Source organism: Cytobacillus sp. (assembly GCF_964223445.1).
Taxonomy (GTDB): Bacteria; Bacillota; Bacilli; order Bacillales; family Cytobacillaceae; genus Cytobacillus.
Genome location: NZ_CAXQGS010000057.1, coordinates 1 through 42,845, shown reverse-complemented (window position 1 = coordinate 42,845; position 42,845 = coordinate 1). Strand labels below are relative to the sequence as shown.

General features: G+C 40.8%; 31 protein-coding genes and 1 pseudogene. 10 read left to right on the top strand and 22 right to left on the bottom strand.

The features are described from left to right. Positions 1-283 precede the first annotated feature (283 nt). Together ACEQ1T_RS10875 and ACEQ1T_RS10870 are read right to left on the bottom strand one after the other, a co-directional pair. A pseudogene (locus ACEQ1T_RS10875) lies at positions 284-1,485 on the bottom strand (IS110 family transposase). 502 nt (positions 1,486-1,987) lie between these two features. After that, on the bottom strand, positions 1,988-2,449 hold the full coding sequence (locus ACEQ1T_RS10870; protein WP_370222882.1) for a hypothetical protein: 462 nt from the start codon (positions 2,447-2,449) through the stop codon (positions 1,988-1,990). 397 nt (positions 2,450-2,846) lie between these two features. Here ACEQ1T_RS10870 and ACEQ1T_RS10865 point away from each other — a divergent pair, with 397 nt between their 5' ends. Further along, positions 2,847-3,041, top strand: a complete 195-nt coding sequence (locus ACEQ1T_RS10865; RefSeq protein ID WP_370222880.1) for a hypothetical protein — start codon at positions 2,847-2,849, stop codon at positions 3,039-3,041. Between the two features lie 556 nt (positions 3,042-3,597). On the opposite strand, the gene ACEQ1T_RS10860 is transcribed toward ACEQ1T_RS10865, so the two are convergent. Both ACEQ1T_RS10860 and ACEQ1T_RS10855 read right to left on the bottom strand, forming a co-directional pair. Beyond that, positions 3,598-4,440, bottom strand: a complete 843-nt coding sequence (locus ACEQ1T_RS10860) for a hypothetical protein (protein ID WP_370222878.1) — start codon at positions 4,438-4,440, stop codon at positions 3,598-3,600. Between the two features lie 168 nt (positions 4,441-4,608). Beyond that, the gene (locus ACEQ1T_RS10855) at positions 4,609-5,520 is read right to left on the bottom strand and encodes a restriction endonuclease (RefSeq protein ID WP_370222876.1); all 912 of its coding nucleotides are present in this window, start codon (positions 5,518-5,520) and stop codon (positions 4,609-4,611) included. Positions 5,521-6,242: 722 nt separating this feature from the next. Between ACEQ1T_RS10855 and ACEQ1T_RS10850 the strand changes: the two genes are divergently transcribed. After that, entirely contained in the window at positions 6,243-6,698 is a 456-nt protein-coding gene (locus ACEQ1T_RS10850; RefSeq protein WP_370222874.1) for a Panacea domain-containing protein, read from the top strand. A gap of 63 nt (positions 6,699-6,761) precedes the next feature. Continuing rightward, positions 6,762-8,699 (top strand): hypothetical protein, encoded by a 1,938-nt coding sequence (locus ACEQ1T_RS10845; protein ID WP_370222872.1) that lies wholly within the window; start codon positions 6,762-6,764, stop codon positions 8,697-8,699. A gap of 517 nt (positions 8,700-9,216) precedes the next feature. Here ACEQ1T_RS10845 and ACEQ1T_RS10840 read toward each other — a convergent pair. The 7 genes from ACEQ1T_RS10840 to ACEQ1T_RS10810 all read right to left on the bottom strand — a co-directional run bounded on the left by ACEQ1T_RS10840 (position 9,217) and on the right by ACEQ1T_RS10810 (position 19,543). After that, positions 9,217-12,420: an S-layer homology domain-containing protein gene (locus ACEQ1T_RS10840; RefSeq protein WP_370222870.1), complete on the bottom strand. Its 3,204-nt coding sequence runs from the start codon at positions 12,418-12,420 to the stop codon at positions 9,217-9,219. A 575-nt stretch (positions 12,421-12,995) separates the two neighbouring features. Next, positions 12,996-14,387, bottom strand: coding sequence for an O-antigen ligase family protein (locus ACEQ1T_RS10835; RefSeq protein ID WP_370222868.1), 1,392 nt, complete (start codon positions 14,385-14,387; stop codon positions 12,996-12,998). 73 nt (positions 14,388-14,460) lie between these two features. Next, entirely contained in the window at positions 14,461-15,567 is a 1,107-nt protein-coding gene (locus ACEQ1T_RS10830; RefSeq protein ID WP_370222866.1) for a glycosyltransferase family 4 protein, read from the bottom strand. Then, positions 15,567-16,475, bottom strand: coding sequence for a PIG-L deacetylase family protein (locus ACEQ1T_RS10825; RefSeq protein ID WP_370222865.1), 909 nt, complete (start codon positions 16,473-16,475; stop codon positions 15,567-15,569). Before ACEQ1T_RS10825 ends, ACEQ1T_RS10830 begins: the two co-directional genes overlap by 1 nt. A gap of 12 nt (positions 16,476-16,487) precedes the next feature. Further along, a complete protein-coding gene (locus ACEQ1T_RS10820) occupies positions 16,488-17,522 on the bottom strand; it encodes a GNAT family N-acetyltransferase (protein WP_370222864.1) in 1,035 nt (344 codons plus the stop codon). Between the two features lie 12 nt (positions 17,523-17,534). Further along, on the bottom strand, positions 17,535-18,248 hold the full coding sequence (locus ACEQ1T_RS10815; RefSeq protein ID WP_370222863.1) for a WecB/TagA/CpsF family glycosyltransferase: 714 nt from the start codon (positions 18,246-18,248) through the stop codon (positions 17,535-17,537). Positions 18,249-18,265: 17 nt separating this feature from the next. Then, on the bottom strand, positions 18,266-19,543 hold the full coding sequence (locus ACEQ1T_RS10810) for a nucleotide sugar dehydrogenase (RefSeq protein WP_370222861.1): 1,278 nt from the start codon (positions 19,541-19,543) through the stop codon (positions 18,266-18,268). A gap of 345 nt (positions 19,544-19,888) precedes the next feature. Here ACEQ1T_RS10810 and csaB point away from each other — a divergent pair, with 345 nt between their 5' ends. The 6 genes from csaB (at position 19,889) to ACEQ1T_RS10780 (ending at position 26,433) form a co-directional block, all read left to right on the top strand. After that, on the top strand, positions 19,889-20,998 hold the full coding sequence (csaB, locus tag ACEQ1T_RS10805; RefSeq protein WP_370222859.1) for a polysaccharide pyruvyl transferase CsaB: 1,110 nt from the start codon (positions 19,889-19,891) through the stop codon (positions 20,996-20,998). Positions 20,999-21,238: 240 nt separating this feature from the next. After that, positions 21,239-22,411, top strand: coding sequence for a glycosyltransferase family 4 protein (locus ACEQ1T_RS10800; protein WP_370222857.1), 1,173 nt, complete (start codon positions 21,239-21,241; stop codon positions 22,409-22,411). A 73-nt stretch (positions 22,412-22,484) separates the two neighbouring features. Next, positions 22,485-24,011, top strand: coding sequence for a murein biosynthesis integral membrane protein MurJ (gene murJ, locus ACEQ1T_RS10795; protein ID WP_370222855.1), 1,527 nt, complete (start codon positions 22,485-22,487; stop codon positions 24,009-24,011). A 14-nt stretch (positions 24,012-24,025) separates the two neighbouring features. Next, positions 24,026-25,612, top strand: a complete 1,587-nt coding sequence (locus tag ACEQ1T_RS10790; RefSeq protein WP_370222853.1) for a hypothetical protein — start codon at positions 24,026-24,028, stop codon at positions 25,610-25,612. Positions 25,613-25,719: 107 nt separating this feature from the next. Further along, positions 25,720-26,130, top strand: a complete 411-nt coding sequence (locus ACEQ1T_RS10785) for a DUF4830 domain-containing protein (protein ID WP_370222851.1) — start codon at positions 25,720-25,722, stop codon at positions 26,128-26,130. A gap of 30 nt (positions 26,131-26,160) precedes the next feature. Beyond that, on the top strand, positions 26,161-26,433 hold the full coding sequence (locus tag ACEQ1T_RS10780) for a hypothetical protein (RefSeq protein ID WP_370222849.1): 273 nt from the start codon (positions 26,161-26,163) through the stop codon (positions 26,431-26,433). Positions 26,434-26,468: 35 nt separating this feature from the next. Here the strand turns inward: ACEQ1T_RS10780 and ACEQ1T_RS10775 are convergent, their stop codons facing one another. The 7 genes from ACEQ1T_RS10775 to ACEQ1T_RS10745 all read right to left on the bottom strand — a co-directional run bounded on the left by ACEQ1T_RS10775 (position 26,469) and on the right by ACEQ1T_RS10745 (position 36,640). Beyond that, on the bottom strand, positions 26,469-28,469 hold the full coding sequence (locus ACEQ1T_RS10775) for an S-layer homology domain-containing protein (protein ID WP_370222847.1): 2,001 nt from the start codon (positions 28,467-28,469) through the stop codon (positions 26,469-26,471). A 202-nt stretch (positions 28,470-28,671) separates the two neighbouring features. Further along, positions 28,672-29,673, bottom strand: a complete 1,002-nt coding sequence (locus ACEQ1T_RS10770) for an NlpC/P60 family protein (RefSeq protein WP_370222846.1) — start codon at positions 29,671-29,673, stop codon at positions 28,672-28,674. 277 nt (positions 29,674-29,950) lie between these two features. Further along, positions 29,951-30,649, bottom strand: coding sequence for an SGNH/GDSL hydrolase family protein (locus tag ACEQ1T_RS10765; protein WP_370222844.1), 699 nt, complete (start codon positions 30,647-30,649; stop codon positions 29,951-29,953). Positions 30,650-30,753: 104 nt separating this feature from the next. Then, entirely contained in the window at positions 30,754-32,019 is a 1,266-nt protein-coding gene (locus tag ACEQ1T_RS10760) for a DUF3221 domain-containing protein (protein WP_370222842.1), read from the bottom strand. Positions 32,020-32,131: 112 nt separating this feature from the next. Further along, positions 32,132-33,082, bottom strand: a complete 951-nt coding sequence (locus ACEQ1T_RS10755) for an S-layer homology domain-containing protein (protein WP_370222841.1) — start codon at positions 33,080-33,082, stop codon at positions 32,132-32,134. Between the two features lie 172 nt (positions 33,083-33,254). Further along, on the bottom strand, positions 33,255-35,168 hold the full coding sequence (locus tag ACEQ1T_RS10750; protein WP_370222839.1) for a S8 family serine peptidase: 1,914 nt from the start codon (positions 35,166-35,168) through the stop codon (positions 33,255-33,257). Between the two features lie 92 nt (positions 35,169-35,260). Further along, a complete protein-coding gene (locus ACEQ1T_RS10745; RefSeq protein ID WP_370222837.1) occupies positions 35,261-36,640 on the bottom strand; it encodes an N-acetylmuramoyl-L-alanine amidase in 1,380 nt (459 codons plus the stop codon). Between the two features lie 348 nt (positions 36,641-36,988). Here ACEQ1T_RS10745 and ACEQ1T_RS10740 point away from each other — a divergent pair, with 348 nt between their 5' ends. Continuing rightward, positions 36,989-37,594: an S-layer homology domain-containing protein gene (locus tag ACEQ1T_RS10740; protein ID WP_370222835.1), complete on the top strand. Its 606-nt coding sequence runs from the start codon at positions 36,989-36,991 to the stop codon at positions 37,592-37,594. A 37-nt stretch (positions 37,595-37,631) separates the two neighbouring features. On the opposite strand, the gene ACEQ1T_RS10735 is transcribed toward ACEQ1T_RS10740, so the two are convergent. The 4 genes from ACEQ1T_RS10735 to ACEQ1T_RS10720 form a co-directional block, all read right to left on the bottom strand. Next, complete coding sequence (locus ACEQ1T_RS10735; RefSeq protein WP_370222833.1) at positions 37,632-39,008, bottom strand: N-acetylmuramoyl-L-alanine amidase; 1,377 nt, start codon at positions 39,006-39,008, stop codon at positions 37,632-37,634. 346 nt (positions 39,009-39,354) lie between these two features. After that, positions 39,355-41,091, bottom strand: a complete 1,737-nt coding sequence (locus tag ACEQ1T_RS10730; protein WP_370222831.1) for a methyl-accepting chemotaxis protein — start codon at positions 41,089-41,091, stop codon at positions 39,355-39,357. Positions 41,092-41,213: 122 nt separating this feature from the next. Further along, positions 41,214-42,407: a phosphopentomutase gene (locus ACEQ1T_RS10725; RefSeq protein ID WP_370222829.1), complete on the bottom strand. Its 1,194-nt coding sequence runs from the start codon at positions 42,405-42,407 to the stop codon at positions 41,214-41,216. 2 nt (positions 42,408-42,409) lie between these two features. Next, entirely contained in the window at positions 42,410-42,814 is a 405-nt protein-coding gene (locus tag ACEQ1T_RS10720) for a hypothetical protein (protein ID WP_370222827.1), read from the bottom strand. Between the last annotated feature and the right edge of the window lie 31 nt (positions 42,815-42,845).

The following is a 42,845-nucleotide window of genomic DNA, read 5'->3' as shown; positions in this document are numbered from 1 at the left end:
CCGATAATTAAGTTATTTAGTTTCGCTCTAATAAACAAGAGCCCTACTACTTGATATGTAATAAGGCTCTTAAAAGTTGTTTGAAATTGAAGTGATTTAAGATAATATTGTTGCTTAAAAGGATATTAAAGTTGTTTCATTCTTTTTGAACTAAACCAGCTAATAGGAGTCAAGAACTTCTTATTAAAAATTTTTTTCTTCCGTGTTATACTTTGGAAGGCACGCCAAATAACCCTCCAAATACCTTTTGGAAGGTTTTTCATTAGCTGCTTTTTCTTGTTGATTAAGCCATATCTAGGAACTGCTCATTCCTTTTTAGGATTGCATAAATCCAGTGTAAAATCTTGTTTACACAAGCTATCATCGCTACTTTTGAAGGCTTTCCTTCATTTCGTTTCCGATCATAATACTCTTTTAGCTTCTTGTTCCTTGAGCTTCTTATACCGCATAATACGGCCATATATAAAGCGTGCCGTAATCGGCTTGAACCTCGTTTGGTAATATGATTTATCGTAGCGGTGAACTTACCTGATGAATGGACACTGGATCTATTCCTGCGTAAGCCACAAGTTTTTTAGGGTGATTAAACCGGTCAATTTCCCCGATTTCAGAAATAATCGTTGCCGCGATTTTTTCTCCTATACCGGGAATTGATTGGATTATCTTACATTCTTCAATTTCTTCTGCCAGGACATCTATCTGCCTCTCCAAGCTTGATAGGTGTTCTTGGTATTGAAGAAGCATATTGATATACATATCCAAACTGAACAACTGGCTTTCATAAACACCTTGTTGGAATGGATTCCGCTTAGCTGAAGCCATTAATTTGTGTGCCTTCTCCCTCATCCAACTTGGGGATCGTTTAATACGCATTTCCTTAATTCGTGCCAAAATCTTTGCTTCTCCTGCCATCAGTACATCTTCGGATGTTGGAAACTCCTTTAATATTTTAAGAGAAACTTTCGAAAATAAATCCCCGAAGACTCCCCTGTATTCAGGAAATATCTGATCAAGAAGAGTATGAAACTGAAGTTTTGCCTGGATGTAAAGGTTCGTAACGGTTTCGTATTGCCTTGACAATGTTCTCAGGTTTAGAAGTCTCAGTCCTCTTTTCTTATATGGCTCAAATTCTTCCTTGTAGTAAAGAACACAAAGGTGATATGCATCAACTGCATCAGTCTTTACCTTTCTAAGGCTTGTTTTCTTAGCTTGATAAGAAATGATGGGATTTACCAAGATGTATAGATACTGACATCCCTCAAGACATTGAATAATCGGTGTATGGTAATGTCCTGTAGATTCAAGAATAACTGCTGGCCTAACCCCAGTATGTCCCTCTATCTCTCTCAAAAAAGAAATAAGCGAATCTAAATCCTCCTTGGTATGCTTTACACTGAAACTTTTCCCGAACGGCTTGTCTTTATCTAAAAAGGCTTGAACCTCACTTTCTCCTTTGGCTACATCTAGGCCAATGACTGGATTCATTAATATCTCTCCCTTAGTTTTACTCACCAGTAACCCCTATACCTTCCTGTCGTTCCATAGCTTCGCTTGTTATACGAGATCATTTGTCCCAACCAGCCTCAAACATCATTCTACAAGTAGGGGGCGAACAGTTTAGTTGACGAGATCTAACTCCCACGCACCCGTACGTTCTACCCTGGCTACTGAAATAATAGGTCCTATAAAAAAAAGAGCAACCAGTAAAAACTGGTTAACTCTATAATACGAAGCACCCTTTAGCTTAATAACAATATTTCACATACTCCCCTCATTATTATCCTTCACAATCAGGTTATGGGATTCAACAACACTACTACAGGAAATTACTAAAAATTACGACCGACTTTAAGACACTTTACAAGCAGAATTGCCATTAAAGCGTGTTTGGGCTCTTGTGGTTGAAGAAGATCAATAAGAAGTATTTGCCTGTACTTTCGAGGGAGAGAAAAAAAGTAATAAAGGGAAATTTATTAGAACTATTTTATTACCTGCTAAAAACAACCAGGAAAATAATTACAGTAATTAGGAATGGGCTTATCCATCCTAAAGTAAATGACGAGATTTCAGGTCCTTTTCGTGGCTTCCAAATCTCAATAAGATTTGAAATAAACTCCAGAACAGCAACTACACCTGTAACCCATAGTACCACTAGTGCTATATCAGCTTCTTCGTACACTTTTTGATTTGATTCAATAGCTACTCCAAACAAATCAGACATTGATTGATACCATTCGTTTATATATTTTCCTAATCTATTTGTATGAGATGGCCCTGATATTTGATTCCAAATCCAATTGACAAGAAATACATAAGATATAGCTTTCGCGAAGGTAATAAATAATGAAAAACCTTGGAAAAATTGAGATTTGTTGATATAACGTTGCTCTAACTGACGTTGGGCAATTGCTACTTTCCGTGGTGGAAGCTCTTTTATTTCTTCAAGCACGCTGGTCTCTCCTTTAAAACACTGTTAATCGAAGATCTAAATTATCAAACCGTTCTATGATGATATCATTTAATCATCCTGCAAGCTTCACAACTTATCAATTCTTATTTGTTCTTGTTCTAATAAACATTTATACTTATCAACCTTTTCTTTATCTTTTAATTGTTCAGCGAAATACCTTGCTTTATAAAACTTATTTAAAGAATTATGTTCTTTCTCAATCTCATTGAAACTGTTTGTAAATCGGTATTGGCTATGAACCAGTCTAATCCATCTATCAAGAAAGAATGTTTAATATCAACTATTACTCCTTCTATTTCGAGCCATCTGGTTCAATCCACCAAATGTCCTTTCGTTCTTTTTCAGCAGGATTTTCAAAATGATGGGTGTAATTTGATTGGTCAAGATTAAAACTTCAACTGTTTTTCGAGCCGGCACTGATATGGTGGGGGCAGTAACTCACTTTTCTTACCAATTTTTATTAGGTAAAATGGACAATTTACGAGGTGCAATATTTATGATAGGTTCTCCTGAAATAAATAAAGTAATTGGAAAAAATATTATCTCCCACTTTAAAAGAAAATGGGTTTAGTTAAAGTTAATACAAGGCATAATTGGGCTTGTATTGACCACTGCATATGGGTATTAGACATCGTTGCGGTTTGGAAGTATTTTTCTGATGTAGCTGTATGGTCTCCTATGTCAATCCATGTAGATTTAGGAATATTTTTTGATTTTGATCCACCAAAACATAGTGATTTTAAACATACCTCTTCTTGAACATTACTGCCCAAGTTTGTTATATAAGAAAAAGCTGCCTGATTTGGCAGCTGATCTTGAACATAAGCACCCGTTACTTTAAGTATATTTATTCACATTCAATGGCTTTAACTTCTAAAGAAACAATTTTTTAATGTTAGAAGGCCCTGTATATGTAGTTGAATATTTCAATTACACCGATATTAGTGTTTACTTAAAATGGTTTTTATTAAATTCCTTTTTTATATACCCTGAACACCATGAATTATTATTTCTAACATGATTAGGAATTGCCTCCATAATGTCCTTCTGAACATTGTTGTTTAGGTACATAAGAACCGAGTAAATTACCACTTCGATCTTTGTTTTTATAGACAACTACTAAAATATCAATAAACCAATTTCAAATCTGCGGTTATTTCTACTGACATTCCTTCGTGAAGAAATGTATTACTCACCGTAGCAATATCTTCTAGTGAACCAATTTCAATTGGTTTTTTCAAAATCTGTTTAATTCTTTCATCATCCGTATTTATGATGATTCTCGCTTCACTTTGATTTTCAAACCGATTATGCTTAATTGCTAATTCCATAGGTGGTCTCCGTCCAAAATCCCACCAACCATATTCACCGTATTTATTAAAATCAATATAGGAAACAGGTGTAATGATTATTTCCTCTCTATTTAGTCCCAATGCCATAAGGGCATTGATTATTCTTTGTTCAAACTCCTTGAAATCGTGTATAAAAATAACAGCAGGCTTATCTTTTTGATTTAATTTCTCTACTTCTTGAGGATCTAGATTATCTACAAAATCTCTAAAATATGATGCTGGAACCGTTGCTGTTAATCTGTGTTTTCCCTCTTCATTTGGGCAATCAAACATACTTTGCTTTAAAATATAAAAGCAAAAACATGGCAACTCCATATCCTTAGATTTCTTCAAGTAAACACGTTGTCCAATAGGGATACGCACCAAATCAGGATGTTCTTTATATTTCTGATTCAATTTAGTCATATGCTCAATATCAAACATATGAAATGTTGCTATTGTTCCTTCTAATTTGTCTCCGCGCCCCTCACCTTTTTCAAAGGCATACTTAACCCAAGAGCTTGGTGTACTAAATTTAATTTCGCCTTTTTTTAATAAAGAATCAGCATATTTTTGAGTAGTGCAGCGAAATACTGAAATAAAGTTCTCGGGTTCTGCCCATGCACCTTTCTCTTTCACTCTATAAATCCTCCCTATATTTGTAACATAAACCCATTAATAGCAGTAGGTCTAGAATAACCACGATCATAAATTATGAATATTTAATTATTTACGAACTGATTAAACCCTTTTTTACATACGACTGGGAGACGTCCTATATAGTTGCGCCTTTAATATTAAATTTATTTACTTTGAAATGACTTCACCATTATCATTAAAAGTCCATTTATCTAAATCTTGGTCAAAAATAATTTGGTCAAAGTCCTCATCAAGAACTTTAAATACCAATAAGGCAACTTTACTCCCTTGGTCAATAATAATTTCAGTTGCACTTTGGCTACTTGTGAATTCATAGTCAAACCCTCTGACTCCCACTAATACCCCTGCCATTTTAACATATTTAATTGTACTAAATTCATAACGACCAGTAGTTGGAGAATCCGGGTCTCTTGGTAGACTATTGAATATCGGATTTAATACAGTTTGCAGATTTTCTTGAGGTCTCCCTGCTTGATCATAAAAGAATGTTTCTCTGGTACTTGTGTTTTGAATTGTATTAATTTCTTCATTTGCATTAGCATGAAATTTTTCTATTTCCTGTTCATTAGCTGCAACCCAAGTTAATGTAGGTTGGTTCATAAAGGTAATCGTCCCTTTTATATGTATAGCTTTTATTCTACCTTCCCAGTCCTCCTCTTTAAAACCTCTAAGTATAGCTAATTTTATTCCTTCGTCTTCTGCAAAGGTTCTGGCACCTCTTGTATATCCTTTAGTGGTAACAACAAAAGCTTCATTGGGGTTAATTTGGTTAACAGCACCAAAGAAATCCCTTACTATACTTATCCCAACTTTTGAATCATAGTCTTTACATTCAATTAAGATTCGCTTAGATACATTTGAGCCTGGGCTTTGAACTGTTACATCTATTTGATGTCCTGTTTTCTTTCCATCTCCACGAAGAGTTAAGTCATGAATAACAACATCATTCTGGTTTAGTATTTTAAATACTACTGCTGCAAGTTTTTCATACTTTGTGCCTTGCTTTAATTTTTCCTCTGCAATAATTTCGTTGTAAATAGTGTCCATTTCTTTACACATTCTAGCTCTCCCTTTTACCTTATTATACCATGAATTACAAGTATAAGGATGGCTGAAACAAATGAATTACAAACTAAAGTGTAGACAAATACTTAAAAATATTTATCGCTTTTATGGTAGACACCTTATTAATCTAAACTAACCATTTTGTTTAATTAAATTGTTTCCAAGACCGTTAGTTGCAGACAGAAGGCTAATTTAATTCACCAATAAACAATATTTAACTACCCAAAAATGTTACTCACCGAAAAAAAGAAGCAATCCCTGCATCGCCACAATGTGAGTAGGATTACTTCAAGAAGAATTCCGGCTGACTTTTTTGTAAGCTGCCAAAATCTTATTTTTATTATTGGAATTTGTATTCAATATCATTCAAGGTGAGATTTATATCATTTCTCTTTGATGTTCAAAGCAATAAATATTGCCCTTAAACGTTCTTGTTTTAAATGACAATAGCTCCTTTATTCAACATTTAGTTCAAATGTAAGTAACATCCACGGCACTCCTGTATACTCAATCTTTCTCTAAAAATAAGAAAAGCTGCATCTTAAACAGCGTATTTATTTTGAAAAATAGAGACTCTTTCTTTTCCGATTATGAACTCCGATTATGAATACATAAAAAAAAGATTTATTAGGAACTTTTTTGTTAAAATATTCAATTCATCAAGTGACATTCCTCGTTTCTTAATATAAAATAACATTAAGGAAGGAGGAATGATTATGCCAAAAGTAGAACATGTTGCATCATACTTACTAAGTATTAGCAAACCTGGCACTTCTTGGTCCATCACTCCGCTAAAACTTCAAAAGTTATTGTACTATTGCCAAGGTTGGCATATGGCGTATAACTATGGAAAAGACTTGTTTGACGAAGATATGGAAGCTTGGGAGCACGGGCCTGTTGTCCCAGAAATTTATCGGAAGTACAAACACCATAGATATTTAACAATACCTAAAGAAACATTTGAAAATAAAGAAAACAATGGAAAGCCTTTATTAACAAACAAACAATTAAACATAATAAATGTTGTTTGGGATACGTATGGACAATATGATGGTAAATACCTAGAAGAGTTAACTCATCAGGAGGAACCTTGGATAAACACACCGAGGGATAACATTATTGAAAAGGAAAAACTGCTTAATTTTTTTAATCGTTTAGCAAGGAATGTTTAATATATACAAAGTTTGGGGCGAGACATTCTCGTCTCTTTTCTATTCTAAAGGGGAAATTTCTTTATGTTGAAACTTATTAAGGAACTGCTAAAACAGAACGGGCAGTTAAAACCAAATCTGTTATATAGACAAGCCACAAATAAACAAGAAATCTTTAGGCTCTTTTCTACCACAAAAATTTACCTTCGAACTGGAGCAAAGAGAAGATTTTTCAACACCATCACTCACAATTTTTTTGTTCTTTATTTGTTTTTCATGCTTATCTATTTTCTTGTTCCACCTATCACAACTCCTGCTTCTGAATCATTAAAGCATTTTATAGATAGCCTTTTAGTTTCAACAGGTTTTAAAAATTTTAGCGATGCAACCGTCAAGTACTTCATAACAACCTCAACCAATTTGTTGGTCACAGTTCTTACTATTCTTTCTGCCATGTATGTATTTACACACCGAGAACAAAAATCCATTTCTCCTTCTCTTTATAATGAGACAAAGAAAAATGGCTTAGTAGTTCTAGGAGTTATTATTATAATTTTCACCATGGTTACAGGTCATACACTTTCTTCACATTTGGAATCCTTTTTATCAGCAGAGGAGAATAATCTCATCCATCCTTTACATTATACAAAGATGTTATTTTACAGAATTGGTATTTGGTTAACTGGGCTTTTCTTTGCCATAATGTTTGTTACATTGTTAATCAAATATCTGTTCGAATCCATGAACGCAGATAAAATGCTAAAGAATTCAATTTCTCTTTTATCCGATAACTTTGACGCTTTGGCTGCTTTTTACAAAACTGATAAATTTGATAAGCTTTTAGCTGATATTTACAAAGCGCAACATCACAACGCAGAAAGCATTTTTCAATATTTCAAATTCCTTGGAGATAACAATATGAATAGGGATTTTGATGAAGACATTAATCAATTGTCCGAAGTCATCGAGAAACTTAAGAAGCCTAACGAGAAACTTGAGGTGAAAAACGTAGCTAGTTATTTGTTGGAAAGGGATAAAGAATATTTTCTTGAAATCTATAATTCTTTGCTTAGAAACACACTCTCTCTAACATTACATTTATACAAAAATAATCATTACAACAAGGGCAGAAAACTAACAAATCTGTATTTCTCTTTATTTATAAATGGCGAGGACAGCTTAAAACAACACTACACGTTATGCCTGAATGAATTTTTAGATTCGTTGGATACTTCTAATGAACGACAATTAAAGCATTTCTTAAGCGGTTTACAAAGACTTCCAGAAGATAGCACTCTAATCATATATAAAAATCTGATTCTAAGGCTCATTATAAAAGGAAATGTTAGCTTATTAACAACGGTTGTATATGATTTTAAAAAACATATTACTGAAGGGATTGAACGTTTCAAATCCAAATCTTCACATTCAATGTTTAAAGCAATTGCTACGCAGAATCAAATCAAAATGAAGCAAAACGCTCTTATAATACTCTTGCAATCATTAGTGAAATCTATTGAAATTTCTCAATACGGGATTGCTGGTTTTTTGGTTAAGTATATGATTACTAACTTCAATGGGAAAGATATTAATGAAGCTTATAAAAATTTAAGACAAAACCCATCTTCATTCACATCCATTCTCGAGTCACCAAATGAGAGTGTTTTGATTGAGGATGATAATGAAATAGGTCTTGTAGGATTGAATGAAGAGACTTTCGATTATTGTTGCAAGAAAATGTGGATTCTCTTATACGGCCAGCAACAGTTCGCAGTAAAAGAAAAACTCTGGTTCGTATCCGAAGTTGAATTCGAAGTTGTTGAATTAGCAAGTGAGTTCAGAACCTGCTCATATTCTCATTATGTAATGAAAAAAGTTCTTACAGCTTCCTCCAAATACGGCATGTTGTTCTTTGGGAACAAAGAGATAATGATAGACATATACGAAAAACTAAATATTGTGCATCATTATTCAAAAGATGAACCAAAAAATTCTATGAAAGGACCCCAATATTCTCGGTAATATCGGGGTTCTTTTACTTAATTCTTCTTTATTTATATCAAAAATACCTTCATAAAATCAGTACGATTTACCTTTTTTCTAAGAGGTAGCTTTTACTGCTGTCAGGAAGTAGCCATTAATAGAAAAACGACAGAGTATTATTAACCTTCTACCTAACAAACACATAAGAATATCTTCATATCCTCTACTAGTTACTTTATTTGCTGCATCTAACTTTTATTTTTCCGTTGTTAATACCTCGTTAAATATTTTTTACGTGCATATCCTTTTTTAAATATTAGTCTAGAGCATTTCTTTTATTGGACAAGGCACCTGTCCCGGTGTCCCTTTAAAATAACCCTAATTCCACGCAGGGAATTAGGGCTTAAGATATCTTCTTCAAAGAAATAATAAATATTTATCATTCTATTTGATTCGTTTTTTTGCAAAAAAGCTCTGTAGAGATTTCTCTCCACAGAGCTTCGTAAATACTTTGCAGGGTACAGGGGCAAACTCCAGACTCCGCGTAAGGGTAACCTTATTGAACAGTTACAGTAACATCTTTAGTTTCTGTAATTCCATTTTTAGTAAATGTGATTGTTAGAGTAGCTGTACCAGCTTTAGCATTAGCAGGAGTACCACCATCTGCAACTAATGTAATAGCTCCTTGGCCATCAACTGATAAAATAGAATCCGCATTAGTTTTAACAGCAATTGCCTTTATAACTGTTGCGTCAACATTTGCTACTTCAGCTGCTTTTAAGAATAAAGCATCATTTACTGAATCACCTGCATTATTAGTAGCAGCTACAGTTTTATTTTCATAACGAGCAAGTTCTGAATTTACTGCAGTTTGTGATGCATCAGCATTGTAGTTACCTTCGATAACAAATGATTTTTCTACACCATTTACAGAAGCGACTACAGATGCTGATTCACCTACGTTCAAGTCTGCAACAGTTGCAGTTGGTTTGTTATTGTTTGTAATAACTACGTCAAATGCTTTTGATGGTGTAGCTGTTAATTTAATTTCTGATAGATAAGTTGTAGCAGCAGCATCCTCAACAAGAGTTACTACTCCATAACTATCAACTACCGCGAAATCAACCAAGTCGCTAATTGTAGTTTGTGCATATCCAGAAGCCACTTTTGAGACTTCTTTAATTTCATCAAATTCAGCTTTCGTATCAACGTCAGTTGAAATTGTTGATTCTGCCACTACCTTTACAGCCGTAACTGTTGGTTTAACTTTAGAAACAGTTACTTCTTGAGCAAATTTTTGACCAGTTGCATTAACAGTAACTGTCACATTTGCTTTGTGCTCTTTAGCATCCGTTGCATAAGGAACTGTTCCACCTGTTTTACCACCAGAAGTATCTGTATCAAGAGCGAATACTCCTGCAGAATAGTCTAGGTATCCTGGTGCATCTACAGTGAACTCACTATCAGAAAGTTGTACTTTTGTTCCATCATCTAATAGACCATAAACTTTTAATGTTTTATTGTAAGTAGCGCTGTTAACTAAGCCTGCACCAACTTCGTCAAAAATATTTCCGATCGTATCTACTTGATAAGATACATATTCTTTACCATCAGTAACACGGAAAGATACAGATTTTTCACTGCCTGAAAGTACTTTATTATTAACTTCATCTTTGATTGAAATTGTTACTTTTTCAGTACCTACTGCCAAAGCATCAACTTCATTTGTATTTACAAGAGCAATTGCACCTGCATTTGCTTTTTCTTCAGAAATTACTAATGAATAATCTGCAGTGAATAAAGCAGTTTTTTGTGCTGTAGTCAATTCACGCTCATATTGGTCAATGATTTTTACATTAGCAGGAGTAATTGCTTGATTAGCTGCATTTGTTAATACAGTTGTTTTAATCGCTGAAGTTACTCCTTCTACACGTACAGGTTTTGCTGCTGCTTTAACTTGGATGTTAGCAATAGTAGATTTTCCAGTCGAAGAAACTGCTACTAAAGATAAATAGCCTTCTGAAACATTACCCGCAGCAACTTCTACACCTAGTTTACCGTCGACTGTTTTAACAGTTGCTCCAGTAGCACCTGATACTTTAATACCTCTAGTTGCGTCAGTTACAACTTTTTCGTCAGTAACTAGGTTACCTTGTTTATCAAGAACTTGAATTGGAACAAATAATTTTTCACCAGCAACTGCTAAGTTAGGAACTTCAAACGTAACTGCATCAGTACGTTGGCTCTCCTCAACTTTTACTGTATAAGAAGCATTTTTACCAGTTGCAGTAGAAATAATCATTACAGTAGATTCGCCAGCTTTTGGTGTACCAGTTACTTTTAATGCTGTAACGTCTTTTCCGTTAACTTTGATTGTTTCAAAATTAGTTGAAACGTTCGCTACCAAAGCATTGGTTTGGTTTACAATGACAGCATTCTGTGCGTCAAGAGCTGCTTCATTTACTACTTTACCGTATTGGTCTTTACCTTCAACCAATAAGTAGAATGCATCTTTAGAAAAGTCTGTAGTCTCAGTTAAAGCTTTTCCGTCTTTATTGTAAAGACCGTTAATCGCAATCTCAGAAACTGCAGCTTTTGCAGATACTTTTACTGTTGAAGAAGCAGATTTACCAGTATCAGCATGAACAAGAGTTAAAACGATAGAATCTCCTTCTTTAACAGTTCCAGAAACTGGAATTGTAGCAACACCTTTTGAAGCAGTAACAGTACCATTAACATTAACTACTGTACCAGCAGCATTTACTGTTAAAGGAGTTGTTGCAGTAATATCTTCACCATATTGGTTTACAACTTTATATCCAACATTTACAGCATCACCATTTGAATTTAACACTGCATTTTCACTAAGAATTTGAACAGATTCTACTCTTTCGTTAGTAACTGTTGTAGTTCCAGTTAAGGCTGTTTCAGTTAAGCCACTTACATTTACAGTGTAATCCCCAGCTGTAAACTTACCTTCAAGTTCAATAGTAGCTTCTGTTTTAGCGTCATTCCAAATGATTGTTGCGTAGTTAACTTTTACAGAACCTTTTTTCACTTCAAATACAGCTTTAGTTGTATCAACAGCTTTGTTGAAAGTTACTTTAAGGCTTTTAGCGTTAATCGCACTTACACCAGCAACCTCTACAACTCCAGGAGCTACTTCAAGAGTTTCAGCTTTATGTAAGAAGATAGCGAATTCACCACGAGTGATTTCATCTCCAGTACCGAAGCTAGTTTCTGATTTACCAGAAGTGATTTTGTTTTCTACTAGAGCTTGAACTGCTTGCTCGTAACGATCGCTCACGTCAGTGAAAGTTAGAGTTACATCGCCTTCTAGCTCATAAGCTTTTGCGATAACTAGAGCCATTTCACCGCGAGTCATTGTGTCAGTGAAACCGAAGTTTGTAGCAGATTTACCATTGAAGATTCCTGCTTCTTTAAGAGCATTAACTGCTTCTTTAGCACGAGCTGGAACATCTCCGAAACCAGCGTCAGGAGCGTTTGCTCCGTCAAGACCAAGAGCTTTAGCAATCATTACTGCTGCGTCTCCACGCTTAACTTCTTTTGAAACTCCGAAAGTAGTTTCAGTTAAACCATTTGTGATGTCGTTCTCAACTAGGTAGTTTACTGCATCTGCATAACGATCAGAAACATCTGAAAAGCCAGCAGCAGCAGCAGGAGCTACAGCAGATGCTACTAAAGTAGCTGTCGCAGCAGTTGCTACGAATTTACGGTAAGACTTTGGTTGGTAAGCCATTGTAATATTTCCTCCCTGTTTTGTAAAAAGTGTTTCCCTAAAACGATGAGATCACCGTTTAGTTAGTATTTTGCAAGTTAACCCCTATTCCGCATATATTGGTAATTTTATAGTTTTTATGTACCATTTGGCAGAATTGGAAAACTTAACTTGATTCTATTCTACCAAAATACTACTATAATTCAACCATTTTTTACAATTTTCAACGTTGTAAAAATTACCAAATTATTTCTTCATAGGAATATATAGTTAACTTTTTTGAATCGCACTTACTCATTATACATAGCTTCTTTATAAATTGGAAGTTTTTAAGTAAAAAAGTTAAAAAACCCACTTTTTTATAAAGTATCCAATTTCCAAGACGTATGGATCAATAAAAAGTTTCCACAATCAGAAACATTTTCCATAAATAAGTGCATAAATACTTAGTGCCTTTTTTATTATCGTCTTATTTCCTTAAAACTTTAGATTTAGCTTAAAAAAATTCTCTGTAGTTCTTCAGCAGATATGAATATCATATTTGCGTATCCAAGTGCATAAAAAAACAGAGTGCACACTGCACTCTGTTCCTATGCTTATTTCCCCAGTTCTTCTTTCCTGTTAAATGCCAGGAATCCAAGTGCGAGTCCGGCGGTGAGCCAGAAGATCACGTTAAGCTGAGGAATAAATATTAAGTTATTGGATAAATTCTGGACCATATAGCACACGCTTCCGGTAAATAAGCCGACTGCCACGACTCTGCCCAGCAGGTTCTGTCTAAAATAAAGCTTAATAATCGTTAAGAAATAAATAACATAGATCAGCATGAAGGAGAACAATCCAATAAATCCGGTTTCCGCTCCTACCTTCAGATAAGAGTTATGAACTGAATAGCTCTCATGGCCAATATAAAGCTCGGGATATTTCGTTACATAATCCTTGTAATTCGCTGTATAGTTACCCATACCCACTCCAAGCACTGGGTTGTCTTTTAGCATGTACCATCCTGTCTTCCAGAGTGTCATGCGGGAAACAACGGCGCGATTGGTTGTCGTATCTTCTTCTTTTGTTTCTTCCTCTTCTTCCACTTCTTCAGGCTCGCCGTCGCCATCTGTATCAGGCCCTTCTGCGACATGGCCGTTGGATCCGCCCTGCGGAAGGAGCTTTTCAATCGCATACAGAGCTGAGCTAGTACGGGATTGCACATCCGGCATAAAGTACAGAACCGTGAATAGGATGGCAAATGAAAGCAGGATATGCGGTTTGATCACATTTTTAATGAATTGCTTCGGCATCAGGATAATGAGCAGGATGCCTGCACAGAACATCGTCACCCATGCTGCGCGTGTGTAAGTCAGGATGACATTTACGACATAAATGGCATAAACAGCGAACGCAAGAAGCTGTGCTGTGCGATTTTTAAAATACACAACTGCCAAAAGCAATACGGTCGGGATAATATAATTTAAATAGGCCGAATAATAGTTCGGATTTACAAGGGTTGAGTCCACACGTCCTTTTGCTTCTTTCAGCGCATAAAGCCCAGCTTTGTTGAGAGAGAAGTTAAAGACGTACTGCAGCACTCCAAAGAGCCCTACAAAGATCACCGCTGCTCCAAACCATTTCGCTAATCCCATGTACTGTTCTTTTGTGAAGTTCACTTTGGCCACAATCAGGAACAGGACAACATATGATAGATAACGTGCTATTTCCATAACCGCCGACTTTAAATCGATGGCATTGATGACTGATATGAGGGATACCAGCAGAAATAAACCAAAGGCTGCCGCGAGAGGCCAGATTTTCAGGTCATTCAGCCTGATTCGCCCTTTCAGGAACTCATATATAGCCGCAAGGGTTACAAGTGGAATCAGGATAATTTCTATTGATAAAGGGATTGGCCCCAGGTACGTCTTGAAATATAAAATCGGAATCAAGAACAGACAGGCTGCCGTAAGATAGTATGTCAAAGTATTTTTATTAGCCATTATAAAGCTCCTTTATTTCGTCAATCACGCTTTCCTTTGTATAGATTACACGATTCGACTGGCATAGACAATTTTAATTTTTTCCTATTTTCACTAATTCATAGGTATGCAAGGTTTCCTTATAAAGCTGCTTTAGTGAGAAATGATCTGAAGCATACTGATAAAGCTTGTCTCCCATCTCTTTTAACGTGCCATTCTTCGATGCATTGTATGCCTTTAAAAAAGCAGAAGATAAAGCTTCGGCCTCTCCGGGCGGAACAATCCATCCCGTTTCATCTTCTGAGACAAGCTCCTTTACGCCTCCAACATCCGTTGTAACGAGCGGGATATGCTGATTGGCTGCTTCCAATAAGGCAAGCGGAAAGCTTTCACTGAAGGAAGCAAGCAGACCAAGATCTGAAGCAGCATAAATGGAATCCACATCCTGCCGGAATCCTAAAAACCGAACTTGTTTGTCTACTCCCATGCTCTGCGCTTTCTCCATGAGCTCAGCTTTAATGAGGCCATCCCCGACAAGTACAAGCTTCATATCCGGTTTGTCCAGCTTTTTGATGCTTTCAAATACGATTTCATGACCCTTTATGGGATGAAGTCTCGCCACCATGGTCATAACAAAATCATTATCTTTGAGGCCGATCGACTCTCTCGAAAGAGGCTCTACCTTATGGGACGTGAATTCGATCCCGTTATAGACAGTTTTAATCTTTTCACCTGGAATTCCAAGACTGATGAGATTTTGTTTAAACGTGTCCGAAACAGCGAAATAATAATCCATCCGGTTGAGAGCAAACAGGCTCAGCCTGGTGAAAACTGTGCCCTTCAGTCCGCCTTTCATGAAGTCCAGCTTTGGATCACTATGGACCGTCGTAACCCATTTGATACTCACCCGGCTTTTAAGATAAATGCCAAAAAGATTCGCTCTGGGGCCGTGGGTATGCAGAATGTCATAACCATTTTCACGAATGAAACTGGCAAGCTTATTCAGAATCGAAAGATCATATCGGGAGGACTGCTTGAATAAATGAACATCAATTCCCGCTTCCCTTGCCTCCTGGGAAAGGGCGCCTTCCTGAAGAACAGCAAGTGATACCTGCTCCTTTGGAAATTGGGACAGCAGGGTGATCACATGCTTTCTCGAACCGCCTGTTTCTCCTCCGCTGATAAAATGAAGAACCTTCATTAAATGCTGCCTCCCTGTCCGGAGTGACGTTCTTGATACATCTGTTTCTTTTCATCCACGTTCTTTAGGATCCCCCATAAGAGAGTAGCCGCCTTATTGACCTGCTTAAAGATCTGACTGAAATGATAGTTCTTGTGGTCAACTGTATCGAATTGGGCAGGGAATTGGGCAGCCGGGATCTCAAGAAACGTTTCGACTGCCTGTGCCCTTGTATCAGGCACCAGCTCAGTCTTAATCTTGCTTAGCTCAATAAATCCGTCAAAGTCAATGGCCTGGGACTGAAATATATCCACTGCTCTTTCCTTCGTTTGAAATGCCTCCGTTATATCAATAACGGTATTGATTTCATTCGGCGGGATCGGACAGTTGATCTCATACAGGCGTACAGCTGCCTGACTCTGCGTCTCCTTTAATACATCGGAAAGGATTCTTCCTGTCGACACATGATCTGGATGGCAATCTACAAATGTTGGGCAATAAATATAATCCGGCTTTTTGTCATAGATTAAGTTCGTGAACAGTTCACGGGATTGCTCATTACTCTCAACCTTGCCATCCGGAAGATCCAAAAAGACGATGTCCTGAAATCCGAGAAGCTCCTGAACCTCTTTGGCTTCCTGCTTGCGTTTGGCCATCAATTCTTCTTTTGAAAGCGAACTGACACTGCCTGATCCGTCTGTAATATAAGCAACCGTTACCTGCTGCCCTTTTTTTACATGCTCGATAATGGTTCCGCCGAGCCCGATGGTTTCATCGTCCACATGCGGTGCCAGAACCAGAACATTTCCCTTTGTGATCCTTGTCAGCACCTTCTCCTCTTTATAGAAGCTTTTCAGCTTTTGACGTGTATAAGGAAGGATGAATGGCTTGGCCATATTCAATACCGTTCTCTTTATATTAGAAGCCATCTAAGCCACCTCCTAAAATGAATCTACATCTGCCGGTGTGATGTACCAGTTTTCAATTCCGTCGTCTTCTGTTAACAAAGGATCAACCGGCTTTCCGACAAGCGGCATTGGGTTATCTTTATGGGCAAAACGAAATTTTTTTAAGGTCCGAAAATAAGAGGAATGGGTTAATGCCCATGTCTGGATGACATCTGCATCCTCCAGGTCCTTCAGCGTACCTGCTAAAAGCTGCTCCCAGACTTCTTCATTCTCTATAGCGAGCATATCAACAATGGTGCCATTCCTGACGGTTCCCCCGCCAAATGTCTTTTCCTCTATGGAAATGACGGAATACCCGCAGAGCATATCTTTTTCATACATAGCAATCATTTGATAAACTCGATCGGGATGTCGATGAAAGCGCCAATTTAGGAATTGGGCATCTCTTTTCAGCAGGATAGGCGCGACTCCTTTGCTGCTTTCCCAAAGAGCATCAAACTCTCTTCCACATTCCGATATGATTTTAAATAAATATTTTTGCGAATCGATCCTGGTTTTGTTCTTTAGAAAAAGATCGGCTATTTTCACCAGCGGCTTGGCCGCCTTTAATACCGGAAGCTTATTCACTACCAATGATGAAAGGCGATTGATTCGAATCAGGCGGGGTATGCTGGCTATTTCCTTTGCACCGGTATAGCGGACGAATAATTCCTTTGCCTTTTCAGCAGGATAGCCATATAAGTAGTCGATCCCTTCCTCCTGGGCCGTGCTGATCATTTCCAGGTTCAGCTTTTTATAAAACCCTTTGCCCTGATGCCTTGGAGAAACCATCGTGTCATTTCTGGCACCAAAGGTCACTTCCCTGTCATACCATTTTGCTTTTGAAGGAACAAGAGCCACGTGGCCGGCGATTTCATTGTTTTCCTCTGCCACCGTAATGACCGAACTATTTAATGGGTTTTCCTTGAACTTCCACTCCCAATGCACAAGGGAACGCTGTTTCCGGAACACCTCGTGAAACAGCGCATTGATTTGTTGTTCATCGCCTTTTTTATATGAACGGATCATTTTTCCAGCTCCTTAGCGGCTGAATAATACCCTGATTAAGAATTTAGGCAGGTTCAGCTGGCGTTTGAGTCTTTTCGGTTCCTTCAGTAAACGGTAAAGCCATTCAAGTCCAAATTTGCGGAAGAATGCTGGCGCTCTCTTTGTTTTCCCTGAAAATACATCAAAGCTTCCGCCCACACCCTGGAAAACTTTAACGTTGAGGTGTTTCATGTTTTCCTTGATCCACAGCTCCTGCTTCGGACTTCCTAAAGCTACAAATAAAAGCTTCGCTCCGGATTCATTGATTTTATTTACCAGTGCCTGATTATCTTTTGTGTAGCCATTTTCATAACCGGCAATATTCAATGTTGGAAAGCGTTCCTCCAGCTTTCTTTTCGCTTCGGAAACAACCTCCTCCTTCGCACCAAAGAAAAACACACCGTGTCCTTCCTCGGCAGCAAACCGGAGCAATTTCTCCATCATATCGACTCCGGTTACCCGCTCCCTTAAGGAGCCTCCTTTTATTTTGGAGGCGATAATCATTCCGATGCCATCAGGAATCTGATAGGTGGACTCGTTAATCAGCTCTTTTACAAGCGGATTGCTATTCGCTGTAATCACCTTTTCAGGGTTCACCGCAATGACTGTTGACTGCTTTCCTTCACTGATGCGGCTTCGCAGATCATCGATGATTTCATCATAGGTCATCACAGATACATTCACACCAAGGTATTGTTCTTTTCTCATACTAGCTTCCAAGCTTTCTATTCCTGAATCGCCTTCAGGTTCGTTAAATTGCCGATTTTATATACAGTCATCTTGTCTTCATCCAGGTTTGTGCAGTTCTTTGTATCAAAGACTACAGGTGTTTTCATTCCTGACAGGAATTCTTCCGCTGTCATTGTTTTGAATTCGTTATGATCTGCAAGTACGACTACAAGGTTGGCATCCTGAATTGCTTCTTCAAAAGATAATACCGGGAATGGCACCTGCTCATCACGCACATGCGGATCAAACACACGCACATCAAAGCGCGGATTGCGGCGCAGCATTTCAACGATTTCAATCGCCGGACTTTCACGGACGTCATCGATATTCCCTTTGTATGTTAAGCCAAATGCAGCGATCTTCGGCTCTTTTAATTCCACGGTCATGCGTTCAACCTGCTCAACGACAAAGTGCGGCATAGAGTTGTTGATGTCGCGGGAAAGCTTGATAAGCTGTGCTTCCTCTGCTGCTTTTTCCACGATAAAATAAGGATCAACAGCCAGGCAGTGTCCGCCTACTCCAGGTCCAGGATGGTGGATATTAACACGCGGATGCTTGTTGGCAAGCTCAATCACCTTATGTGCATCCACGCCAAGACGGCTGGAGATTTTCGCAAGCTCATTCGCAAGCGCGATGTTCACATCGCGGAATGTATTTTCCATCAGTTTGGACATTTCCGCCGTTACGGCTTCTGTTTCAATTACATCACCTGTAACAATGGCACGGTATACATCTGCCGCTTTTTTCGCAGCTTCAGGAGTTGTTCCGCCGACAATGCGTGTATTTTCAATCAGCTCGATCAGAATGCGACCTGGAAGCACACGTTCCGGACAGTGCGCCAAATATAGATCCTTCTCTGTATCAAAGCCTTGCTCACGAAGGATAGGTGCTACAATATCATCCATTGTGCGCGGCGGAATCGTAGACTCCACAATCACTACATTGCCTTTACGAAGATACGGGACAATCGCTTTTGTGGCGCTGATCACATAATCAACGTTGGCAGTGAAATCTTCATGAATCGGTGTTGGCACAGCAATAATGAATACATCTGCTTCTTCAGGAGTCAAAGATGCGCGGAGCTTTCCATTCTCCACCACTTCCTTTACAATCTCCGGAAGGCCGACCTCTTCTATATGAATTTCTCCGCGGTTTAATTTATCGACTACATGCTCGCTTACATCCACCCCGACAATGTCATAGCCTGCACGGGCAAATACAGCTGATGTTGGAAGACCGATATATCCTAAGCCGACAACACAAATTTTTTCCATTAGTAAGGACCTCTCTTTAAGAAAATAATTTTCTGTTTATGTTCATGGTTGCACATATATTATAGGCTTTGCCTCTTTATTTCAATAAATCCTAACATAGTATAACAAATTCCAACAAACGTTGCACCAATTACATTGAATGTGTCGAACGCTAATGTTAAAATAAAGTTTAGCTTTTTTAAGGCTATTTAAGAAGTGCTGTTTTCCTTGGTTTAAAGCGTCTCTGCCTGTATTTTGGCTGGCAGCGGATTTTAGCTTCTATTATATAGGGCAGAATGCATCCCGGGAAAAATAAGCCCTTCGCATTAGAATTTGGTTGATTTTACATAAGGAGGCAATACTTCTTTGAAAATTGTAATATCTGGTTTTTATGGACTTGGCAATACTGGTGATGAAGCCATTCTTGAAGCAATTGTTGATAACTTGAAGGATGAGCTCGACCATCCTGATTTGACTGTATTCTCATTATCCCCCGGCAAAACAGCAGAGACTTATGGTGTAAAAAGTGTATACCGCGGCTGGCGCCATGATTTTAAAGGCAAGGTTAAAGCATTAAAGGACGCTGATCTTTTGATTAGCGGCGGAGGCGGGCTCCTTCAGGATACGTATCCGACTAAGTTTTTGTTCGGGCCGCTTCCTTATTATCTGCTGATTGTTTTCCTGGCCAAGCTATGCGGAACAAAGGTTATGTTCTTCTCCCAGGGCATCGGACCCGTCAACTCGGCCTGGGGGAAAATATTAATGAAAGTATTTGCCAACATGGCAGACTTTATTACCGTGCGTGACCAATACTCTAAGGACCTGCTTCAAAAACTCGGCGTCAATCGCCCCGAGTCAGTGGTCACAGCAGACATCGTCTTTGCCTTTCAAAAAAAGGAAGACCAGGCATGTCTTGAAAGCCTTACTTTAAAGGGAGACGAAAAGCTCGTTGCCGTTTCGGTCCGTCCCTGGTTCCAGCACACGGCGCATTACAAGCAAATCGGCGAAGCACTTGATCACCTGATTGAAAGTGAAGGCATAACGCCTATTTTCGTTCCAATGGAAGGTCACCACGATATACGTGCTTCCAACCATGTGCTGGAGCATATGAAAAGAGCCGACAAATGCCACGTACTTGGACCGGACTTTTCACCTAATCAATACCTGAACTTTATTTCCAACTGCGAGATGACAATCGGCCTGCGCCTGCACTCACTCATCTTCTCAGCACTCGTAGCTGTCCCTCACATCGGAATCAGCTACGATAAAAAAGTCGAAAGCTTACTAAAACGTTCCGGCATGTGGGAGCACTCCTTCCCGCTGGAAGAACTAACAGCCGGCGAACTGATCCAAAACAGCCGCAAAGTTCTGGCTAATAGAGAAGAACTTAGCTCGATGATAGAGAACAACGCCCGCACTATGCGCCGTGACGCAATGGAAAACATTGATCTGCTGAAAGCTAGGTTTTTGAAATAAGTTAAAAATTTCAACGCCAGCTTAGTTTGATTCACTGAGTTGATTGAAGCGGAGGGCACTTGACTCCAGCGGGATCAGCGGGACAGGTGAGACCCCACAGGCGAAGCCGAGGAGGCTCACCGCCCGCCCCGCGGAAAGCAAGTGCCCGCAGCGGAAATCAACGGGCATCATTTAGAAGGTAAATAACATAACAAAGCGATTTGTAACAGTAAAAAATACTCTCAATGAGGAGACGGTGATATGAAAATCCTAATTACCACTGTTTTTGATTATCCCCATGCAGGCGGTCTATCGACACATGTAACAACCTTAAAAGCAGGTCTTGAAGCAAGAGGCCACGAAGTCGATGTCCTGTCCATCAGCGATGTGCCCGGCTGGCAATCAAAATTCATCGCCCGCGGCCCAAGCTTTGTCCTGAACAAAGTCAAAAAAGGCAAGGGAATCCTATGGAGCAGAAAAGCACGCCAGAACATGCTCCAAACCTTAATCGAAAAAAACAAACACAAAAACTACGATATTATTAACGCGCAAGACGTGTTCGCTACCTTCGCATCCATTGCATCAGGTATCCCAACCGTTTCAACCGTCCATGGCTATATGGCCTTTGAAGCTGTAAGCGCAGGTTCAGTGGAGGAAAACAGCGATGAAGCTAAATTTCTTCAGGAAATGGAGAAAAAAGCTTACAGCCAGACACGCAAGGTCATCACAGTTGACCAGCGCATTAAAGATTATGTAAAAAAACAGGCTGGCGTTGAGGGTACAGCAATCCGCAACTTCATAGATATCCATGATTTCAAGCCTGCTGTCGAGAAAAAAGCGGAGCTGCGCCAGAAGCATGGCTTCTCGGACGATGACTTAGTTTTCTTCGTGCCGCGCCGCCTGACAAAGAAGAATGGAGTTATCTATCCAACGCTTGCTTTCCCGAAGGTGCTTGAAAAATTCCCAAATGCAAAGCTCGTATACGCAGGAATGGGAGAAGCATTCGAAGAATTAAAAGCACTGGTAGCCGAAAAAGGGCTTGAAAATCAGGTCACTCTGCTTGGTGCCATCCCGCACAAAGAGGTTAAAGACTTTTTCGCCCTGGCTGATGTTGTGCTTGTCCCAAGCATCCACTCTGCAGGTGTTGAAGAAGCGACCAGCATCTCGGCCCTTGAAGCAATGGGCTCAGGCATTCCGCTGATTGCCTGCGCCGTCGGCGGATTAAAGGAAATTGTCGATCATGAAAAAGACGGACTGCTCGTCGAGGAAAGAAATACTGGCGAGCTGGAAGATGCCATGATCTATCTCCTTGAAAATCCCGAAACAGGTGCTGCCCTCGCCAAAAGAGCCCGCCAAAAGATCGAGGAGGAATACTCCCATCTTGCTGCGGCTGAAAAGTATGAACAAATTTACCTGTCCGCTTTGGAAAAATAATCTTGATTTTACATGACGTGTAGAGAGCTTCTCTGCACGTTTCTTTTGAAATCTCACAGGAAGTGAATGTGATATGGCTTCATTAAAAAAAGCTGCACTCTTTATAACTTTATTGGCTCTTGTATTAAAACTGTCCGGTTTCCTTCGCGAAAGTATTATCGCACGCCAGTTTGGCGCGAGTGAATATACGGACGGCTATTTGCTGGCGTTTTCTTTTATCACTCTTGTTGTGGCCATGATTTCGGGAGGCTTTAATAACGTCTTCCTTCCATTGTATGTTCAGAAGCGCAAGGAAAACCCAGAGGAAACGGAGCGAAATGCCAACGGAATCATGAATGCGACCGTATTAATTTTCCTTGCTGTTACGGTTATCGGCTACTTCCTTGTTCCATATTTCGTTCCATTTATTTATGGACGCATGCTTCCTCTTACAAAAGAGGTTGCCGTTGATATTACTCAATTTTTCTTCCTGTTCATGAGCGCCATTGCCCTGAACGGGATTCTGGATTCCTACCTGCAGGGGCGCAGGGTATTCGTTCCCACACAGGTGTCCAAACTGCTTGCTACTTTAATGGGCGCGGTGTTTGCCCTCCTGTTCTCTGATCAGTGGGGCATTAACAGTCTTGCTTATGGGTTTATTTTCGGGACACTCCTGGGGTCGGCCATCCAGCTGCTTTATCTTCGAAAAAGCGGCTACCGCTGGAGCCCGACTGTTAAGGTTGATAAGGAATTCAGAAAGGCGTTTCTTGTACTCCTGGTCCCTTCCCTTTTGAATTCAGTGGTCGGCCAGATTAACATGTTTGTCAATAAATCATTTGCTTCCGGGACAGTTGAGGGTGCGGTTACGTATTTGAATAACGCATCCCTGCTTGTGAGTATTCCGCATGCCATATACGGAACAACGATAGCCGTTATTATCTTTACGCTCCTGTCCGAGCAGATTGATAATCCCAAAAAGTTTCAATCGACCTTTTTTATGGGGATGCAGATCTCCTTTGTCACACTGATGCCAATTGCTGTCGGGCTGTTTCTTGTTGGGGAACAGGCGCTTTCATTCATATACGAACGCGGGGAATTTACAGCTGAAGATACGCACAATACGTATATCGCACTTATTTTCTACCTGCCTATGATTGTCACGCAAGGGCTTCAGTATATTGTTTCTAAATCTATGTATGCCCGCGGAAAAACGGCGATTATTTTCCGTATCAGTGTCACAACCATTGCCTTAAATGCTCTTCTTAACTGGCTGCTGCTGAAGCCGTTTGGCTATCCGGGGCTGGCCTTATCAAGTGCATTTGTTTCTGTCTACTACCTGGCAGCATCAGGATTTGTCGTATACAAAGACTTTGACCGCTCGGAAGCCTTAAAGCTCTTAAATCTTGTTATACGGGTCGTTATTCCGACCCTGATTATGGCTGTTCCTCTCTATCTTTTACAAAAATTCACAGCCATTACCGAATTGTATTCGCTTATACAGCTGGCGATTTTAATACCGCTCGGAGTCATCCTCTATGCTGCAGGGATTTACATCTTTTACCGAGAAGGCTTTAATCAGCTGCTTGGGATTCTTAAGAAGAAAAAGAAAGCCCGCACATAAAGTGCGAGGTATGGATGATGAAAAAAATAATATTTATTCTTTTTATGGCTGTCCTGTTGCTGTCCTCCTGCAAAAAAGACAGCTTTCAGGAAACGATCCAATTAGGAGCAGCTGATTTTAATATCAGCTCAGATTTGTCTATATCAAATAAAAACATAAGCGAATCCAGTCTATTGCCCTTCTATCAGGATACCGACTATCAGTATGAACTTGCTGAAAAGGGCGATTTGGCCGGAAGGCTTCATATTAAACTGCGTAAAATCGATAATGGAGACCAGCTTGTTTTTATGCAGCTTGAGGGAATGGCTGAAAATGCGGTTTCCGCAATGGTTTCACTTTCGTTTGATTCCAGCGGTCAAGCTGAATTCATCGATTGGGCGCCCAGGGTAATTGAAAGACCCCATGATAAAAATACCGGAGATGACCGATCCACCCAGCCCATTGGCTTATTTAAACTGAATGATGACGATTCTTCTGAGCTTGTATTGAGCAAGCAGCAAATCTCGTCCCCTCATAAAATGGATTATGCGGACGGCCTGGCCAGTCAGATCCGGATTCTGCATGATGAAAAGAAAGCCTACAAGCTCGAAGAAAAGGAAGATCAAACAGCCATCCAATTTAAGCTTGAAGCAGAAAAAGGAAAGCTGTCGGAGCAATGGTTCATGCTTTCCAAGGGAGAGCTGTTTACGAATAGCCAGGGGCATGAAGACTGGATTAATTATCAGATTGATTCCTACAAAGAGGCGAATGGCTGGCTCACTGTGGGCGGACCTATGAAAAAGCTTCCATGGTCCATTGAGCCCTATACAAAGCATGGCTATGGCCGCAACCTCGGTGTTATGGTTGACCGCGAAGCCATTGACCGGTATATCAGCACAAAAGAGCGCTATTACTATAACCTGATGGCAAACTCTGCGGCTGACCTTTATGAATACCGGAAAGAAAAAGGTACAAAGATCTGGGAAACCGAATATACAAGCACCTGGCTGAAAAACGCATATGGATTAACAGCTCCATACATCGATACCCGCCATAATGAATTCATTGGACTCTACCTGGCTAAAATTGGTGGAGAGCTTCATTCATCCGAGCTGATGAAAGCCCAGCTGAATTATGCTGATTACCTGCTTGGCCAGATTAAAGAAGGCAATGTCATTAAGGTGGATGATGGCCTTTTGATTGCAGACTATTTCTCATCATATGATCAAAAACAGAAAACTCACGCCTCCATGAATCATGTCCTCGGAGGAGCCAACCTCTTGCTTGACTGCTATGAGCAGTCTGGTGAGGAAAAGTATCTCGAGGCAGCAAAAAAAATTAGACAAGCCATTGAAAACATTGGAACTGCCTGGATCCGTGAAAACGGAGACCTTTGGTACCAGGTCAACCCCGACCTGACCTTTGCCGGCAATGATTACGAGCAGCTCACTCTTGTCGATTTATTGAAACACCAAAGAAATTGGGAATCCATCGGGGAAAGCAGAAGCCCTGTGATTGACCAGCTGATCGAATCAAAGGCGGGCTATCTGGCGAAGGAAAAAGTAATTCTGCTCGAAGAAGTTAAAGCAGAGCTTGCCCGGCAAGGGTTTTCAAGACCATAGGATACAGACCAGCCTGGATACCAGGTTGGTTTTTTTTAGACCAATAATAAAGGTTTCTTTGATTATTTACAGAAATGATAAGCATTACACCTTATCAGGGGGCAATCATGAGAAAGTACATTTTCTTTTTCCTCGCTCTATCCTTATTCCTGGCAAGCTGCAGCAGTACTGCAGATAAGGAAATAACTAAAAAACATGAAGAGTACTTGTCAGCATCCGGATGGCATGTTAAATCCAAGTCCAGTGAAGAAATCAAAACGATCCATTACCACCCTGAAAGCCTGGAATCCTTAAAAATAGCGGGATTGGACCTTGAACCATACCGAGGCAAAGAGGTTAAAATGACCACTTACCTTTTAAAGGAAAAACAAACGAATGGAGACAAAATGTCGGCATCCATATATGAGATGGACAATGAAATCATCGGCGGACACGGAATTTTGGAAAACTGGTCTCCGGGTCTTTTCTCTTTAGATGATCGGGAGCGTTTAATCGAGGAAGACATAATGCAGCAATAGGCAAAGGTTATATCTCCTTAAATTAGTATATTGCCAGATCAGGCAGAGATCCTAAAGGCAGGAGATCACGGCTCCAGCACCTCATCATCAGAAGCATTCCTGCAGGAGGTATCTCCTCAAGTTTCCATTATTATGAACAGGACAGGAAGCGGAGATCAAATGCTGCATCCGGATGCAGTCAAGAGGCTGGCAGAGGCAGGCTCTTCTGTTTATACTACTGAATCAACAGCCAACATCCATGTAAAAACGGATGGAAAAACATTTCATGTATATGGCACACCGGATTATATTCCGGGTGAATAAGAAAATCCCTTCTCGATTCGAGAAGGGATTCTTCTTTAGTTCGCAGAAATCTTGGTCACAAGATCTTCACGTACATAGCCATACTGTGTTCCATTGGCATCGGAAAGTATCTTATACCATGTCCAGCTATCGCCATCAAGTGACTTTACTTCTTCTGCAATGACAACCGGTTTGTTGGCTGTTTTATACGTATACAGAAGATTAGCTGTACCCTGTTTGGAAGAAGGGGATGTTCTGACATTTGTTCCATTGGTATTGATCAATCCAATGACTTGTTTATTTGTATAATCCTTAAAGCCTAATGCCTTTTCGATTCTGTAAATATGACCATTAATTTTTGATCCCCAGTAGGCATCTGTTGCATATCTTACATTAAATCCAATCGATTTATTTCCCGGAGCTGCACCATTGCTGCGCCAGTCTCCCTGCGGAATATAGGCACCATTGAGATATTTGCTGACAAGTGCATCGACACTGTCTGTTGGTGTCGGATATGCTACCGCACCGGACGGATTGCTGTCGTAGGCTTCAATGCCGAAAAGGTTGTTAAGCTTTAATGCATTGGCACTCACGCCATATTGGCTTTCATGGAATGCCCAGCCCAAAATTAACAGGGCGTTGACGTTCGATTCAGCTTCCACTTTTTTCAGATACGTTCCAAGTCCCTTTACCTTGCTGATTTTTGTGGCATCTTTATAGACTGTAAGTCCAGTAGCCTCCAGCTCAGCTAATCTCTTGTCAATAAATTGATTAAGCTGTTCAGCGGTGTAGCTTGTTTTTGTACGGGCAGATAAGAATTGGTAATATGGGTAGTACTGCCCTACATAAGAGGAAGAGCCTCCCATAGGGCTTGTATAAAATTTGGTTCCATCCCAGCTGTAATAAGTAATATTTTGTTTCAGGAAGCTCGGAGCTTTTCCAACTATAAAGGCAGCAGAAGAATCCGCAGCAGGATTATAAATGCTGTAAACCAATTCATTGCTGCTATTCACTTTATATGAGCTTTGCTTTTTTGCCATTTTTGCAGGAACAAGATGCACTTCAGATTGTTTTACATAGGCAGTCCTCCCGCCAATGTATACCTGCACTGCTGTTTCGTTAGAAGCCAGATATTTCATTTCCTCCTGTGGAGGGACAGCCGCCTCGACTGAAGTTAAATTGTCGCTGCTGTATAAATAGGTTGTAGCTTTTCCGATTGATGGACTTGCATACGCTAAACCGGATTGCATTTTTAATACTTTCCCATTAAAAGTAAGAACCTCAGTTGAAGTCGGGCTCCAATTTTCAATTGCTTGGCTATATGTTTCAAAGGCATTCCTGGTTTCAACAAGCTGCCCATTTTCATCAATGCTTGAAATGACAAACGGCTTCTCGATCTCAGGCTCACCAGGTTCTCCTGGAAGCTGATTTTCAAAGTCTTCGATCGCATGGATCATTCGGATGATAAAAGCTGCAGACTCAGCACGTGTCGCCTGCTTTTCTGGAGCAAATCTATAAGTCTTGCCGTCAGCGTTCGGAAAACCGATTGTGTTTTCCAAGGATACACTTGCGGCAACCGCAATACGCGAAGTAGAAGAAGCCAGCTTGTCAAAATCACTTAAAAGCTCAGGAACTTCATATTCTACTGTCATATTTTTATAGTCTAATGCGTTCTTGATCATGATAACCATTTGCTCACGCGTAATTTCCTGATCAGGATTAAAGTTTCCATCTGTCTGACCTGATATAATCCCTGCCTCAGCAGCAGAATTGATTCCCGGCGCTAAGCTTGAAGTAACCGCTACATCAGGAAATTTGTGCAGCGCTGCAGGAAGCTTCAGAGCCCTCGATACAAAGTTCGCAAATTCCCCGCGGGTCACTTTCAAATCCGGTTTGTAAACACCATCACCATAGCCATACATAATCTCTCTCTCGATGGCCTCTCTTAGTTCTTTCTCCAGCTGTATGCCGGTAATATCGTCTGCCGCATAGCCAGCAGCAGGAAATGCCGTGAACAAAAGAATAAAGGCAAGCAACAGAAGCCTAGCTTTCTTCAATGTGAATTTTCCCCTCTCATTTCTTAATCTGGCATAAATACTAATAATGTCGTAATTTGCCTGTCTACTACCATTCTACCAAAATATTACCTATTTTTAATAGACACTTTCCATACTTTTTCCTCATTTTTCGCAGGGATTTAATGGAAATATATTGAAAATAGAGAAATAAAAAAGCCAGGATCGAGTCCCGGCTTACATCTTAATTTGTTGCATTTATAGAATTGTAGATTGCAGCAGAGAAAAACGCTCTTGATGCACGGTGAGTAGCATAATATTTGCTTCCCTCAAAGATCGAAGTAGAATCAATATTGCTCATCGTTACAATTGCATCATGTGCCCAGTAAGACGGTGTAATATCACTGTAAGTACTGCTTGCCTTTGAATACGAACTTCCTTGGAGTTTAAAAGCATTTTGTACAATGACAGCCATCTCTGCTCTTGTCATATACTCATCCGGGCGGAAGGTGCCATCTTTAAATCCGTTAATAATGCCAAGCTCCTTAATTGCAGCAATATCCTTTGCAAAGCGTGATGATTTTGGAACATCCTTAAAAGCGGAAAGAGATTTAGGCACCTTCTTTAATTGGCGGTTCATAATAGCCGCAGCTTGTCCGCGCGTTACTGGTTCATCTGGTCTGAATGTGTTATCTTCATAGCCCATGATGATGTTCTTGTTTCCTAAAGTAAAGATAGCATCGTAGGCAACATGTGATTTTGAAACATCGGAGTATACTCCCGGAGTGTTTGTCAGAACACGTTTTGCGCCATAGTATTTAGGGCCCCAGTATGTACTGCCTAAAGAATCAATTTTAATGCCTCTGCTTGATGTTGCAGAAATAAATTCATTGTTTCCGATATAAATTCCGGCATGTGTAACGCCGGCTTTGCTGTATGTTTTTTCAAAGAAAACCAAATCGCCAGGCTGCAGGTCTGATTTGCTGACTTTGACTCCTGCACTGCTATACTGTTCGCTTGAGGTTCTTGGCAAGTCAATTCCAACTTTCCCAAAGACATAGGTCATAAATCCTGAGCAGTCAAATCCGCTAGGTGTGGTTCCGCCCCAAACATAAGGAACTCCCAAATTGGATTTTGCAATTCTTACAACTTCTTCCTGATCCGGTGTCGCTGCAGAGACTGTATTAAATGGCAGAATCGCCAGTATCAATATCGCTGTTAAGAATTTTGTCAGCATTTGCTTCATTATGTCACCCCGTCGAATTCTATTACTAAATTTCTCGTAATTTATCAAAATCTGGTTTCGATAGATATATTCTACCAAATCAAATGTGTAATTTTCTTTACTGTTATGTTACAAATCGACAAAAGGGGTTTCATGCCGAAAAATCAGGGAATATGTATACTTTTTTGACTATTGAATTAATAGATTTTTGTTTTATTACAGTTATGTTACAAAAAATAAAGCTCTGCCGCTTTTTTGCGGCAGAGCCCATTTGGAATATGTATACTATTTTTTGATATTATCTGGCCAGGTAGTACTTGATAGAGTATGCCATCATTCCATGCCCTCTTGGTGACCAATGAAGTCCTGAGGGGTCATATAAGCCGCTCGCCCACAGCTTTCCATCCTGTGCCCCTCCAGCTTTATGGATTGCATTGGCATAATGGTCCACCAGATGGACACCTTCCGCTTTTGCAACTTTGCGGATAATAGCATTATAGCTGTTCATCCAAAGACGAATTCCGCCTTTATCAGCATATAAATGCTTCTTTTCCGGATACATATTGTAGTAAAGGGTTTGCTGAACAGGAATGTTTGTCATCAGCAATACCTTTACTTTTCTTTTTTTCAGTTCTTCCACCATGTATGTCAGGTTCTTTTCAAATTTGGCTTTATCCACCATCGGCTTTCCATTATCGTATAGAAGCCCGTCATTAATGCCGAACATTATGGCTACACTATCCGGATTCTTCGCCAGTACATCCTTATTAAATCTTTTGAGCGCCTGGTCTGTATGGTTTCCGCTGAAACCGGCGTTGATTGCTCCGGTTAGAACCACCCAGCGTTTATTTAAATCATATCCATAATGTTTGAAGGTAAGGCCTTCTGTATTGCTGTCGCCGAAACCAATAAACCGTGCTGCTTCAGCATTAACTGCGCCTGCAGACAGAAACAGGAGCATAGCCGTCATGCATGCTGTTATGATTTTTTCCCTCATTTTCTCCTCCTGGTTTGTAATAAAGTGGTATATATCCTGTATTCTACCATACTATCAACCTGCCCTATACCATTTACAGGAAAATCAACAGCAAATTAAGTGTTTTATTCCTCTGAATGATCATTTACCTTCACTTCAAAATTTTTCTCATTCTGCTTAAAGCTTATACTCCACTCATCAAGTTCTTCATTGAAGGATAAATCGCGGACCGCTGCAACTCCTTGCTGGTCTTTTATCGTCTTTAAAGCTTTTTTTATGACCTGTGATTCGGAAAGCTCTGCCCCTTCCGGTTTGTATTCGGGCAGGACTTCCACGTATAAAGCCGTTCCCTGTCCTGGATAGGACTCTCTGATCGGACCGGAGGCTTCTACCATAACACGCTGCCCCACTTTTAGCTTTTTGGAGGCATCCGGAAATTCGAAATATGTTGCTGAAAAGTAATCCGAGTCTCCTCCGGTTTTTCCAAAGTCCGCTGGTAAAGCGGCCACTGCAAGCATTCTATTATTTGATAACTCCATTACATAAGAACCAGCCTGGGAGTATTTATCTGTATATTGATTTTTAGGATGAATCGTATCCGGCTCTCCTCCGATTGGAGCAAGCCTCCCTGTTTGGGTAAAGTTAATCTTCCCCCCGGCAAATTGTTCATTTAGGCTGGCTTTTTGCTCCTCTGTAAGGAAATTATGTTCAATATTTATCTCTCCGCTGATTGTATCTACACTGATTCCAAGCGAAATGCGATCCGGTGTTTCATGCTGATTCCTGAATTTAACAGCCGCTTTATTCACCTCATACATTTTCTGATTGTTTTCAGCTGCTGTATGGGGAGTGTGATAGATAAAAATACTTTCTGCCTTGATCACCCCTGCATCCGCCTCGGCCTGGAGGGCTTTGACAAATTGTTTTAAGCGGTCATCCGGATTTTTTACGCCAATCCATAGTCCAGATTGAGCAGCGCCCCGTGATTTATTCTCGAAGAATACGACCCCTTCCTTATCAAAACCTTCTTTTCCCCCGTAGGTTTTATAAAGCAAAGGCAGAGCTATCTCGCCTTCCGTTTGCTGAACTGCCAGCTCTTCTGCAATATCATCACTAGGGGGTCCATATAAGCCCTCCTTAAACTCCCAGCTTTCCTTTATTTGTTTGATGACCTTATCACGATCAGGCGTCTCCTTAGCCGGGTCCAATTTGGCAATAATGTTCCTTCCGCTGATTGTCTCAATCGTTTTCCAGCCAGAATCATTTTTGGTTACTGACTGCGTTTGTTCACTTGGATTTGCGGCGCTCTGATGCTGTACTTCTCCCGTCACGCAAGCAGACAGAATGAACCCGCTTCCGAGCAGGACAGCCAGCGTTTTATATTTTCCCATAGAAAAATCCCCTCAAATTCGATTGTCTTTGCAAATACAGACGAAACGAGAGGAAAAAAGTTACAATATTGTAAAAAACCATTCCCTAAATGAGAATGGCCTTTTGAAAGAATTAATTCTTGTAATTGAATTCTGCAGATATTTCACCGTCAACCCAGATCGTGCCGGCTTTTCCAGCTAGCGAAGAGTGTTCTACTGTCAGCACCGTGCGATCAGGTGAAAGTGTTACAGATGTTGGATTCACATATATAGATGATCCATCTTCCAGTTCAATATCAACATAAAATAAATTCCAAAGGTCACCTGCGGAAAATTCTTCAGGTGCCGCTTCTGTTAATGTAATGCTGAATGAAGCAGGACTCAATGAGGATACTGATTCCGCAAGCGGAAGGTACTCGTTGTCAATGATAAACATGATTGTTCTATATAATAGGTTAGCAAAATCACCGCGAGTGATATTTGTGTGTGTTCCGTAAGATGTTTCTGTTTTACCGCTTGTAATGCCCGCTCCGTATAGTGCCTCGATATAAGGGGCAAATACACCGCCAACATCTGTAAATGGAGTTTCTACAGCATATTCTTCTAATTCAAAGCCTGATGCCAGGAATTTAGCCATTGCCCCGCGGCTTAATGGGTCGCCTGTTCCAAATGCATCAGCAGTTTTTCCTGAAACGATGCCCGCTTCAGCCAATGCGTTAACAGAACCTCTGACACGTGAATTAAGGTCTTTAAATCCTGCATCCGGCGCATTTTCAGTATCCAATCCAAGAGCATTTGCCAGGATTACTGCTGCATCGCCTCTTGTAAGGTTTTGATGTGTCCCGAATGTAGTAGCTGTTTTGCCATTTATAATTTCTACATTATAAAGGAAGCTAACCGCCTCGTCATATCTTGACCCTACATCTGTGAATGGATGATCAAATTCCATTCCAAAATCATCTGCCTTTTGTGCAGCTGCAGATACTGCCGGCTTTACTTCAGCAGCAGAAACAGCTGGAGTAAAAGCAGATGCAACTAGTGTTGCAATTACAGCACTTGCTAAAACCTTGCTAACCTTTTTCATCTGGTAATCTCCTTTTATATCATATTATTTTAAAACTCATAAATAAGTAAAATATTGCCCATTACAAAAATGATTGTAACAAATTTAATATTTTTGTAATACAGGTAATTTAACCCTATTTTAGACACATTTGTTAAATAAAAAAGCTGCTCAAATTGAGCAGCTTTTCCTATCATTTAAGAGCAGAGTTCTCTGCTTTTGCGAGAAATACAGAATAGGTGGAGCGCAGCATTTTTTCAAATGGACGGAAGGTGCCATCCTTGAAGCCTTCTGTTATTCCTGATGCAGCAAGATTATAAATGGACTGATATCCGGTTACATTTTTGTTTACGTCACTAAAAGCAACACTTTGAGTGTCAGGCAGCGAGTATGCCTTTGAGATAAGAATGGCCATCTCAGCTCTTGTGACTGGTTCATCCGGACGGAATGTACCATCCTTAAATCCGCTGATAATGCCTTTTTCTGCTGCTGATTCAATATAGCCTGATGCGTGATTGCTGCTGCCAACATCCGAAAATCTTGTACTTCTCTGCTTTTTATCCAGTCCTAATGCCCTGCCGAGCATGGCGACAGCTTCTGATCTTTTTACGTGCTGATCCGGCCTGATCTCTCCGTTGTCATATCCAAGCAGAATAGAATGGGTATTCAAGTACATCATATGCCTGCTATACCACTTGGTATTGCTTATGTCATTAAAAGCAGGTGAACTAAGCGTTACTAGAATATTGATGCCCTTTTCCCTAACCTCTTCCCCATTCTGCAGTGGGATAACGGTATATTTTATCGATCCTTTTAAGCCGTAATCTGTTACTGACGTTTCTGCACCTTTTTCAGCAAGGACCTGGTCGTACCGAAGCAGTTTATATCCTTCATACTTTTGCAGTACTTCCTCCATATTGAGGACGACTGTTCCATTGCCCGCTGTATATGGAATATTGAGAGCCTCTGATGCAGCTGTATCCACTTGTGCCAGCCCGTATCCATAAAGGGGATCTCTGCCGGCTGCACCAAGATCCTTGGCATTTTTCTGCAAAAGGGTACGGATCTCTGCATTTGTTAACAGCGGATATTTTTCTTTATAAAGAGCTGCCAGTCCCGCCACGAAAGGAGCTGCCATGGAAGTTCCGGTCATGTGGGCATATCCATTGCTTAGATCAGTAGGATAAGTGCTGTAGATCGCGTCACCAGGGGCCGCTATTTCCACTTCTTTTCCTTTTGAGGAGCTATCAACCCTAACACTGTTTTTATCAACACCGGAAACGGCTATCACATTGCTGAATTTTGCAGGGTACAGAACTTGCTCCGTTTTTTTTATATCCGTTCCGGTATTGCCTGCAGCTGCGATTATAATGATTCCTTGCTTATATGCTTTATCGACCATGGCTTTCATTCCAAAATCTTCGACTGGCGATGTAAGACTCATGTTGATGATGTCGACATTTTGGGATATCGCCCAATCGAGCCCGGCCATGATGGTTGAAGTCGTTCCGTTCCCATACGCATCCAGTGCCTTAATGGCATAAATTTCTGCACCTGGCGCCACTCCCACAATGCCTATATCATTGTTTTTAGCTCCAATAATGCCTGCCACATGTGTCCCGTGCCCGTTATCGTCCCGATAAGAATTTGGACAGCGGTCAAGGACACAAATGCCGCTTTTGACTGACAAGTCCGGATGACGGGTGTCAACACCCGTGTCCAGAATAGCTATTTTAACATTTTTTCCAGTTAGGCCGGCTGGCTGTTTAGCCGGCATGTTAATACTTTTATGTCCCCACGGGGTGAGCTGAGCACTCACCTTTACAGGATGATCTATTTCCGCTTTTTCAATAATCCCCAAATCTTTTAGTGCCGCAATCTGGCTTTCGCTGGCTTCAATCGCTGCAGCATGTATATTAATGTAGGATTTATTCACTTCAATGCCTAATTCAAGCAAAGTTTTCTCCGTGTATCCACTCTTGAAGAAAAGGATGTAGGAGTCCTGTACCTCAGCCGAAGCCTTATTCTGAATACCTGACAAGGTGAATAGAGAGAGAAGAAGAGCGGCAAGGAAAGCTTTGCATTGGCGTTTCATAAATTTCTTCATCTGGCATCCTCTTTTCTTTATAAAGCAAAAGGAGTCTATTCTAGTAGACTCCTTTTTAGTTTAATAGGTTTATAGATTTTTTAAAAGGTAATTTAGTATAGGTTTGAAACATCCAGACCTTTTTCCTTGTAATAATCAAGAATGCCCCAATAGATTGCTTTTGCCGCTTCCTGTCTCCATGCTGCAGAGGCAAGCTTTTCATTATCCTTTTTATTATCAATAAATCCTAACTCAACCAGTACAGCCGGCATTGTGTTTTCACGGATCACATGGAAATTGCCGTTCTTAACTCCACGGTCATACAAATTCCAGGCTGCCAGAAGCCTCTTTTGAATCTTAGTAGCAAGCAATTTGCTGTCAGAGGTATTCGGGTTTTGATAAGCAGCATAATAATACGTTTCACTGCCATTTGCCGACCCGTTGAATGCGTTGGCATGAATACTGACAAAAGTATCCGCACTGGCTTGCTTGGCAATGTTTACCCGTTCACTCAGTGAAATGTATTTATCTGTTTCTCTTGTCAGTTTATATTGAAAAGGAGTTTTAGCAAGTAAAGCTTTTACTCGCAGTGCGGTATCAAGCACTACATCTTTCTCTCTTATTCCATAAGCAGCTGCCCCAGGATCGGAGCCTCCATGTCCAGGATCAATGACAATCATTTTCTGGCTGAGTATGCTTTCATTCCCTGCATTTATTGGTGCATTCAAGTAAGAAGAATGCACAAGCCCTTCAATATTTCCTGATTTAATAAAAGCCCAGCTTCCGACTGCATAAGCCACTTCAACTTTTGCGCCTTTATTTAAAGCCCCCGTTCTTGGATAAAGGGTTGAAGGACCTGTACGGACGTTTAGTGAATCTGCTGTTACTGTACGTTCCATTTCAAAAGAAACAACAGGCGTTAACCGCAGTTTGTAATTTATCGCTCTCGCTAAGAATACAGAGAAATCTGCTCTTATAATATCTTTTTCTGTTCCGAATGAGCCATCTGCCACCCCCTGGGAAATTCCTCTGGAGATTAGGGCATTGGCTGCTCCGGAAAGTGTTCCGCCGAAATTATATTTGAAGGCCTTGCTGATTAAGACGGCCATTTCCCCTCGGTTTACGGGCTTGTCCGGTTGAAATGTTCCATCCTTATACCCTGATAGAACATTCGCCTCCACTGCAGACTGGATATATCCGGAAGCAAAATATTGACTGCCTACATCTGAAAACTGGGTATTTCTCTTTGTTCCGTTCAGATTCAGCGACCTGCCGATCATGGCTGCCGCTTCCCCGCGTGTTACTATCTTATCAGGATAAAAATAACCCGTTAAAGATCCACTGACTATATTACCATTGGCCAAATAACTAATCTCCTTGTAAGCTCGGTGTCCGGTGCTTACGTCCTTGAATGACCCTGCCGCTTCCGCATTAGTTCCATAGAACGGAAGACATAACAAAACCAGCAGAATCCCAAGTACCATTTTCCTCATTAGCTTTCTCCCTTCGCCTTTTTTCTACATCATAACACACTGGAAAAACAACCTGCATCAACCATTTTTGCAAAAAAATAGAAATTTTGCATTCTGCTTAATGTCGGATATTATCAATATCGGCAGAAAATGGGTATATTTTATAAGATATAATCGAATTTTGATAGGTAATTAAAACCAATTAAATTCCATTAATTTCAAATTTAACTCAGATATTTAGTACAGTAGGATATTGGAATTATGGAGGTGGATTTTTGATGGGAATTTTGTCTGAATTTTAGGATAGTTCCTTTTAAATTCCAAATTAACCATTTATAGTTCAAATGGAAAATAAAGGAGGTTTTTGGTTTGAAGAAATGGATTGGTTTCATGCTGGTTTTGACTCTTGCATTTTCTGTTTTTACCCCGAATACATATGCACAGGGGTACAAGGATCTTTCTCCGGACTATCGATTTTATGATGAGGTCAATTATCTGACAGAAAAAGAGATTATCAGCGGTTTTTTGGATAACACTTTCCGTGCCAATCGCTATGTAACCCGGGCACAGGCTGCTATCATGATTGGCCGTACTTTCGGCCTCGACGGAACACCAGCAGATACCCCCTTTTGGGATGTGGTTGAAGATACATTTGCCAGCGGCTATACCAATTCAGTCTATGAAGCAGGAATTATTACAGGCTATCGGGACCGAAACTATCGTCCAAATAAGATTGTGACAAGAGGAGAAATGGCCATTATCCTATCAAGAGCCTTCAAGCTGACAGAAGAAGCAGAGCTGCCATTTCCAGATGTAAAGCCGCATATGAAATCCTACTCATACATTAAGAGAATTGTCGCGGAAAACATTACAGAGGGCTTTCCGGATGGCACTTTCCGGCCGGAAGAAGAGATGAGAAGAGGAGAATTCTCTGCTTTCCTTGCAAGAGCAATGGATAATCAGTTTAAGAAATAGTCTAATAGAAAAAACGGAGTCCTCCGACTCCGTTTAATTATTTATTATATAAGTGGGTAACATAAAAGCCTTTTTCTTTATAATAATCGAGGATCCCCCAATAGATGGCCTTTGCTGCTTCCCGCCTCCAGGCATCAGAAGCAAGTTTGGCATTATCTGTTTTATTATCTATAAAGCCCAGCTCGACAAGAACTGCCGGCATTGTGTTTTCCCGCAGAACATGGAAATCTCCGTGTTTAGTTCCTCTGTCATAGAGCTTCCATGCTGTCACCAGGCGCCCTTGAATCTTGGAAGCTAGTATTTTGCTGTCTGATGAACTATTATTTGAAGCATAATAATAGGTTTCTGTCCCATTTGCAGATCCATTGAATGCATTGGCATGAACACTTATGAATACATTTGCATTTGCATTTTTTGCAAAAGAAACTCTGTCTGCCAGCTCAATGAATTTATCCGTTTCTCTGGTTAATTTATACTGGAATGGTGTTTTGGACAGGAAAGATTTCAGCTTTAATGAAGTATTCAAGACTACATTTTTCTCTTTTAAACCATAGCCGGCAGCACCGGGATCCTTGCCGCCATGGCCGGGATCAATAACGATCATCTGCTGATTAAGCACCTTTTTAACAGTTCCAAATGGTGCATTTAAATAATTGGAATGTATGAATCCCTCTTTGCTTCCTGCGCGAATATACACCCACGGACCGACAGCATATGCTGCTTCCACTTTATTTCCAGTCTGGAATGTTCCTAAGCTTGAATAGAGGTTTGAAGGTCCTGTTCTTAAAGGTACCGAATCCTCTGTTATAGAACGATCTGCTGGATAGCTGATGCTCTGAGTCAATCGGAGCTTATAATTTACTGCTCTTGCGAGAAAAATGGCATAATCCGCTCTAATAATCTTTTGGTCTGCTCCAAAGCTGCCATCGGCTGTCCCCTGAGAAATCCCCCTGGATATCAAGGCTCTTGCTGCACCTGAAAGTGTGCCGCCAAATTCATATCCGAACGCCTTACTGATAATAACGGCCATTTCTCCGCGATCCACAATCTGTCCGGGTTTAAAGGATCCGTCCTTATAGCCTGTGAGTATTCCCGCTTCAACTGCGGACTGGATGTAGCCGGAGGCAAAGTACTGACTGCCCACATCCGAAAACTGAGTGGCCCTCTTCCGGCCATTCAGATTAAGAGCCCTCCCCATCATCGCAGCAGCTTCCCCGCGGGTAACAACCTTTCCGGGGCGAAAATACCCATCTAATGTACCACTTACAATATTGCCCTGGGCCAGATAATTAATCTCATTGTACGCACGATGATTAGTGCTTATATCCTTAAACGATCCTGCCGCCTCAGACTCAATCTCAGAAATAGGAAGCATCAGCAAAAATGCCAATATTCCTAAAACAAATTTCCTCATCAACCTGCTCCCTTCGCCTTTTTTCTACATATTACCACAAGGTCTAAATCCCCCGAATCATCCAATTTAGCTATATTCCACCAGCTGAAAAAGGTACCAGGTACCACCCGAATTTTGTCGAATGATGAATATTATGGAAATGTTATGAGGTTTTTGACTTATGCGGTGACAGGCACCACTCGAATTTTGTCGATTAATCATTTACGATGTTGGCATCATAAGAGATTGTTTATAGTTCCCTTAAATTTTCCACCGGAGTACTTGAGTGTTTTAGCACATTACTTCAAACGAAAAGCACCCCTATATAATGAAAATAGGGGTGCCTATCTAAAAAGATTGGTATTGTCTATAATTTAAACTTCTCCACCGACTGTTCCAGCTGTTTAGAAAGACTGCTCAGCTGAACGGTCAGCTCTGATATCTTTTCTACTGCATTTTCCTGCTGGTCTGTTGAGGCTGCGACCTGGCGGGAAATTTGTGCTGTGTCTTTAGATAGACCCGCAAATTCATCAATGGATGCAGAAATCTCTTCTGACCCGGCTGAGAGCTCTTCTGTTACAGCAGAAACCTCCTGAATTTCCCCAGTAACTCCTTCAACCGCATGCAGGATCTGATTGAATTTCTCGCCGGCACTATTGACCAGTACAGTGCCTTCTTCCACTTTACCAGAACTCGCATGCATATTTCCGACTGCCTGTTCAATGGATAATCTGAAGTGATTCAGCTTTTCGGCAATTTGTGCAGCAGATGCTTTGGAGCCCTCTGCCAGCTTTTTAACCTCCTGGGATACAACGGCAAAGCCTTTGCCATGTTCGCCTGCCCTTGCTGCTTCAATGGCTGCATTTAATGCAAGCAGATTGGTTTGCTCCGCTATGCCTGAAATCAGGTTAACAATATCCTCAATTTCAATTGCCTGAGTTCCCAGTTCTTCTATGAATACGGATGATTCATTTACAATCTTTTTAATCTCATTGATCTGACGGATGATGGATTGGATTTCATCATATCCTTCTTTTACCTGCTGTGAAACTGTATCGGATTGTTCGCTCACATCTGTCGAAGCTTCCGCAATACGCTGTATGCCTATGGCCATTTCTTCTATTGCTTTTGCAGATTCCTCACTTCTGATCAGCTGTATATCAGTAGCCCCTGCCACTTCCTGAATCCCTCTGACAATCAGGCTGCTGGCCTGGCTGATTTCTTCCATCTTGTTCTTTATTTTACCCGAGGAAACCAGGAGTGCTTCTGAAGATGCTTTTATATCTTCAACCATCACTTTTGTATGTTGCGTCATTTTTTTGAATGACTCTGTAACTTGACCAATTTCGTCATTCCCTTTTACCTTAATGGAATTAGCCTTCTCTTCTGCTCCCCGAAGGTCTCCATCAGCCATCAATTGGGCTGCTGAACTGATATTCTGCAGCGGGTGCAGTCTTTTTTTGACGAACCAGGCCAGAATGGCAACAACCGCAAGGATTAACAGTATATTTATCACCAGGTTCATCGGCAGCACTTCCAGGAGTACTTGATCTGCAATGCTATTAACATTCTCTGCATTAATGTCGACACCCAATATCCCGATTACTTTTCCATCGGCTTTAATTGGTACAAACGCGGATAGATAGTCTCCATATTCCGGATCATGAACGATCGGTGAACTCGATGCTTTTCCATCCAGAACAGGAGAAATATCTTCATATGTTGTAGCAGTTGTCGGTGTTTTAATGTCTGCAGCAATATCGGAGTCATTCGGCAGGCCATCCACCATTATAAAGAGTTCTTTCTTCTCGGAGTCAGCCATTAAAGTATAAACGTAGAACGCTCCCGTTTTCTCCCGGAAATCATTCAGCTGTTCCCTAAGGTCCCAATAAGCCTCAGTCTGTTCGGGATTCTTCAAAAAATCCTCATACTTCTCTGTTTCCATTTTTGAAGCTATATTGTCTGCAATGCTTAGACTAAAATTTTCAATAGACGACTCTACTGAATTTTTCGTACTTAAGTAGAGCATAGCAATATTCCCGAGTAAAACAATTGCCATTCCAATAGCCATAACCATTGCAATTCTAGTGCTGAGCTTTTTCATATATTTCACTCCGTTAGTAAATATTTCTTATTTGGATTATAACTTTTAACCTGGTTAAATAGCACTAGAAAAATCAGGAAATACACAAAAATACTGAAACCATTTTGGCTCCAGCATCTCTCTCAATCTATAATCATTCCCAAAAAACTCTCGCCTTCCTCAGTGGCAGGCAGTCCAAAAAACTCGCTGAATGTCGCCCCGACGTCAGCCATCGAATGGCGCTTTCCTATGTTAACCGGCTTTACCCGCTTCCCGGTTGCAAGTATTGGAACGTATTCCCTCGTATGGTTGGAATGGCCGATAGTTGGGTCGTTTCCATGGTCGGCCATGATGATCATCAGATCCTCCTCTGCCAACTTGGGCAGGAATTCTGCGAGCCACTGGTCCGTTGTATTCAGCAGTCTGGCATACCATTCGGCATCCTCAGCATGTCCGGCCAGGTCTGTTTCCTGCACATTTACCAGAAATGCGGCATCCTCTTTTTCTTTCAAATATGACTTCTCTAAAACTCGCAACACTCTTTCGGTATCCACAATGGGATCTGCAGGCCCTTCACCATGCAAAACATCTGCCGTTTTGCCAATCCGATGTACTTTGAGGCCACATCTGGCTGCTATCATCGGAAATTGTCCGTCTATGTTTACGCCGTAGCCCATGTGATAGACTTCATAGCCTTTGCCGTATACCTTCGCCTTCGGTGCATCTACTCCCCACTGGCCGGGATTTTTTTCATGGACAACTGACAGGATATGTTCAATGGTTGTATAGGGTCCTCCAAATGCAATGACCCGGCTGGTGTCGACATTCTGGCGGACAATTTTTCCGACTTCCTTTAATTCCTGGAAAGGCATTCTATTAAAATCAGCGGTTAAATTGATGATATTTCCCAGTGAGGACTCAAGATTATCCCCGATGACACAGGCACCGTTAACTAATAGTACTGGACGGTCTTTCCATGGGTATTCAACCCCATAGCCTGCTTCTGTTAATGCCTGCGCCAGGTCTCGATGAATATCTTTCATCAGCCTTTTATTTGAACGCTTCGGGCAGCTTCCGGCAATTTCCTGATGCCCGAGGTACGTATCTGCTCCGTGATGGGCAAGTGCCGAGAAGCCGTAAGCATTGGCAGGGGCCGCCTTGCCATCAACAAGCGTTCCAAGCCCAAGGCTATATAGAGTTGGTATGTTTAAAAAATCCACCGATTCCCGGATATGTTTATAGGTATTGGCCATGCAGTCAGAAGGGCTGAACTCTCCGCAATCCTCCATTGCGCCGATGCCAAAGCTGTCAATCACCAGCAGAATTGCTTTTGCCATCTTTACCACTTCCTTTCAAAGTGAACCAGTTCCGGCTTTCCACTTTGAATTCCTTTTACCAGGGCAATATGGGCCCTTGTGACGAACACCTGGGTACGGAAAGAGAAAACAGCTGTATCTCCTTCAGAAACCAGAAAGCCCTCCGGTTTCTCAATCGCACCATAGTAATCAATCGCTTCAGGAGCCGGTTCGAATGCTTTTACATACTGGTTCAATACTTCTTTTTCATCGCTTCCAACCAGGCAACCGGTTAAATGGGAGCGTCCGTAATAGCCGCCGCCAATGACGTAATAATGCTCGTGATCCTGGTGGGACACTTCCGTTACATATACAATGGCCGGTTTCTCGGGGAGATCCCGGTAAGCATGCAGCGGGGTTGTTCCAGGCGGCGGCGTGGCCGGCGCCATTCACCGCGCCGCCGGGCCGCAACTGGCCCGC

What these genes read in the sequence shown, in the direction of transcription:
- ACEQ1T_RS10855 (WP_370222876.1), bottom strand. Translation starts at nt 5,520, where the DNA reads ATGTGTAAAGAAATGGACACTATTTACAACGAAATTATTGCAGAGGAA.
- ACEQ1T_RS10850 (WP_370222874.1), top strand. Translation starts at nt 6,243, where the DNA reads ATGCCAAAAGTAGAACATGTTGCATCATACTTACTAAGTATTAGCAAA.
- ACEQ1T_RS10845 (WP_370222872.1), top strand. Translation starts at nt 6,762, where the DNA reads ATGTTGAAACTTATTAAGGAACTGCTAAAACAGAACGGGCAGTTAAAA.
- ACEQ1T_RS10840 (WP_370222870.1), bottom strand. Translation starts at nt 12,420, where the DNA reads ATGGCTTACCAACCAAAGTCTTACCGTAAATTCGTAGCAACTGCTGCG.
- ACEQ1T_RS10835 (WP_370222868.1), bottom strand. Translation starts at nt 14,387, where the DNA reads ATGGCTAATAAAAATACTTTGACATACTATCTTACGGCAGCCTGTCTG.
- ACEQ1T_RS10830 (WP_370222866.1), bottom strand. Translation starts at nt 15,567, where the DNA reads ATGAAGGTTCTTCATTTTATCAGCGGAGGAGAAACAGGCGGTTCGAGA.
- ACEQ1T_RS10825 (WP_370222865.1), bottom strand. Translation starts at nt 16,475, where the DNA reads ATGGCTTCTAATATAAAGAGAACGGTATTGAATATGGCCAAGCCATTC.
- ACEQ1T_RS10820 (WP_370222864.1), bottom strand. Translation starts at nt 17,522, where the DNA reads ATGATCCGTTCATATAAAAAAGGCGATGAACAACAAATCAATGCGCTG.
- ACEQ1T_RS10815 (WP_370222863.1), bottom strand. Translation starts at nt 18,248, where the DNA reads ATGAGAAAAGAACAATACCTTGGTGTGAATGTATCTGTGATGACCTAT.
- ACEQ1T_RS10810 (WP_370222861.1), bottom strand. Translation starts at nt 19,543, where the DNA reads ATGGAAAAAATTTGTGTTGTCGGCTTAGGATATATCGGTCTTCCAACA.
- ACEQ1T_RS10800 (WP_370222857.1), top strand. Translation starts at nt 21,239, where the DNA reads ATGAAAATCCTAATTACCACTGTTTTTGATTATCCCCATGCAGGCGGT.
- murJ (WP_370222855.1), top strand. Translation starts at nt 22,485, where the DNA reads ATGGCTTCATTAAAAAAAGCTGCACTCTTTATAACTTTATTGGCTCTT.
- ACEQ1T_RS10790 (WP_370222853.1), top strand. Translation starts at nt 24,026, where the DNA reads ATGATGAAAAAAATAATATTTATTCTTTTTATGGCTGTCCTGTTGCTG.
- ACEQ1T_RS10785 (WP_370222851.1), top strand. Translation starts at nt 25,720, where the DNA reads ATGAGAAAGTACATTTTCTTTTTCCTCGCTCTATCCTTATTCCTGGCA.
- ACEQ1T_RS10770 (WP_370222846.1), bottom strand. Translation starts at nt 29,673, where the DNA reads ATGAAGCAAATGCTGACAAAATTCTTAACAGCGATATTGATACTGGCG.
- ACEQ1T_RS10765 (WP_370222844.1), bottom strand. Translation starts at nt 30,649, where the DNA reads ATGAGGGAAAAAATCATAACAGCATGCATGACGGCTATGCTCCTGTTT.
- ACEQ1T_RS10760 (WP_370222842.1), bottom strand. Translation starts at nt 32,019, where the DNA reads ATGGGAAAATATAAAACGCTGGCTGTCCTGCTCGGAAGCGGGTTCATT.
- ACEQ1T_RS10755 (WP_370222841.1), bottom strand. Translation starts at nt 33,082, where the DNA reads ATGAAAAAGGTTAGCAAGGTTTTAGCAAGTGCTGTAATTGCAACACTA.
- ACEQ1T_RS10750 (WP_370222839.1), bottom strand. Translation starts at nt 35,168, where the DNA reads ATGAAGAAATTTATGAAACGCCAATGCAAAGCTTTCCTTGCCGCTCTT.
- ACEQ1T_RS10745 (WP_370222837.1), bottom strand. Translation starts at nt 36,640, where the DNA reads ATGAGGAAAATGGTACTTGGGATTCTGCTGGTTTTGTTATGTCTTCCG.
- ACEQ1T_RS10735 (WP_370222833.1), bottom strand. Translation starts at nt 39,008, where the DNA reads ATGAGGAAATTTGTTTTAGGAATATTGGCATTTTTGCTGATGCTTCCT.
- ACEQ1T_RS10730 (WP_370222831.1), bottom strand. Translation starts at nt 41,091, where the DNA reads ATGAAAAAGCTCAGCACTAGAATTGCAATGGTTATGGCTATTGGAATG.
- ACEQ1T_RS10725 (WP_370222829.1), bottom strand. Translation starts at nt 42,407, where the DNA reads ATGGCAAAAGCAATTCTGCTGGTGATTGACAGCTTTGGCATCGGCGCA.
- ACEQ1T_RS10720 (WP_370222827.1), bottom strand. Translation starts at nt 42,814, where the DNA reads ATGGCGCCGGCCACGCCGCCGCCTGGAACAACCCCGCTGCATGCTTAC.